The organism is Nocardia sp. XZ_19_231, assembly GCF_015355705.1.
GTDB classification, from domain to species: Bacteria; Actinomycetota; Actinomycetes; order Mycobacteriales; family Mycobacteriaceae; genus Nocardia; species Nocardia salmonicida.
The window spans coordinates 1-57,671 of sequence record NZ_JACUZI010000001.1 but is presented as its reverse complement, the minus strand read 5'-3'; the positions used below and the strand labels follow the sequence as shown (position 1 = coordinate 57,671).

50 protein-coding genes, 1 tRNA gene and 2 pseudogenes (1 of these 53 running past the window's edge) are annotated in these 57,671 nt (G+C 67.5%); 26 read left to right on the top strand and 27 right to left on the bottom strand.

Going from position 1 to position 57,671, the window contains the following annotated elements:
- Nucleotides 1–1,541: the 5' portion of an N-acetylmuramoyl-L-alanine amidase gene (locus IBJ82_RS35245; protein WP_194823971.1), read on the bottom strand. The gene continues 25 nt to the left of window position 1, outside the view; the window shows 1,541 of its 1,566 coding nt (coding positions 1–1,541); its start codon is at nt 1,539–1,541; its stop codon lies beyond the left edge, outside the window.
- Nucleotides 1,542–1,727: 186 nt separating this feature from the next.
- Nucleotides 1,728–2,264: a sigma-70 family RNA polymerase sigma factor gene (locus IBJ82_RS00260; protein ID WP_194823970.1), complete on the bottom strand. Its 537-nt coding sequence runs from the start codon at nt 2,262–2,264 to the stop codon at nt 1,728–1,730.
- Nucleotides 2,265–2,492: 228 nt separating this feature from the next.
- Between IBJ82_RS00260 and IBJ82_RS00255 the strand changes: the two genes are divergently transcribed.
- Nucleotides 2,493–2,828, top strand: a complete 336-nt coding sequence (locus IBJ82_RS00255) for a hypothetical protein (RefSeq protein ID WP_194823969.1) — start codon at nt 2,493–2,495, stop codon at nt 2,826–2,828.
- Here IBJ82_RS00255 and IBJ82_RS00250 read toward each other — a convergent pair.
- From IBJ82_RS00250 to IBJ82_RS35240, 3 genes are all read right to left on the bottom strand, one after another.
- Nucleotides 2,819–4,321, bottom strand: a complete 1,503-nt coding sequence (locus IBJ82_RS00250) for a nitrilase-related carbon-nitrogen hydrolase (RefSeq protein ID WP_194823968.1) — start codon at nt 4,319–4,321, stop codon at nt 2,819–2,821. The genes IBJ82_RS00255 and IBJ82_RS00250 overlap by 10 nt on opposite strands.
- Nucleotides 4,322–4,397: 76 nt before the next feature.
- Nucleotides 4,398–5,078 carry a response regulator transcription factor gene (locus IBJ82_RS00245; RefSeq protein WP_194823967.1) on the bottom strand — a complete coding sequence of 227 codons (681 nt, stop codon included), beginning with the start codon at nt 5,076–5,078 and terminating at the stop codon, nt 4,398–4,400.
- The gene (locus IBJ82_RS35240) at nt 5,075–6,172 is read right to left on the bottom strand and encodes a sensor histidine kinase (protein WP_370585073.1); all 1,098 of its coding nucleotides are present in this window, start codon (nt 6,170–6,172) and stop codon (nt 5,075–5,077) included. Before IBJ82_RS35240 ends, IBJ82_RS00245 begins: the two co-directional genes overlap by 4 nt.
- A gap of 214 nt (nt 6,173–6,386) precedes the next feature.
- Here IBJ82_RS35240 and IBJ82_RS00235 point away from each other — a divergent pair, with 214 nt between their 5' ends.
- Nucleotides 6,387–7,355 carry a cation diffusion facilitator family transporter gene (locus IBJ82_RS00235; protein ID WP_194823966.1) on the top strand — a complete coding sequence of 323 codons (969 nt, stop codon included), beginning with the start codon at nt 6,387–6,389 and terminating at the stop codon, nt 7,353–7,355.
- 511 nt (nt 7,356–7,866) lie between these two features.
- Here the strand turns inward: IBJ82_RS00235 and IBJ82_RS00230 are convergent.
- Nucleotides 7,867–11,229 (bottom strand): WD40 repeat domain-containing protein, encoded by a 3,363-nt coding sequence (locus IBJ82_RS00230; RefSeq protein WP_194823965.1) that lies wholly within the window; start codon nt 11,227–11,229, stop codon nt 7,867–7,869.
- A 100-nt stretch (nt 11,230–11,329) separates the two neighbouring features.
- On the opposite strand from IBJ82_RS00230, the gene IBJ82_RS00225 reads away from it, so the two are divergent.
- The 4 genes from IBJ82_RS00225 (at nt 11,330) to IBJ82_RS00210 (ending at nt 14,248) form a co-directional block, all read left to right on the top strand.
- Entirely contained in the window at nt 11,330–11,827 is a 498-nt protein-coding gene (locus IBJ82_RS00225; protein WP_194823964.1) for a hypothetical protein, read from the top strand.
- 218 nt (nt 11,828–12,045) lie between these two features.
- Entirely contained in the window at nt 12,046–12,696 is a 651-nt protein-coding gene (locus IBJ82_RS00220; protein ID WP_194823963.1) for a hypothetical protein, read from the top strand.
- Nucleotides 12,696–13,370: a hypothetical protein gene (locus IBJ82_RS00215; RefSeq protein WP_194823962.1), complete on the top strand. Its 675-nt coding sequence runs from the start codon at nt 12,696–12,698 to the stop codon at nt 13,368–13,370. Before IBJ82_RS00220 ends, IBJ82_RS00215 begins: the two co-directional genes overlap by 1 nt.
- 314 nt (nt 13,371–13,684) lie before the next feature.
- Nucleotides 13,685–14,248, top strand: a complete 564-nt coding sequence (locus tag IBJ82_RS00210; RefSeq protein WP_194823961.1) for a hypothetical protein — start codon at nt 13,685–13,687, stop codon at nt 14,246–14,248.
- Nucleotides 14,249–14,388: 140 nt separating this feature from the next.
- On the opposite strand, the gene IBJ82_RS00205 is transcribed toward IBJ82_RS00210, so the two are convergent.
- Both IBJ82_RS00205 and IBJ82_RS00200 read right to left on the bottom strand, forming a co-directional pair.
- Nucleotides 14,389–15,762 (bottom strand): lipase family protein, encoded by a 1,374-nt coding sequence (locus tag IBJ82_RS00205; protein WP_194823960.1) that lies wholly within the window; start codon nt 15,760–15,762, stop codon nt 14,389–14,391.
- Complete coding sequence (locus tag IBJ82_RS00200; RefSeq protein ID WP_194823959.1) at nt 15,759–16,907, bottom strand: triacylglycerol lipase; 1,149 nt, start codon at nt 16,905–16,907, stop codon at nt 15,759–15,761. Before IBJ82_RS00200 ends, IBJ82_RS00205 begins: the two co-directional genes overlap by 4 nt.
- A gap of 192 nt (nt 16,908–17,099) precedes the next feature.
- Between IBJ82_RS00200 and IBJ82_RS00195 the strand changes: the two genes are divergently transcribed.
- Nucleotides 17,100–18,374, top strand: a complete 1,275-nt coding sequence (locus IBJ82_RS00195; RefSeq protein ID WP_194823958.1) for a CdaR family transcriptional regulator — start codon at nt 17,100–17,102, stop codon at nt 18,372–18,374.
- A 43-nt stretch (nt 18,375–18,417) separates the two neighbouring features.
- On the opposite strand, the pseudogene IBJ82_RS00190 reads toward IBJ82_RS00195, so the two are convergent.
- Nucleotides 18,418–18,744, bottom strand: a pseudogene (locus IBJ82_RS00190) (transglycosylase family protein); the annotation flags it as partial.
- Between the two features lie 396 nt (nt 18,745–19,140).
- Between IBJ82_RS00190 and IBJ82_RS00185 the strand changes: the two are divergent.
- Nucleotides 19,141–19,635, top strand: a complete 495-nt coding sequence (locus IBJ82_RS00185; protein ID WP_194823957.1) for a DM13 domain-containing protein — start codon at nt 19,141–19,143, stop codon at nt 19,633–19,635.
- A 14-nt stretch (nt 19,636–19,649) separates the two neighbouring features.
- Here IBJ82_RS00185 and IBJ82_RS00180 read toward each other — a convergent pair whose 3' ends face one another.
- Nucleotides 19,650–20,282: a response regulator transcription factor gene (locus tag IBJ82_RS00180; RefSeq protein WP_194823956.1), complete on the bottom strand. Its 633-nt coding sequence runs from the start codon at nt 20,280–20,282 to the stop codon at nt 19,650–19,652.
- An 11-nt stretch (nt 20,283–20,293) separates the two neighbouring features.
- Nucleotides 20,294–21,478 (bottom strand): sensor histidine kinase, encoded by a 1,185-nt coding sequence (locus tag IBJ82_RS00175; protein ID WP_194823955.1) that lies wholly within the window; start codon nt 21,476–21,478, stop codon nt 20,294–20,296.
- Between the two features lie 253 nt (nt 21,479–21,731).
- On the opposite strand from IBJ82_RS00175, the gene IBJ82_RS00170 reads away from it, so the two are divergent.
- Nucleotides 21,732–22,292, top strand: a complete 561-nt coding sequence (locus IBJ82_RS00170) for a heme-binding protein (RefSeq protein WP_194823954.1) — start codon at nt 21,732–21,734, stop codon at nt 22,290–22,292.
- Between the two features lie 17 nt (nt 22,293–22,309).
- Here the strand turns inward: IBJ82_RS00170 and IBJ82_RS00165 are convergent, their stop codons facing one another.
- Nucleotides 22,310–23,263 carry a DNA polymerase domain-containing protein gene (locus IBJ82_RS00165; RefSeq protein ID WP_062983891.1) on the bottom strand — a complete coding sequence of 318 codons (954 nt, stop codon included), beginning with the start codon at nt 23,261–23,263 and terminating at the stop codon, nt 22,310–22,312.
- Between the two features lie 120 nt (nt 23,264–23,383).
- Between IBJ82_RS00165 and IBJ82_RS00160 the strand changes: the two genes are divergently transcribed.
- The 3 genes from IBJ82_RS00160 to IBJ82_RS00150 all read left to right on the top strand — a co-directional run bounded on the left by IBJ82_RS00160 (nt 23,384) and on the right by IBJ82_RS00150 (nt 25,350).
- Nucleotides 23,384–23,456, top strand: a tRNA-Glu gene (locus IBJ82_RS00160).
- Between the two features lie 125 nt (nt 23,457–23,581).
- Nucleotides 23,582–24,187 (top strand): QsdR family transcriptional regulator, encoded by a 606-nt coding sequence (locus IBJ82_RS00155; RefSeq protein WP_194823953.1) that lies wholly within the window; start codon nt 23,582–23,584, stop codon nt 24,185–24,187.
- Between the two features lie 17 nt (nt 24,188–24,204).
- Nucleotides 24,205–25,350, top strand: coding sequence for an acyl-CoA dehydrogenase family protein (locus IBJ82_RS00150; protein ID WP_194823952.1), 1,146 nt, complete (start codon nt 24,205–24,207; stop codon nt 25,348–25,350).
- Between the two features lie 55 nt (nt 25,351–25,405).
- Here IBJ82_RS00150 and IBJ82_RS00145 read toward each other — a convergent pair whose 3' ends face one another.
- From IBJ82_RS00145 to IBJ82_RS00110, 8 genes are all read right to left on the bottom strand, one after another.
- Complete coding sequence (locus tag IBJ82_RS00145; RefSeq protein ID WP_194823951.1) at nt 25,406–26,626, bottom strand: cytochrome P450; 1,221 nt, start codon at nt 26,624–26,626, stop codon at nt 25,406–25,408.
- A complete protein-coding gene (locus IBJ82_RS00140) occupies nt 26,623–27,876 on the bottom strand; it encodes a cytochrome P450 (RefSeq protein ID WP_194823950.1) in 1,254 nt (417 codons plus the stop codon). Before IBJ82_RS00140 ends, IBJ82_RS00145 begins: the two co-directional genes overlap by 4 nt.
- Nucleotides 27,876–28,424, bottom strand: a complete 549-nt coding sequence (locus IBJ82_RS00135; protein WP_228536369.1) for an ATP/GTP-binding protein — start codon at nt 28,422–28,424, stop codon at nt 27,876–27,878. The genes IBJ82_RS00140 and IBJ82_RS00135 overlap by 1 nt, the downstream gene beginning before the upstream one ends.
- 43 nt (nt 28,425–28,467) lie before the next feature.
- Nucleotides 28,468–28,812, bottom strand: a complete 345-nt coding sequence (locus IBJ82_RS00130; protein ID WP_194823948.1) for a DUF742 domain-containing protein — start codon at nt 28,810–28,812, stop codon at nt 28,468–28,470.
- Nucleotides 28,809–29,219: a roadblock/LC7 domain-containing protein gene (locus IBJ82_RS00125; RefSeq protein ID WP_056812459.1), complete on the bottom strand. Its 411-nt coding sequence runs from the start codon at nt 29,217–29,219 to the stop codon at nt 28,809–28,811. Before IBJ82_RS00125 ends, IBJ82_RS00130 begins: the two co-directional genes overlap by 4 nt.
- Nucleotides 29,216–30,634 (bottom strand): sensor histidine kinase, encoded by a 1,419-nt coding sequence (locus tag IBJ82_RS00120; RefSeq protein WP_370585072.1) that lies wholly within the window; start codon nt 30,632–30,634, stop codon nt 29,216–29,218. Before IBJ82_RS00120 ends, IBJ82_RS00125 begins: the two co-directional genes overlap by 4 nt.
- A gap of 174 nt (nt 30,635–30,808) precedes the next feature.
- A complete protein-coding gene (locus IBJ82_RS00115) occupies nt 30,809–32,020 on the bottom strand; it encodes an SGNH/GDSL hydrolase family protein (protein ID WP_194823947.1) in 1,212 nt (403 codons plus the stop codon).
- 176 nt (nt 32,021–32,196) lie between these two features.
- On the bottom strand, nt 32,197–32,616 hold the full coding sequence (locus IBJ82_RS00110) for a RidA family protein (protein ID WP_228536368.1): 420 nt from the start codon (nt 32,614–32,616) through the stop codon (nt 32,197–32,199).
- Nucleotides 32,617–32,666: 50 nt separating this feature from the next.
- Here IBJ82_RS00110 and IBJ82_RS00105 point away from each other — a divergent pair, with 50 nt between their 5' ends.
- A complete protein-coding gene (locus tag IBJ82_RS00105; RefSeq protein WP_194823946.1) occupies nt 32,667–33,275 on the top strand; it encodes a TetR/AcrR family transcriptional regulator in 609 nt (202 codons plus the stop codon).
- Nucleotides 33,276–33,377: 102 nt separating this feature from the next.
- Here the strand turns inward: IBJ82_RS00105 and bla are convergent, their stop codons facing one another.
- On the bottom strand, nt 33,378–34,271 hold the full coding sequence (bla, locus tag IBJ82_RS00100; protein ID WP_370585194.1) for a class A beta-lactamase: 894 nt from the start codon (nt 34,269–34,271) through the stop codon (nt 33,378–33,380).
- Nucleotides 34,272–34,487: 216 nt separating this feature from the next.
- On the opposite strand from bla, the gene IBJ82_RS00095 reads away from it, so the two are divergent.
- Genes IBJ82_RS00095 through IBJ82_RS00080 form a run of 4 tightly spaced genes read left to right on the top strand, consistent with a single transcriptional unit; the run spans nt 34,488 to nt 40,546 of the window.
- Complete coding sequence (locus IBJ82_RS00095) at nt 34,488–35,363, top strand: LysR family transcriptional regulator (protein ID WP_194823945.1); 876 nt, start codon at nt 34,488–34,490, stop codon at nt 35,361–35,363.
- Complete coding sequence (locus tag IBJ82_RS00090) at nt 35,360–36,268, top strand: serine hydrolase (RefSeq protein ID WP_194823944.1); 909 nt, start codon at nt 35,360–35,362, stop codon at nt 36,266–36,268. Before IBJ82_RS00095 ends, IBJ82_RS00090 begins: the two co-directional genes overlap by 4 nt.
- A gap of 11 nt (nt 36,269–36,279) precedes the next feature.
- Nucleotides 36,280–40,284, top strand: coding sequence for an arabinosyltransferase domain-containing protein (locus IBJ82_RS00085; RefSeq protein ID WP_194823943.1), 4,005 nt, complete (start codon nt 36,280–36,282; stop codon nt 40,282–40,284).
- A 25-nt stretch (nt 40,285–40,309) separates the two neighbouring features.
- Nucleotides 40,310–40,546 (top strand): hypothetical protein, encoded by a 237-nt coding sequence (locus IBJ82_RS00080; protein ID WP_194823942.1) that lies wholly within the window; start codon nt 40,310–40,312, stop codon nt 40,544–40,546.
- 69 nt (nt 40,547–40,615) lie between these two features.
- Here IBJ82_RS00080 and IBJ82_RS00075 read toward each other — a convergent pair whose 3' ends face one another.
- Complete coding sequence (locus tag IBJ82_RS00075; RefSeq protein WP_194823941.1) at nt 40,616–41,704, bottom strand: alpha/beta hydrolase family protein; 1,089 nt, start codon at nt 41,702–41,704, stop codon at nt 40,616–40,618.
- A gap of 298 nt (nt 41,705–42,002) precedes the next feature.
- Here IBJ82_RS00075 and IBJ82_RS00070 point away from each other — a divergent pair, with 298 nt between their 5' ends.
- Entirely contained in the window at nt 42,003–43,127 is a 1,125-nt protein-coding gene (locus IBJ82_RS00070; RefSeq protein ID WP_370585071.1) for a metallophosphoesterase, read from the top strand.
- 38 nt (nt 43,128–43,165) lie between these two features.
- Here the strand turns inward: IBJ82_RS00070 and IBJ82_RS00065 are convergent, their stop codons facing one another.
- Entirely contained in the window at nt 43,166–43,873 is a 708-nt protein-coding gene (locus IBJ82_RS00065) for an LppP/LprE family lipoprotein (protein WP_194823940.1), read from the bottom strand.
- A gap of 175 nt (nt 43,874–44,048) precedes the next feature.
- Here IBJ82_RS00065 and IBJ82_RS00060 point away from each other — a divergent pair, with 175 nt between their 5' ends.
- The 5 genes from IBJ82_RS00060 to IBJ82_RS00040 all read left to right on the top strand — a co-directional run bounded on the left by IBJ82_RS00060 (nt 44,049) and on the right by IBJ82_RS00040 (nt 51,340).
- On the top strand, nt 44,049–44,405 hold the full coding sequence (locus tag IBJ82_RS00060; protein WP_194823939.1) for a PadR family transcriptional regulator: 357 nt from the start codon (nt 44,049–44,051) through the stop codon (nt 44,403–44,405).
- Entirely contained in the window at nt 44,396–45,739 is a 1,344-nt protein-coding gene (locus tag IBJ82_RS00055; protein WP_194823938.1) for a permease prefix domain 1-containing protein, read from the top strand. Before IBJ82_RS00060 ends, IBJ82_RS00055 begins: the two co-directional genes overlap by 10 nt.
- Before the next feature lie 48 nt (nt 45,740–45,787).
- Nucleotides 45,788–47,260: a 3' terminal RNA ribose 2'-O-methyltransferase Hen1 gene (locus IBJ82_RS00050; protein WP_194823937.1), complete on the top strand. Its 1,473-nt coding sequence runs from the start codon at nt 45,788–45,790 to the stop codon at nt 47,258–47,260.
- The gene (locus IBJ82_RS00045; protein ID WP_194823936.1) at nt 47,260–49,773 is read left to right on the top strand and encodes a polynucleotide kinase-phosphatase; all 2,514 of its coding nucleotides are present in this window, start codon (nt 47,260–47,262) and stop codon (nt 49,771–49,773) included. Before IBJ82_RS00050 ends, IBJ82_RS00045 begins: the two co-directional genes overlap by 1 nt.
- A 76-nt stretch (nt 49,774–49,849) precedes the next feature.
- Nucleotides 49,850–51,340, top strand: a complete 1,491-nt coding sequence (locus IBJ82_RS00040) for a DUF4246 domain-containing protein (RefSeq protein WP_194823935.1) — start codon at nt 49,850–49,852, stop codon at nt 51,338–51,340.
- A 230-nt stretch (nt 51,341–51,570) separates the two neighbouring features.
- On the opposite strand, the gene IBJ82_RS34405 is transcribed toward IBJ82_RS00040, so the two are convergent.
- Together IBJ82_RS34405 and IBJ82_RS00030 are read right to left on the bottom strand one after the other, a co-directional pair.
- Entirely contained in the window at nt 51,571–51,756 is a 186-nt protein-coding gene (locus tag IBJ82_RS34405; RefSeq protein ID WP_228536367.1) for a hypothetical protein, read from the bottom strand.
- Nucleotides 51,757–51,792: 36 nt separating this feature from the next.
- Nucleotides 51,793–52,437 carry a dihydrofolate reductase family protein gene (locus IBJ82_RS00030; RefSeq protein WP_194823934.1) on the bottom strand — a complete coding sequence of 215 codons (645 nt, stop codon included), beginning with the start codon at nt 52,435–52,437 and terminating at the stop codon, nt 51,793–51,795.
- A gap of 60 nt (nt 52,438–52,497) precedes the next feature.
- On the opposite strand from IBJ82_RS00030, the gene IBJ82_RS00025 reads away from it, so the two are divergent.
- The gene (locus tag IBJ82_RS00025) at nt 52,498–53,016 is read left to right on the top strand and encodes a helix-turn-helix domain-containing protein (RefSeq protein WP_194823933.1); all 519 of its coding nucleotides are present in this window, start codon (nt 52,498–52,500) and stop codon (nt 53,014–53,016) included.
- 3 nt (nt 53,017–53,019) lie between these two features.
- On the opposite strand, the gene IBJ82_RS00020 is transcribed toward IBJ82_RS00025, so the two are convergent.
- Nucleotides 53,020–54,036 carry a fatty acid desaturase gene (locus IBJ82_RS00020; protein ID WP_370585070.1) on the bottom strand — a complete coding sequence of 339 codons (1,017 nt, stop codon included), beginning with the start codon at nt 54,034–54,036 and terminating at the stop codon, nt 53,020–53,022.
- Nucleotides 54,037–54,160: 124 nt separating this feature from the next.
- Between IBJ82_RS00020 and IBJ82_RS00015 the strand changes: the two genes are divergently transcribed.
- Nucleotides 54,161–54,628, top strand: coding sequence for a nuclear transport factor 2 family protein (locus IBJ82_RS00015; RefSeq protein WP_194823932.1), 468 nt, complete (start codon nt 54,161–54,163; stop codon nt 54,626–54,628).
- Nucleotides 54,629–54,916: 288 nt separating this feature from the next.
- Nucleotides 54,917–56,647 carry a lipase family protein gene (locus IBJ82_RS00010; RefSeq protein ID WP_370585069.1) on the top strand — a complete coding sequence of 577 codons (1,731 nt, stop codon included), beginning with the start codon at nt 54,917–54,919 and terminating at the stop codon, nt 56,645–56,647.
- A 744-nt stretch (nt 56,648–57,391) separates the two neighbouring features.
- Here IBJ82_RS00010 and IBJ82_RS00005 read toward each other — a convergent pair.
- A pseudogene (locus IBJ82_RS00005) lies at nt 57,392–57,544 on the bottom strand (exodeoxyribonuclease III); the annotation flags it as partial.
- Nucleotides 57,545–57,671 lie beyond the last annotated feature (127 nt).

Sequence of the window (57,671 nt, the reverse complement as noted above, 5' to 3'; positions counted from 1 at the left end):
ACCAGGGTGTACACCAGATTGATCAGCTGGCCGGGAATGGTGGATTCGTCCATGCCGAGGGCCTGGGCCAAGGGCATGAGCAGCGTCATGACGGTGGTGATCGGGCCGCCGAGGGTGCTCAGATCGAGCTCGGACTCTTCGGGCGCCGCCTCGGTTTTGGGTGTGGTGCCGCGCTTCTTCGGGGCGGGCGCGGCGGGCGCCTCGGGTGTTGCCGTGCGGGGCGGGTCGCCCGGGGCCGCGGTGCGGACGGGGGCCACCGGAACCGGATCGGCGATCGGGGCTCGTGCGGGGATCGGTGCGGCGACCGCGGGACCGTTGGCGTCGGCAGGGGCCGGTTCCTCGGTCGGTGCCGTCTGATCGCTCGCGCCACCGGGCAGCGCGGGCGGAGCAGCCGGTGCCTGTTCGGGTGCGGGAACCTGCGCCGGGGCGACCGCTTCGGGGGCCGCTGTTGTCGAGGTCGGAGTCGGTGCCCCGGACTCCGGGGTCGACGCGGTGGTCCCTCCGGGCTTCTTCGAGGGCTGCGAGTAGTCGGCCGGGTCGGTGGCCCCATTCGTGCCCTCGGCGGGCGTTCCGGCACCGCCGGGTTCCTCGGCCGGGACGGCAGCGCCGTTCCGGTTCGCGGCCGGTGGCGGCGCGGGTGCGCCAGTGGTCGGCGCGGGGGTCTCGGTCGGGTCGGCCGCGGGTGCGCGCTTCGGTGTCTGGGTGGTGGTCGCGACCGGCACCCGAGCCGGTGCGGCGGCGTAGGCGGGGATCGGCTTGTTCAGCAGGAACCCGACGACGCCGGTCGCGATGGCGACCGCGTGCTCGAGCTGACCTTCGCGCGATTCCAGCCGAGCGGCATCGCCGACATTGGCGCCGTTGCCCATCTCGACGAACACCAGCGGCACCTGCGTCAGCGCCGGGCCTGCCACATCCTCGCGGGTCTGCAGGCCCGCTTTGACGCCCGCGTAGTTCGCGGGCGAGAAGCCGGCCGCCAGATAGGCGTCACGGACCGCGCTCGACACGAGTCGCCCACCACCGGACTGCGCCTTGTCGGCGATCGAGTCGGGGATGGGGAGCTGCGGCACGATCACGTGGAATCCGTGCTGGTCGGGGCCCGCGCTGTCGGCGTGAATGCTCACCGCCACGTCGGCGCCGGACTGGTTGGCGGCGCGGGCGCGATCGTCGACGCAGCCGCCCCACCCGGTGTCGTCGGCACGACTCAGCACCACTTCGGCCCCCAGCGCCTGCAGGGACGCCCGCACGAGCTGGGCGACGTCCCAGTTGATGGTGTGCTCGGGGATGCCGTTGAGCGAGGTCATGCCGGTGGTCTGGCAGTCCTTGGTGCCACCGCGGCCGTTGTCGACCTGGCGGCTCAGGTCCTCCGTATGCGCCGACCCCTGGTGACCGGGGTCGAGGAAGATCGTTTTACCGGCGAGCTGCTCGCTGGTCGCCGGTTCAGGGGCGGCGTGGGCGGTCACGGGGATCAATCCCGACAGCGACACCACCACCGCGGCGGAGACGGTAGAGCAGATTCCGGCCTTGATGATGTTTGGTTGCATGTTCGGTCGGTGCTCCGGGACGGAGCACCCCTCCCTTCCCATTGGTAACACCTGGTAACACCAAACCCAGTGGTTCACTCTTGCAACGTTGGCAACCACAGGGCAAGCACAGTTACCGAGTTGTAACGGGATGGAAGTATCAAAAGACGCTGTTCGGATGCCCAGAAAGGCGCTCAGCGGTGACTTTCAGGCAACTTCTGGCAATTGCCGTAGGGACCGCAATGCGTAGTGCACCCGGGTTTTCACAGTGCCGACCGGAACACCGAAATCCGCGGCGACCTCCCGGTACCCACGGTCGTGCAGGATCACCTCGGTCACCGCCGCGCGCTGCGGTTCCGGGAGCCTGGCCAGCAGTTGATCGACGAGCAGACCGTCGACCAGACCGTCGGCGAAATCCGGTCTGCCACAGACCGATACCTCGGTGATGTCGTCCCAGCCCACATCACCGGGCCGAATGGCTCGGGCCCGCAGGATGTCGATGATGACGTTGCGTTCGATCGCCAGCAGCCAGGTCCGCACGCTGCCTTTGCGATCGTCGAAGTCCTGACAGGAACGCCAGCCGCGCAGCAGGGTCTCCTGCACCGCGTGCTCGGCCAGGCCCGCATCACTGAGACTGCGCACAGCCCGCCAGTGCAGCAGACCGCGATCGGTGGCGAGCACCTCGGCCAGCCCGTCCCTGGTACACAGGCGCGCACAGTGCGCACCGCAGGAGTTGTCCTTCATATGGGGATATCGCGGTGGACCGCGTCGATGACAACGCCGCGCGTTAAGCGACTCTTCAGGATCCTGCTGGGCCGGTACCGGAGAGTAGTTCTTGCGAGCCCGGCAGGGCCTGCTCCAGGAGGGGGGAGCAGGGACGCCGGGCTCGTTCTTTTTTCGGGCTCGCGCATTCGAGCGAAGTCGAGCACGATCGCACCAGGGCGACGACAATCGCCACGAGGAGCGAACAACGTGGACATCCATGCATATCCGACCGACGCGCACACGCCGGTCGACCGAGCCGAGGCCACGCGCCTTGCGGCCGAACACCTACCCGCCGAGCAACCTGGGCACGATCGGCAGATCGTCGAATTCGCCGACGGCTTCACCGTTTTCGCGATCGCGCCGTTGCACGCGCCCCCGGATCGGCCGATCCCGATCGGCGGCTCGGTGTACGTCATCGACAAGGCGACCGGGGCGGTGTCGTTCTGGCCGACCTATCCGTCCGGTGTGGTCGCCGAGTACTACGCGCTGCTCCTGGCGGCGGGCAAGTTGGTCGTCGCCGATGCCTGGCCCGATCAGGACTGATCGACCGATTCACGAGGTCTCCTCGGTTGAGCGGCCGGACGACGGAGGGCAGCGAGTCCACCGGCCACGGCGAGCATGATCGACAAGGCCCCGAACCAGTCGCCCCAGCGGACGTATGGAGTGCGATCCCCGGCGGTGCGGATGTCGGCGAGCGCCATGCGGGTTTCGGTGAGGTCGGTGCGGACCGACGCCTTCACGGTGCCCTGTGCGTCGACGGCGACCAGTTCGCCGAGGTGGGCGGGGCGGGCGATGGCGATGCCTGATTCTGCGGCTCGTAGTACTGCCATGCGGCTGTGTAACCAGTGGTCGACGGTGAAATCCAGTGCGGGAGCGAGGATCAGCGTTGCGCCCTCGGTGCGGTTCTGTCGAACGAGGGCAGGGCGGTCGAGGTCGAAGCAGATCGCCAGTGCCCAGGAACGACCAGGAATCCGGACCGAGACCGATCCTGGCTGGAGCGAGGATTCGAGGCCGGGGACGAGAAAGCGCTTCGCATAGATAGTTTCGCCTGGATAGGCGATGGCGGCGTTGACAGTGCCGTCGGGTTGTTCGAGTTCCAGACCTACGACCACGTGGACGCCACGGCTAGCAGCAATGGCGGTGAGTGGGTCGCGCAACAGGCTGAGTTCGGATTGTCTTGCATGCCAGGCCTTCTCGGTGAAGACGATGACTTCGGCGCCCTGGTCGGCGAGCTGGTCGACGGCGGCGACCGCTTCGGTGATCATCCGCGCACCATCGGGCGTGGCGACCGGAACATACATCGGCGGCTGCGCGAGGGCGACCAACCCCACCCTCGTCACCGGGCCGCCGCTTGCCGCCGCAGAGTACCACTGACCTGCACCGATAGCGCCGATCACCGCTACCGCCGCCGCACCTACCACCGTCAGCCCGCGTGGCATTCTGATTCCGGGGGCCATCAGCGTGGCAACAGCACTGGGCACCGTAAGGAGCAGGAAGCTGATCCCCCACACGCCGGTGATCGATGCGACGCGCACGATCGCCGCCACCTCGGCCTGGGAGTACGCGATGCTCCACCACGCGCCGATCCCACCGACCATGCTGACCAGGAACTCCGCCGAGGTCCACAGGGCAGGTAGGGCGAGCACGGCCCATCCGGACCTGCCCTGTATCAGCAGCTTTCGAAAGAGGACGATGCACGCCCCGAAGGTCAGTGCGCCGCCGACAAGCAGGGTTACGGGAATCGTCGCAGGTTGTTCCAGGGTATCGAGGAAGTAGGACCAGTACCTGGCGTTACCGCCGAACCACGACAGCGCCGCTGCCGCGTACACCGCAGGCGTGGATTGCCGGGGCGCCAGCCACAACACCGGAAGTGGTGCGAGCAGGGCGATTCCGGGAATCGGATGCAGGCCGGTGCCGATACTCCACAACACCGCCGAGCCGACGGTGGCGACCAACCAGATCGTCGACGGCCCGAGCCATCGACGATCGAATCGCCCGGAGAACCTTTCGCGTACAGCCTCTTCAGTAGATGTCACCCCTTGATCGTCGCGGTGGAGGCGGCTTCAGCACATCGCCCGTACGAGCGGACCCGCCTCCCTCGTGCGAGTGAGATCACCTCGCACCGCCCGGCAATTGGTTGTCCCCCCGAGCCACCATCCCGGATTCATAGGCGAAGACCACCGCCTGGGCGCGGTCGCGCAGTCCCAGCTTCGAAAGAACGGAGCTGACATGGGTTTTCACGGTGTGTTCGGTGACGACCAGCCGGGCCGCGAGTTCGGTATTCGAGCGGCCAGCGGCGAGTTCTCGCAGAATGTCGCGTTCTCGCGGGGTCAGCGTGGCCAACTGCGCGGACGCTTCCGGATGCGGACTCGCTCGCGCGGTGACCTCGGCGATCAGCCGCCGTGTCACCGAGGGGGCCAGCAGCGCGTCACCGGCGGCGACAACCCTGACCCCACCGATCAATTCGGCCCTTCGCGCGTCCTTGAGCAGGAATCCGCTCGCACCAGCCCGCAGGGCGGCGTACACGTACTCATCGATGTCGAACATGGTGAGTACCAGCACCTTTGCCGCAGTCTCCGCGCAGATCCGCGCAGTGGCGGCCACTCCGTCCAGCCGCGGCATCCGCACGTCCATCACCACCACATCGGGGGTGAGCCGCCGGGCCGCCGTCACCGCTTCCACACCGTCGCAAGCCTCCCCCACCACCTCGATGTCGGGTTCGGATTCCAGGATGAGCCGAAACCCGGTGCGGAACAATTCCTGGTCGTCGACCACGAGCACTCGCATCGTCAACTCCCCTGTGCCAGCGGCAGATCGGCCGATACCACGAACCCCGACCGTGTGGGCTCCACCCGCAACACGCCACCGCACGCGTGCACCCGTTCCCGCATCCCGACCAAGCCGAAGCCCGTCGGGTCGCCATCACCCACCCGGTCGGCTTCCACCGCGGTGCCGTCGTCGGCGATTCGTACTCCGAGCCGACCCGATGACCAGCTCAGCGCCACGTCGACCCGCGTCGCCTTCGCATGCTTGCCCGTATTGGTCAGCGCCTCCTGCACGATCCGATAGGCGGCGGCGTCGGCTTGCGGTGAGATCGGTACGCGGGCTCCGTGTTCGGTGAAGTGGGCGGCCAGACCCCTATGCTCGGCGAGCGCGACAAGATCGGCGATGGCGGCCACCCCCGGTTGATGCGGCGGATCGTCCTCGCGCAGCGCACCGATACTCTGGCGCAGTTCCCGCAGGGCAGCACGCCCACCGTCGGCGATAGCCGCGAACGCCGCGTCGGCAGCGGCCCGATCGAGCAGCGGACCGGTCTCGGCGCGCACGATCATCGCCCCGACCGTGTGGGCGAGCCCGTCGTGCATATCCCGGGCGATCCGCAGCCGCTCGCGAACCACGGCGGCCTCGCGTTCGTCGTCGAGGCGGCGCGTCCGTTCGGCGAGTGCGTCGATCTGCGCCTGCTTCGCACGGACCCCCGACCCGAGCGCCCATGCCGTCATGAACGACATCGCGGCATAGGCGTACGAGTCGGCGGTCTCGCGTGGCACCAGTAGCGACACCAGTATTCCCACCACGACCAGCACAAAGGTCGTACGTCGTTGCCGCGCGGAACAGTACGCCGCGATCGTGTACACACAGACGACCGTGCCGAACGGCAGGATCGGCAACGCGTGCACACAGCCGAGCGCGGTGATCGCCGGACCGACCACGAACAGCACACCCACCGGAGCCCGACGCCGCCACAACACCGGCACCGACGCGAGGACCGACAGCCCGACGATCCACCACGGGGCTGCGACAGCGAGCGCGGGCACCACCGTCGCGGCCGTCACCATGGCGGCGATCAGCGCGTCGAGCGGTGATGGATGTTCCCGAGGTAGTCCCACGACGTGCCAGTCTGTCCGGAAACAGTCCACCGCACCTCACTCTCGCGAGTGATTCGGCGCGCGTTACCGCGCCCGTACGCTCAGGCATAGGCTGGAATCGGACGCGGCAACATCCGGTGACCAGCGACGATCACCCCCGACCAAGAACGAATTGCATACATAGCGATGTGTGCATATGATTGCGACCGATCGAACCGCACAAGAGGGGAACGCGATGGGCGCAGGACACGGGCACGACCACGGGGTATCGGCCGACAGCGATCGACGCTGGCTGGCAGGCGCACTGGCGGTGATCGTCACCTTCTTGATCGGCGAGGTGATCGTCGGCATCATCGCCGATTCGCTCGCACTGCTCTCCGATGCGGCGCATATGACCACCGATGCCGCCTCGATCGCGCTGGCGCTGTGGGCTATTCGGCTCGCGGCGCGACCGGCGAGCGGGCGGATGACGTTCGGCTGGAAGCGGGCCGAGATCCTGTCGGCACAGGCCAACGGGCTGACGCTGCTGCTACTGGCACTCTGGCTCGGCTACGAGGCGATCCGCCGACTGTTCGAGCCGCCGGAGGTGCACGGCTGGCTGGTGCTGATCACCGCGCTGGTGGGCATCGTCGTGAATGTGCTCGCCACCTGGATGATCAGCCGCGCCGATCGCACCAGCCTCAATGTCGAAGGCGCCTACCAGCACATCCTCAACGACCTGTTCGCGTTCATCGCCACCGCCGTGGCCGGCCTGATCATCATCCTCACCGGCTGGGTCCAGGCCGACGTGGTCGCCACGCTGATCGTGGTGGCGCTGATGATCAAGGCCGGGATCGGCCTGATCAAGGCGTCGAGCCGGATCTTCCTCGAGGCCGCGCCCGAAAACCTCGACCCCGCGCAGATCGGCCGCGATATGGCCGCGCGCGACGGTGTCACCGAGGTTCACGACCTGCACATCTGGGAAATCACCTCCGGCTCCCCCGCGCTGTCGGCCCATGTTCTCGTGCAGCCCGGCCGCGATTGCCACGCGGTCCGCGAGGACATCGCGCACATGCTCGATCACGACCACCACATCGAGCACGTCACCCTGCAGGTCGACCACGCCAGCCCGAAACTCCTCGACATCGGCAACCGCGACTCCCACCCGTGCGCCGACTCGCACGGCCCGAAGCATGTGCCCGAACGGGCCCCCCACACCCACTGACGAGGGAAGGCCCCACACCGTCAGGTGCGAGGCCTTCTCGTCGGTCACGCGCTAGCGAGGACCAGGTCGTTTCATCGACCTATGGGGCTGTGTCAGCCGCCGAAGGAACCGGTCCACAGGGTGTCGACCAGCCCCTGGAATGCGGCGCCGAAGGTATTGAAGAGGCCGCCCAGGGCAGCGCTACCGGTGTCGATGATAACGGGGATCATAGTAATTCCTCTGTTTCTCGCATAGGCCCAGCCGGAGCTGGCTTACGAATGGCATATCGACGCCCGAACATCACGGGTTACGGATTTACCGATTTAGTGACACTGGTAACAGTTCGGCCACAATGCCGCCCCCAACTGGCATTTTCGCGCGATACCCGATGTTTCTTAATTAATTCTGAGAACTCGATGAGATTTGTATTGCGGCATCCGATAAGGCCATATTTCCATTGCCCCAAGAAATAGGGGCACCGCTACACACTGTCACATACAAATGCGAAAACCGCCGGTAGAGCGGTTATGGATCAGCGCGCCGGGCAGGTGTTCACATAGGCGTGGCCGGGAAGGGCACCTGCCCATTCCTCGCGGGTGATCGGGGTGGTGCCGCTGGCACAGATGCGGTCGGCCTCGACGGCGGCGTCGGTGCGCCATTGACGCAGGGTGCCGTCGACGGCGGATTCGGTGAGGACGGCCCCGTTCGCGGCGAAGGCCAGCATCGTGGGCTGACGGTGGCGTTGGCCGCGCGTGATCGTGGCGTAAGCGGTGGGGTTCGTGGGGTCGCTGTAGTCCCAGAGCAGAATGGTGCCGCTGAGGATGTCGTCGATGGCGAGTCGGGTGCCGCCCGGATCGAAGGCCACCGAACCCGCCGAGCCGTTGGCACCGACCGGGACGGTGAGGGCGCGCGGCGAACGACCCGGCTTGCCGATCTCGTAGACGAACGCGCCGGTAAGAGTGCCGACCGCGAGGGTATTGCGCGAGCTCAGGGCCAGCGACATGGTCTGGCCCGGGGTTTGCAGATCGGACAGTTCGGCGATCGACTGCGCGGCGGGTGTGGTCGCGAAGACGCTGACGTTGCCGGTGCGGTGGCTGCCGACGGCGAGCATGCTGCCGTCCGGACTGAAGGCGAGCGAGGTCGGGTAGCCGCGGCCGAATCGGATACTCGACAGCAATCGGGGTTCGCCGGAGACATCGAAGATTTCGACGGTCTGGGTCATGCTGCGACCGATGGCCAAGGCACCGTCAGGGCTGAACGTGATGGCACGGATGTCGACGCCTGCCGCGCTGAGCGGCGCGCCGACGCGGCGCGGATTCACCGGGTCGGCGATGTCCCATACCTGGATCGTGGATTCGGTTCTGGTCACCGCTCTTGTCCCGTCCGGGGCGATCGCGACGACGTCGATCAGGCCGGCGGGGTCGCCGTCGAGCAACGTTCGATCGGTGGCGAAGGGCGTTCTGGCCAGCATTCGCAGGTGCGGGAACAGTTCCTGGGGCAGGACGGGCGGGTCGAGCGGAAACCGGAACAGCGTGAGCCAGCTGGTCGACACGACCGGACCCGGCAGTTCGAAAACGTGCACGGCATGGTCGAAACTCGTTGTCACCAGCGATCTTCCACCGCGCAGGAAGCGAGCGTGCGCGACCATATCGATCGGGAGCGTGACCAGCTCCACGCCGGTGTCCAGGTCGCGGATGCGGGCCCGGGAATCGCCGCCGACGATGACGGCCGCTCGACCGTTCTCGGTCAGCGACACGTCGAGGTATTCGTTGGCGCCCCTCATCACGGCGGGCATCGGCTCGAAGGTGCTCGTGCCGACTCGCCAGCGCGCGACCTCACCCGGATTGAGAGCGACGGCCAACACGGTGCCGTCGCCGGTGAACTCGACCGACCTCGCCTCCGCGCCGCCGGGCCGTTCGATGCGACGGTCGAACACCGGTGTCTGATCGCGGTCGAGGGTCTCGGCGTTCCAGCCGCGCACCGTGGTCGTCCAGATTCCGCCGAACAACGACGGCACCGCCGCGACCAGCGTGTGATCGCTCAGGGCGACCTCCACACGCTGGCCCGAGACCGACTGCGTCGGCAAGGCGACCGGGTGCGCGGGATCGTCGCCGAGTCGCCAGGTCGACACCGTCGCACTGTGGGTGCCGATGGCGACGAACTCGAGGTCGGGACTCAACGCGACCGACGACGGCAACCGACCGGCGAGGGGGAGCTGGGCCACCAGGCGCGGTGCGCCGGGGTCGGCGATGTTCCACAGCGCCGATCGCAGATCGCCCGCGACCACCAACCATTCGTGATTCGCGCTGATCGCGATGCCGCGGATGTGGCCGCTGTCGGTGGCGAACCGTGGCCACCGGTCGACGCCGGACTCGGTCACCCGCACCAATTCCACGGAACCGTCGCCTTCACCGATCGCGATCACGTCGCCCTGCGGGGTGGTCGCGATGCGCGGTGCGTCGGGATCGAAGACCACACCGCGGCCGAACACGACACCCGGGCTGATTCGGATGGGCGCGTTCGTCGCGGTGTTCTCCAACAGTGCCGATCGCGCTTCCTCGGTCGGAGCGATTCGATAGGCGGCGAGCGCGATCTGTTGGGACAGTGCGGGATTGAGGTTGCCACCACCGCGCGCGACACCGGCGAACAGGCGCGAATTCGATTCCGCGCGCGCGGCCGCGTTCTCGATGCGCATCTGGACCAGCTCGGTCACCGACCCCACCGCCAGCAGCACGGCCAGCCCGGCCGCGACGGAAACCATCCACAGCGCGAGGTTCGCCCGGGTGCGGGTCCTCGCGATCGCCTCGGACACCGTGCGGGCGGCCGAGATGCGGTCGGCGTAGTTCTGTGGCGCCTCGTCGGCCGCTGCCCGGTAGGCCTCCGACGCGACCACCACGCGCAGCGACGAGCGTTGTGCGGCAGTCAGTTTGCCCGCATAGCCGCCGACGGCGGTCAGGTTCGTGCCGGACAGCCCGGCGGTGACCGCGCACTCGGGGTCGAGCCGACGGGGCCGCAGGCGACGCAGCAGCGCGTGCCGCGGCGCGAGGTCGTCGAGGGCGACCGCGAACGCCGCGCTCATCGACGCGCCGTTGATGTCGTTGGCCGGCGCGCTGCCGTGCGTCGAGACCGACCACCGCACACACGCGTCGGTACCGGCCAATCTGCTGATTCGCCAAGCTCTTTCGAGACTGTCGGTGAATTCGCGATCGGCCTGCAGGAAGCCCATCCGCGCCGGGTCGGGATGCAGGCCGCTCGGTCCGCCACGAACCTGGTCGAGGCGCAGCACGCCCACCTCGCCACCACCGCCGAAGCTAGAGAACAGCACGCTGATCCGGCTGCTGCGCACGACCGCAAGGGTGTGCCCGGCCAGCTCGAGCGCGGCCATGATGGCGTATCCGCGCCCCGCCCGACCGCCCTGCCCGAGCAGATGGCGCACGATCTCGCCGAGCGGGGCGTGCGCGCTGGTGATCGGAATACCCGCGGGCAGCAACTGGGTGCCGACCGAGATCAACCCGGCGCATTCGGCGTGATCGAGGAAGGCCTCGCACGCGTCGTCGGTGTCGATCGAACCGGTCAGCGCCTGCGCCAGCACCGCCATCGCGCGGGCCGCCGACAGATCCGCGGTGATCCTGCGGTCTTGCGCGTCGGGATCCTCGGACTCTTCCTCGAGCAGATCCTCGTCCGCCGCGAGATTCTTCCACCGGGCCAGCGACTGCCGTGCCAGGACACCCGTCTCCCGCCGGTGCTCCAGCAGCCGGCGCGCGGCATCCGGCCCGGCGGCAACGGCATCGCGACACAGGGCAAGCCATCGTTGCGGCGCACCGGTCAGCTCGATCAGCACCGCGTCATCGGTCGACAGCGCGCCCGCCGACTGATCCGTCGATTCGACCGCCATGTCTCCCCCGTCTCCCCCCGCCGGGCATCACCCGACCCTCCCGAGAATGCCCCGATACGATTGAATTCCAGCACACCATCGATCGACCCGAGGGACCACGTTGCCGAGACGACACAGCGCCGGACGCACCACGACCGTCGCGGCCCTGCTCGCCGTGATCGCGGTATCGGCGAGCTGTTCGGCCGCCGAGGACGCCACCACCGAGCCGACAAAAGTCGTAGCGCGCGAGATCTCCGCGCCGCTGCCACTACCGAGTGCCGACGAAGTCGGGGCACTGATGCAGCGACTGCTCGACCCGGCGGTGTCCAACGCCGAGAAGATCGAACTCATCCAGGGCATCGAGAGCGACCCCGAACTGCCGAACCGCGTCGCCGACGCCCCCCGACAGGGCGGCGCCACCATCGCGATCACCATCGCGGGCACCAGAACCGCACCACCCGGCATGCTCGCCGACGGCACCGCGTCGATCAACGGCAGTCCGCCGTACCCGCTCATCGTCAACTTCGTCGCCGAGGACGGGAAGTGGAAGGTCGAAAAGGCCTGGTACTGCCAGATCGCGTTCTCGTTCATGGTCGCCTCCCCGGCCTGCCCGGCCTGATCGCGCGGGTATGCCGTCGGTGACGCGAACCGCTCGGGGCGGCAACGGCATCTGTGTAGGAGCCGATCGACCCGACAGGAGGCTCCGCGATGGGACATGTTCGATCCCACCCCGCGCTCCGCTGTCTCCGGTCGGCCCGGCCTGCGGCGCAGGTAGCATCGACGGCGACGAGAAAACGAGCCGTGGTGTGCCCGTCGTCGGGCGAGTGGGGGTATCAGTTGAGTTCTGAGCCCTTGGACCAGTGGCTCGGCGCTGCGTGGAGCGAGGTCCCCGAACGCCTGCGTCCCGCGGTCGTCGACCACATCTTCGGCGCCGATCTGGTCACCATGTCGAGCTATGCGGCAACCAAGGCGCGCTACGTCCTGGATCGGCTCGACCCGGATATGCGCAGCGACTTCGAAGATGTCGCCCAGGACACGATGGTCGAGCTCACCGCGACGCTGCCCACCGAGCGGATCCGCCACTGGAAAGCGTTGGTGCTCAAGAAACTTCAGTGGCAGGTGCTGCAGGACCGGCGCAGTCGCACGGCCGAGAAACGCCACCCGGGTCACCGGGTCGACTACGAGTCGACCGTGCTGGTACTCGAGGATCATCGGTGCGGCGATGCCGAGAACCGGCTCGCCGACCGCGCGGTCCTGCGGGACGCGCTGGCCTCGATCGCGCACGCCGAGACCGCGGCCGTGCTCCGCGCGACCTTCGTGATCGCCACGGACGGCAGCTATTGCGATGTGCAGACCACCGGCGAGGTGGCCCGAGACCTGCAGTTCAGCCAGGAGAAGGTCAAGCGGTTACGCGCGGCGGGCGCCAAGTTGCTGCGTGCGGCAGTGCGCACGCAACTCGACGCCCGGGACAACGAGGAGACATCCTGATGGCGCCGGATCATGACGCGGACCGCCTGAGTCTGCCTGTCGATATCGATGTGCTGATCGCTTTCGCCGAGGCCGACAGCCCGGATGTAGACGCGGAGTCGGCCGCCGCCGGGGCACGGATCGCGGCGCGACTGTTACGCGGCGAGGCGGGCGGTTCGGCCGCCGTCGGCGACCTCGACGTGCGCCGTGCCGTGATGGCGGTGCCGGGCTGGACCGTGCAACCGCTCGCCGCGTCGTCCGAGGGCGAGACGACGGCGACCCGCGCGGTGCAGAAACAGCTCGACCGGGAGTTGGGTATCGAGTTCACCCGCTCGCCCGCGGGCGCGGAGCAGACGCGAATCTCGGTGCACTCGTTCGGCGCTCGGGCCGCGGCGGGCGACATCGTGCGCGTGGCGGTGGGCCTCGGTGCCGAGCGCACCGAACTGCTCGTTGTCCTCTACGCCGATACCGACGGCACGCTCACCGGTCAGGTCGTCACCAGGGCGCTCACCATGTCCGAGGATCTCGAGATCTCGCTGCTGCCGGGTGCCGCGCTCGGCAGCACGCATACATCGGCGGTCACCGACGCGGTGCGCTGCTCGCTCACGGCCGGGCGCAACGCGTGGCGCAGGGTGGCCAAAGGGCTGCCCGCCGGCGATCCGGTGCGGGCGGCGATCGTCGCCGGCTTGAGCTGATCGTCGCTGTCGCGGCGCGGAATACGAACCCGATTACCGGAAACGTCGGTCCGGCAATCGGGTTCGGATGCGCCTTGGGAGGGCGCACCACCGACCCGCGTGGAACCCCCCTGCGGCTCCACTCGGCGAGCGGCGGCGCGGCCGTCACCCCCAGAGGCAGCAGTACTTCACCGACGCCGCCACGGTGGTGCGACGACGTCGGTGAAACCCCTCACCGACACTGATGCCGTACGAGGGACGAACGGTTCGCGGCGAACCGCCATCGGGTCGCGGCGCATCTATGTTCTCGACGACCGGTAGTGAGGAACGCGGGGATGACACCTTCGAGAAGCGACGCAGCGCGTCGGCTCGCTGTCGCCGCGGCGATGGTGTTCCAGGTGAGCGCGCACGCCAGGGCGGGGTTGCGGACTACGGCGGAGTCTTTCGAAGCCCAGGCGCGATTGCTGCTCGCCGATGGTGAGGCTGAGCATCGCGACAGCGTGCGAGACGCCTACGCCCGCGCCGAGGAGCTCGTCGCGACAGCCGACGTCGAAATGGCTCGGCGACAACGCGACAGCGAGGTCGACGGGGCGGATCGGCGACGGCACTCCCTGATCGCCGCCATCGCCCGTCATCGACTCGACGAGGACGCCCGCAACCGCCGCCGCGCCGCCGCGATCGACAAGCAGGAGCGTGCCGCGCAACGCATGCTGATCGAGGCGAACCGCGGCGACCTCTGCGCCTACCGGCCGACCGTGACTTCGCCCGCCGGTGTGACGGTCGACGAACTGGTGGCCGCACAGGAATTGGGCGTGCACGAGCTGCGGCGTCGCCTCGACGTCTACCTCGCGGCGGTCGAAACGCACCCCGAAGACGACAGATACGTGGCGGACCTGTGAGCTCGACCGACAAATTCACCGCGGGCAGTGGGCCGACACGTGGCAGCGCTCAGCTCGCCGCCGTGGTGGAAGCGGTGAGCCCGACGCCTACCGCCGACGCGACACCACCACCGCCCGCACGTCTCCTCGAGCGCACCGACTCAGCATTCGACGGCGATCGGGGCATCACCGACACTGTGCGAATGTTCGGAATCGCCGTGACACAGGCTGGTTCGTTCCGGTGACGCGTCGACATCCGTCCCGCCGATCGGCATACCGCCGAGCATCCGCAACACCAGCCGCGCGAACGCCAGATGGGTGCGCAGCGCCCGCGGCGAACGCGCGACGGAGGCGACGGTGCACGTCCCGGTCGGCGCGGGATCGCCGGCGAATCTGTCGGTGAGCCAGTCGAGAATCGCCGGCACGATGAGGAATTCGAGTGGCAGGTGCGAGCCACGGCGCACGCGCAGATAGCGCACCGTCGCCCCGGCCTGCTGATAACGGCGCACGTGCGCGTCGATATCGGCGACCGCGATCACCTCGTCGTTCACCCCCTGGACAATGAGCAGCGGTGCCGCGGGCGCGCGAGTGCCGGGTTCGATGTCGGCGAGAATGCGGCGCAGGACGGGTTCGGCGAGCAACGCCGCCATGCCGCCGCGCAGATGCCCGGTGACATCGCGACGCGCGAACCGCAGCAACAGCGCGAAGGTGCTGCGCTCCTCGGCTTCACCGAGCAAACCGCGGTATCGGGCGTCGAGGTGATCGTTCAGCACGGCACCGAGTTCGGGATAGGCCTGCCGCAACCCCGCGATGAACGCCGCGGGGAACCCCGCGAACCACCCGCCGTTGAGACGCTCGAAGGCGGCGGCCGGGTCACCCACCGGTGAACCCGCCGCCGCACCGACGATATTCAGCTCCGGCGCGTACTCGGCGGCCAGTTCCGCGGCCCACGCCGTGGCCAGCCCACCGCCCGAATAACCCCACAGGGCAACAGAAGTGGCCGGTGTCAACGCCATCGGGGCGAATTCGAGGGCGGCCCGAATCCCGTCCAGCGCACGGTATCCGGGCTCACGCGCCGCCCCGAAACGACCACCCAGCCCTTCGTGATCGGGTACCGACACCGCCCAACCCCGCTCGAGGGCCATCGCGATGATCGGCAGCTCGAACGGCGCGATCGAACCGATCGTCCACGCACCGCGCCGCAACGCGTACGACGGAAAGCATTGCGGGGCAACGGCGTCGATCGCGCATTGGAACGAAACCAGCGGTCGGGATCGCGCCGAGGCACCCCAAGGCAGCAGCACCGTCGTCACCGAGACTTCCGGCGCACCGTCGAGATCGCAGGTGCGATAGAGCAATTGCCACGCCGTGATCTGTTGCCGGATCACCCCGAACAGCGCGAGCTCCACCGGCCGCGACCGCACCACCGTCCCCGGCGCGAGCGCGGCGATGCCGGGTGGAGTGTCGTAGAACGGGTCGTCGGGTGGCAGGACCGGAGCGTCGTGCCGGGTCGCGGCCGAAGCGTCGACGGTCATAGGCTGCCGCCGCCACCGAAGAACCAGGGGTTGAACGCACAGGCCAAGGTGGGACTGCCTTCCGGATCGAGAGCACGCAGCGCGATCGAGGTGGCGCGCGGCGAATACATCATGGTGAGGTGGTCGGAGACGTCCTGCTCGCAGCCGTTCTGCAGGGTGATGTTGTCGACGGTCGCGTCCGGCCCTGCCTGCAGGAAGACGAGGTCGAGGGGGTTCATCACCTCGTCGTAGCGGGAACCGACCGCGGTGTAGGCGACGCCGGGCACCGTGTCACCGGCGGCGTTGAGGGTGGTGTAGAACGGCGAGCCGATGGCCTGTTCGACATTGGCCGCACCGATGATCGGCCGGTAGAAGCCCAGGATGTCGATGCCCGCGTTGTTGATCATGCGACCGAGCGTGGCGATCCCGAGCAGCGAGGTGCCGTGGTGGGTGGCGCCGAAACTGACCAGCTTGCCGACCTTGCCCTGGCCGCCCTCGAACTTCAGATAGTGATTCGCGATGGTGCCGCCCTGGGAGTGGCCGACGATGTCGACCTGGTCCGAGCCGGTCGCCGCGCGTACCCGCTCGATGAAGGCGGCGACCTGACGCGAGGAATCGGCCATCGGGCCGACCCCGTAGCGGCCCGGCAGCACGGCGCCCAGTCCACCGGCCTCCAGCAGCCCGGATTTGCCGAAGTTCAGGGCGAACACGCAGTACCCAGCCTTCGCCAGGTGCGGCGAGAGGTAGGAGAAGGTGTCGTAGGCGTTGAGCCAGGTGCCGTGCAGCAGTACCACCGGGCGCGGGTGCTGAGCCGAAGGCTTGCAGTCCCAGCGGTTGGCGCCGGACGGCGCCGCGTCGGGGTGGAGCAGGCCGTAGGCGAAGGCAGGCAGGTACGCCGACATCTCGGGACCCTCGCCGACGGCGTCGGAGGCGCGGCTGCCCGCCGAACCCGAACTGCTGCCGGAGGCGCTGCCGGTGTCGGCGATGACGGTGGGGGTGCGGCCGTCGGCGGCGGGCACCGTGCCCGCGTTCACGTACTCGGCCAAGGAGGCGATCGTCGGCTCCAGCGTGGGAGCCGCGGTGGCCGGGCCGGATGCCGCGGTCAACACCGCGGCGATGCCGATTCCGCACAGCGCGCGGCGAAGGGAATGCGTCGTTGCAATCATGGTTTCACTTCCGTAGATCCGCGTCGACGAGCAGGTAGCTCGGACGCGCTCTGCGAATCTATGACCCAGGACACAGTGATGTCACTGCACCTGGCAACGGGAAACTCTGGACGTGATTGGCGCGGGAGCCAAGTTCTGTTCGTTTTCGATCGGATGGTTCTACATCCGCCTGTCGTCGGACACAATCGAGTCATGCTCGCCGAACACCCCATCTCCGAACTCCCCGCCCTGCCCGCGCTGACCGCACGTCTGTTGACGCGATGGCCACAGATTTCCGAGCGCATGCTCGCCGCAGGTCTCGGCGCCAACGCGCCCGCCGAACTCCCCGACGGCCACTTCACCGCGGAGGTATTGCCGACCATCTACGCGTGCGGGCGGGCCGTGCTCGAGGCGATCGGCGCCGACCGGGAGTTCACCTATGCCGAGGTCGCGGCGTTCGTCGCCCCGGTCGCCGAGCGCCACGCGGAGGACCGGCTGCCGTTGCCGATGCTGATCGGCGCGATCCACGGGTCGGCGCAGTCGGTGTTCGCGGAGGCGCTGTCGCTGGCCCTGCCCACGGAGACCGCGGAGATGGCACGGGTCGGCAACCGCCTGCTCGATCTGCTGCGCCACATCAATATGACGGTCGTGGAGACCTACACCGAGGTCGAGCAGTCGATCTATCACGCCGAACGCGAGGCGCGCCGGGAGCTGTGTTCGGCGCTGGTACGCGGCCTGCCCGCCGAGGAACTCGCGGCCCGCGCCGACACGATCCTCGCCGACCAGTACACGGTGCTGGCGGTTCACCTGAGCGAGCCGCCCCGGGTCGGCACCGCGGCCAACCTGGTGACCAGGCGACGGATCCGCGTGCTGCAACGCGCGTTGGACGAACTCACCGGCACCACCACCCCGGCCACCTTCGACGGCACCCATGGCATCGCGTTGCTGAGTCACAGTTCGGAATCCGACATCCTGGACCCGGTGAAGTTCGACCAACTCGCCGACCGACTGCGCACCCAGTTTGGCGTCCCGGTGTATCTGGCCGAATTCCCCGGCGTCAGCCGCGACGCGATTCCGGCCGCGGCCGAGGACGCGACCGAACTGACCGAACTGGCTCGACTACGCGGCAAGCCCGGTGGCTGCTACCGGCTCGACGATCTGCTGCTCGAATACCAGCTCACCCGGCCGGGGCCGGCCCGAGAACGCCTGGCGCAGCGGGTGATTCCGCTCCTGAGCAGTCCGCACCTGATCGATGCGCTGGAAGCGCACCTCGTCCACGGCGGAGACCGCAAAACAGCGTCACGATTGATTCACGTACACCCGAATACATTTACCTATCGGCTGCGCAGGATCGCCGAGCTCACCGGCCTCGACCCGTCCGATCCGTCGGATTCACGTATGCTCGCCGCATCGCTCATGGTATATCGATTGGATTCTCCAGACAACGAAAAAACCCGCTATTCGACGTGTGCTTCGAATAGCGGGTAATTCGTTTCCCGACAAGGAAAGTCTTACTTGTCAGCGCTCTTTACAGGTAGGCGCTGCACACGGGCCAGGCGCCGGGGCCCTGCGCGGCCAGCACGTTCTCGGCCACGCGGATCTGCTCTTCACGGCTGGCGTTGTCGGCACTGCCCGCGCCGCCGTAGGCTTCCCAGGTGCTCTGCGAGAACTGCAGGCCGCCGTAGTAGCCGTTTCCGGTGTTGATGTTCCAGTTGCCCGTGCTCTCGCACTGCGCCACGGCGTCCCAGTTGTTCGCCGAGGCGGTTGCGGTGGTCAGACCGGCCGGAACGGCGATCATCGCGCCGGCAACAGCGGCAAGACCAAGGGCACGGGTGGTGAACTTGCGATTCAAAGACATAAAGTATTTCCTGCCTGCGTCCACCGACTCGGTGATGAAAACTACCGCGTCCCTGCCCCTCAGTCATGTCGGGGATCCTCGAATCACGGGGCAGGCTTTCTGGCGTTCTGCGATTCGATTCGGCTCGGGTTGTTGTTCAAGCCGTGATCGAATGTAGCTGGATTGCGAGCTGAGATCACGTACCGATCACGGGGGTGTTTGTAGCGGATATTGTCCAAAGGAACACTGTTCACCGCTGGTCGGCGGTAACAAATTCGTAATCACATTACTGTCGTTATAGTGCCGTAATGTGACTGGGCTCATATGGATTCAGAGACCCCGGTCACGTTTTCTTTTCGGCAATTCGGGCACGCGACCCGGGCCGCGACGGGGGATGATGGATGCGAAGGAGGCGCAATGAGCACTCGCCGGACCCTGTTCACCGTCATCGCCATCGGCTTGGTCGCGGCCGTGACCGTGGGCCTCTACCTGTTCCAGCCGTGGCGGCTGTTCACCACGGTGACCGTCGACGAGGCGCCGGTCGTCGCGGTGGACGGTGCGCCACCGCCGGTGATCGCCGAGGGCGCCTTCCTCTCCCATGAGCACGACACCTCCGGCACCGCACAGCTCCAGCGCACGTCAGAGGGCACCATCGTGCTGCGGATCGTCGACCTGAACACCTCCGACGGGCCTGCCCTGCGCGTCTGGCTCACCGATCAGCCGGTGATAGTCGACGACTGGCACAACTTCGACGACGGCAGCCACATCGACCTCGGCTCGCTGAAGGGAAACGAGGGCAGCCAGAACTATGAGCTGCCCGCGGGCACCGACCTGTCGACGGTGAAGTCGGTCAGTATCTGGTGCGAGCGCTTCCAGGTGTCCTTCGGGGCCGCCACTCTGGCACCCGCTTAGGGTCACCAGACGGCTCAGGCGAGCAAGCGCCGCTCAGTTGCCACCGCGACCGCCGCGGCGCGGGTGTCGACGCCGAGTTTGTCGTAGATGCGGCCCAGGTGGGTTTTCACCGTCGCCTCGCTGATGTGCAGCGCGCGGGCGATCTCCCGGTTGCCGAGGCCGTGGGCGAGCTGACCGAGGATGTCACGCTCGCGGGCGGTGAGCGTGGGGCCGGGGTTGCGCATCTTGGCCATCACCTTGGCGGCGACCGGCGCGGACAAGGCGGTCTGCCCGCTCGCGGCGGCGTGGATCGCGGCGAACAGTTCCTCCGGCCGTTCGGCCTTGAGGAGATAGCCGGTGGCGCCCGCCTCGATCGCGCGGGTGATGTCGGCATCGGTGTCGTAGGTCGTCAGCACGAGGACGTGCGGGGTCGGCGCGGGCTGGGCGGTGATCCGGCGGGTCGCTTCGACACCGTCCATGTCAGTGCCGAGCTGCAGATCCATCAGCACCACATCGGGGCGCAGACTCGCGGCCAGCGTCACCGCGGTCGGTCCGTCGGCGGCCTCACCGATGACCTCGATATCGGGCGCGCTCGACAGCAGCGCGTGCAGTCCGGCGCGGACGACAGCGTGATCGTCGCAGATCAACAGGCGCACGGTGGTGGTCACAGGTGCCGATGTTAGTGCGGCTGCGTCGGGGCGGTGGCGAGCGGAACGGCGGCGGAGAGCACGGTGCCGTCGCCGGGCGCGGACTCCACGGTGCAGGTTCCGCCGAGTTGGCGAACCCGCGCCCGGATCGCGGGCAGACCGTGGCCGCGATGTCGCGCGGGGTCGGCCCGTGCGTCGGGGTCGAAGCCGCGGCCGTCGTCGGCGACGTCGAGCACGATCTGGTCGTCGAGGCTGGTCAGCGTGATCGTCGCGGTGGTGGCCGCCGCGTGTTCGCGCACATTGGCCAGCGCGCCCTGGGCGATCCGCAACAAGGTGGCCTCCACCCGCTGGGGTAACCGCCCCGGCGTTCCTTCTATATGGCAACGCACGGTCAGGGAGTCGCTCGTCTCCCGCTCGGCGAGCGCGGCCAGCGCGGCGGGCAGCGATCCGCCCACGGCGAGGTCGGCCGGGGCCAGGTCGTGGACGAACCGGCGCGCCTCGGTCAGGTCGCGTTCGGCGATGGCGGCAGCCGAGCGCAGATGCGTGTGCGCGAGATCTGGATCGCTGTCCCACACCAGGTCGGCGGCTTGGAGCAGCATGCGCTGGCTCGACAGCCCCTGGGCCAGGGTGTCGTGGATTTCCATGGCCAGCCGTTGCCGTTCGGCCAGCGTGCCCGCCTTGCGTTCGGTGGCTGCCAATTCCTGCCGGGTCCGCACCAGGTCGTCGATGAGCGCGGCCTGACGTTCCGCCTGACGGCGCATACCGACGAACAATGCCGTGGTCACCGCGGCCACCGCGGGCGGGGCGAGTATCAGATTCGGATCCAGCCATCCGGCGATGCGCACCTGACTCGACACCACGAGCACGGTGAGCGCCACGACCAGAATCACCGCCACGCGCTCCGACAGAATCCGCAGTCCCGTGTACACCAGCGGCACCGCGCACCAGGCGAAGCTCGGTGCGAGCACCACCAGCACCGACCAGGTCACCACCAGTAATGCGAACCATTCCACCCGATGCGACTGCCGCAGTTCACTCAGCGCGTACAGCACCGCGAGGAGCAGGGCGAGCACGACGATCAACGGTGTGGAGCGGGTCTCGCTGTGCCGGATCAGCCATCGCATCAACGAAGCGGCCAGCAGGACGTAGAAGGCACTGTGGACGATGACAGCAAGCAGTCGCGTGTCGTCCCGTTGGGCGCCGAGCAACTGAGCCATGTCATCCACCTGCGTCCATCGGCGGCTGTCGCCGCGGGTTCTCGGCCGCGAACGTGCACGGGCCTGGGCAAACTCCGATTCTCCCCCGGTGATCCCCCGCGGCGGGTCATCCGATCGGTCGACCCGGGTGTCGGCCGATCCGACCCCGGAGTACAGCCGGTACGCCGATCCGTGGAGGCCGCTGCGCGAACAGGATGGATATCAACAGGCCACGGCAGACCGCCGGTCGGCCGAGATCCGCGCAGGAGCAGTCATGACCACCAAGTCCACCACCCGCAATCGCCTCATCATCGCCGGCGCCACCGCCGGTGTCGTCGCCGCCGGTGTGGTCGGCGTCGTGACCGTCCAGGCGCAGGATCAGGACCCGGCGACCCGTACCCCCGTGGTCGTCGACGCCGCCGATGCCAACCTGGCCCAGTCCACCCACCTGTCGATCGCCGCCGCCACCAAGGCCGCGCAGACCGCCCTCGACGCCGCCGCGAAGGAGAACCAGCGAGTGAGCGTCGCGGTGGTCGACCGCAACGGCAATGTCATCGTCACCCTGCGCGGTGACGGCGCGGGCCCGCAGTCCTACGACGCCGCCCAGCAGAAGGCCTTCACCGCCGTCTCCTGGAACGCCCCCACCACCGAGCTGGCCAAGCGCCTCGAGTCGGCCCCGCACCTGGCCGACATCGACGGCACCCTCTTCCTCGGTGGCGGCGCCCCGGTGAAGGCGAACAACGCCCCGATCGCGGGCATCGGCGTGGCAGGCGCCCCGAGCGGCGACCTCGACGAGAAGTTCGCCCAGGCGGGCGTCGCGTCGCTCGGCGGCTGATCAACCTCTGACAGTGTTCATTCGGCGCGGCGGGCGCGGGCCCGGCGTTTGCCCTCGTGCATGGCCTGGACTCGGGCGATCGGGATGGTGTGACCTTCGGCGATCAGGTCGGCCGGGAGTGCTTGCGGTGCGGGCATTTCCGTGGCCCACGGGTCGGTGTCACCGAGCAGATCCGGTGCGGTGCGCAGGGTGAAGTCGGCGGGGGTCACCGACTCGATGTCGTTCCAGCGCAAGGGAAAAGACACCGGGACTCCCGGTCGGATGCGCGGGCTGTATGCCGCGATCACCGTCGCGCCGCCCGCTCGGGTGGAGTCGAGGAAGACCTTTCCCGCTCGGTCCTCACGAATGAACGCGGTGGTTCCGACGGTGGGATCGATGCGCTCGGCTCTGGCCGCCACGGCCCGGGTCGCCGCTGCGGCGTCCTCGATCGCGACGCCGGGCTCGATCGGCACGTAGACGTGTAATCCCTTGGCGCCGCTGGTCTTCACCGCACCGGCGAGCCCGTCAGCTTCCAGCGCGGCCCGGATCAGCTGCGCGCCCGCCGCCGCGTCGCGAAACGTTTGCCCCGGTGAGGGATCCAGATCGAGTACCAGGTGCGTCGGCCCCGCGCTGTGGTCTACCGGCAACAGCAGCGGGTGGTACTCCACCGCGCGCTGGTTGCCGAACCACAGCAGCGTGCGCACGTCGTCACCGAGCGCGTAGGTGACCTCGCGATGCGAGCTCTCCGCCCACACCGTCGCGCGCGGCACCCATTCCGGGGTGTATTTCGGCAGATTCTTCTGCATGAACGGCGGCTGTCCCGGCCGCACCCGCACCACCGACAGCACTCGCCCCCGCAACACCCGAACGAGCCGCTCCCCCACGAACTCGAGGTAGTCGACCAGATCCCGCTTGGTCGCCTCGGCCCCGTCGAACAGCGGCTGATCGAGATTGCTCATCTCCACCCCACCGCGCAGCTCTTTGCTGGTCATGGCCCCACTGTGCCCCGCCGCCAAGGGGTGGTCAACCGGGGCGACCACCCGTTTTGGTCGATCACCAGGTCGTCGGCTATCGTATGTTCCGCGCGGCTCACCCTGGTGAGCTGTTGTTCTGGCCCCGTCGTCTAGCGGCCTAGGACGCCGCCCTCTCAAGGCGGTAGCGCGGGTTCGAATCCCGTCGGGGCTACAACGAGAACTCCTCGGTCATGGTGACCGGGGAGTTTTTTTGTGCCCGTTCTTGTGCCCGGAGTGCAACATATTGACAGACGTTGCACAGTTCATACACTGTAGGAAACGGTGCATGGAGGTGACGTGATCGAACAGACGGCCCTGGAGAAACGACTCCAGGACGCGGCGGCACGCCCCGATGCCGTGAGCGCGTTCCGCGCCGCCAGGGCCATATTTCTGGCCGGGCACCGACTGGAGATGAAGGAACTCGCCGTTGCGCTCGGGGTGAATCGCGCGACGCTGTTCCGGTGGGTCGGCGGGCGCGACGAACTGCTCGCCGAGGTCATCTGGTCGGTCGCCGAGCCCACCTTGCGTCGCGCGGCCGCCGCGGCTCCCGGCCACGGCGCGTACCGCATCGCGACCATCCTCGGCGATTTCGCCCAGGCCACCAATACCTCCCACGCCTTCCGCCAATTCCTGTTGCGCGAACCCGAACGGTCGCTGCGACTGCTCACCACGCGCGCGGGAACGGTGCAGCACCGCATCGTCGCGATTGTGGAAGACATACTCGCCGAAGAGATTTCGGCCGATGCTCTCGATCCGCTGCTGCCGGTGCCCGAGTTGGCGCTGCTGCTGGTGCGGATCACCGAGACCTTCATCTACACCGATGTGATCAGCGGTGAGGAACCCGACGCGGCCAGAGTTGTCCGGGCGTCTTTGGTTCTGCTGGGCGAACGGCCCGAACAGTAAGTCAGCGAAAGGACACCATGAAGCGCTCCATCTTTACCGAGGACCACGACGCCTTCCGCGCCTCGGTCGCCGAGTTCGTCAAGCGCTCGATCGCGCCCAATGCCGAACGCTTCGTCGAAGAGCGGGCCATCGACCGCGAAACCTGGCTCGCGGCAGGCGAAATGGGCTACCTCGGCCTCGGTGTGCCCGAGGAGTTCGGTGGCAGCGACGCGGGTGACTACCGGTTCAACGCGGTGTTCGGCGAGGAGCTGTCGAAGGCGAGCGCCGCGATCGCGTCCTCGTTCGGCATCCACTACGACGTGTGCGCGCCCTACATGGTCGAACTCACCAACGATGAACAGAAGCAGCGCTGGCTCCCGAAGTTCTGCACCGGCGAGATCATCACGGCCATCGGCATGACCGAGCCGTCGGGCGGTTCCGACCTGGCCGCGCTGAAGACCACCGCCGTGCGCGACGGCGACGACTGGATCGTCAACGGCTCGAAGACGTTCATCACCAACGGTTTCAACGCCGACCTCGTGATCGTCGCCGCCCGCACCAGCCCGGAGAAGAAGGCCAAGGGCATCACGCTGTTCGTCATCGAGACCGGGATGGACGGCTTCACTCGCGGGCGCAAGCTCGACAAGGTCGGTCAGCCCGAATCCGACACCGCCGAACTGTTCTTCGACAATGTGCGTGTCCCCGACGCCAACCGGCTCGGCGAGGTCGACCGCGGCTTCATCGCCATGATGGAGCGGCTGCCGCAGGAACGCATCGGCGCGGCGATCTCCAACCTCGCGCATGCCTCGGCGATCCTGGACGAGACGCTGCAGTATGCCAAGGAGCGCAAGGCATTCGGGCAGCAGATCGGCAGCTTCCAGTACAACAAGTTCCTTTTCGCCGAGCTGGTCACCAAAATCGAAGTGACACAGGCGTTCGTCGATCAGGGCATCGTCGCCCACGCTGCCGGTGAGCTGTCCGCGGTCGACGCGGCGAAGGCCAAGTGGTGGTCGGCGCAGGTGCAGAACGACGTGCTCGACGCATGTGTGCAGTTGCACGGCGGCTACGGCTACATGCGTGAATACCGGGTCGCGCGGGCGTGGATGGACGCCAGGGTGACCAAGATCTGGGCGGGCTCCAACGAGATCATGAAGGAACTGATCGGCCGCGATCTGGGTCTGTAGCACACGGATAGCGTCGCGCCCGGCGTAGGAGCCACCGGGCGCGACGCGTCGCCGGTCAGCTCAGGATGATCGGCAAGGCGGCCAGATCGTTCTGCGTGAGCACCGGCAGGTTGCCGATCTCACTGTCGGGCACGGCAAGGCGCAGCTCCGGGAAGCGAGCGAACAGCGCGGGCAGCGCGATCGCGGCTTCCAGACGAGACAGGGCGGCGCCGGGGCAGATGTGCGGGCCGTAGCCGAAGGCCAAGTGGCGGTTGGCGGTCGAGCGCGTCACGTCGAACTCGTCGGCGGTCTCGCCGTGCACCGTGGTGTCGCGGCCGACGGCGCGGTAGGACATCACCACGCCCTCACCCTTGGCGATCACGGTGTCGCCGACAACGATGTCCTCGACGGCGAAACGCATCAGCAGGTGCGAGACCGGGCCGTCGAAGCGCAGCGATTCCTCGATGACCTGCTTCCACTCCACATCCCCGGCAAGGACTTTCGCCAGCTGCTCGGGTTCGGCGAGCAGCGCGCGCACGGTGTTGATGATCAGGCTGACGGTGGTCTCGTGGCCCGCGGCGACGAGGGCCTTGATGTTGCCGATCGCCTCTTCCTCGGTGAGCGGCTCGCCGCCCTCGTCGGCGGTGACGAACGCCGAGGTCAGATCATCAGCCGGGTCCGCGATCTTCTGCCGGACCAGGTCGGTGAAGTACACATCGAGGCCGCCCATCACCTCGAGGCGCTCGTCCTGCGGGGTCATCACCGAGAAGAACTTCTTGTACCACTCGAGCAGCTGCGCGTGGTCTTCGCGCGCGACGCCCATCAGGTCGCCGACCACGCGCATCGGCAGCGGATAGGCGAAAACCTCCTTGAGGTCCACCGGAGCGCCATCGGCACCGGCGGCCTCGAGGTCGTCGAGCAGGTCGGCGGTCAGCTGTTCGATCACCGGACGGAGCTCTTCCAGCCGCCGCGGGGCCAGTGCCTGGGCGGTCTTGAGCCGCAACCGGCGGTGCTCGGCACCGTCGACGCTGAACATCGAACGGTCGACGAGGACCATCCCGATCAGCGGCCACTGGGTGGTCACCACGCCGTCGGCGTACAGCGACCACGCGTTGATGTCCTTGACCAGCCTGGTGTCGGTGGTCAGCTGACGTGCGACGGCATGATCGGTGACCGTCCAGGCGGGCACGCCGAGCAGGTCGATCCGGGTGATCGGGCCGAGTGCTCGAAGTCGGGCGGTTTCCCCGTTGAGGTCACCGACCATGGGGTCGATGGCGAAAGGGCATGGCGAACTCACGAAAAACCTCCGACGGGTCGAACTGGCGTGAAACGAACGGGCAGTGCGGTCATGCCCCGAAGGAAAGCCGAAGGTCGCCGGGTGAGTTGGTCGGCGGGTACTGCGAGGTCGACATCGGGAAGCCGGTCGAGCAGCACCTCGATCCCGGTCCTGGCGATGATCTCCGCGATCTGCTGCGCCGGGAAAGGACAGCGGTATTCGCCGTAACTGAACGCGAAGTGGGCGCTGTTGCCGGTGGGTACGGAGCCGCCCTCGGTAAACGATTGGCGCACATGCGGATCGAGATTGGCGGCCGCGAGACCGAGCAGCAGGAGGTCACCTGCCCGAATCGTCTTGTCGGCGAGACGGGTGTCGCGCGCTGCCCACCGGCCCGCCAGAATCGAGGTCGGCCCCTCTTCCCAGAGCACCTCGTTCATGGCCTCGCCGACACTGCGCCTGCCACCGCCGAGCGCGTTCGCGAACCGGTCGTCGGTGAGCATCAGCCGCATCGAGCTGCCGAGCCAGTCAGCGGTGGTGAGGTGACCCGCGGCGGCGATCGCCATCAGGTCGTTCATGTATTCCTCGTCGGTGAACGGCTCGGGGTCGGCCAGCATCATCGATGCCAGATCCCCAGCGGGACGAGCCCTCTTCACCGCGACCAGCCGCGCCATGTGTTCGGCGAAGCGGGCGTGCCCGGACTGGGCGTCGGCGCCACCGTCGGCGAGCTGCTTCATCGTCAGGGCGAGGTCTGCCGCGTCGTTGTCGGGCAGACCGAGGATGCGCGCCAGGGCGAGAGCGGGCAGCGGCACCGCGAACTCGGCGACCAGGTCGGCGCTGCCGCGACCACAGAACCCGTCGACGAGACGATCAGCGAGTTCCTCACAGGCCCTGCGCAATTCGAAGTGGTCGACCGCGTCCAGTGCCGGTTCCACCATCGCCAGGTGCCTGCGGTGTTCGGCGCCCGCGGTGAAGTAGATCGAGGGCATCGGTTGCCCGATCATCGGCAGCAGCGGCCAGTCCTCCGGTACCCGGCCCCATTGATTCCACAGCGACACGTCACGCGGGAAGAGCAGCGGATCGCTGGTCACCTGGTGCAGTTCGCGGTAACCGATGATCAGCCAGGCCGGGAACCCGCCGGGCAACTCGACCTGCACGACGGGCCCGTGATCACGCCGCATCCGCCGATAGACCTCGTGCGGTTCGATGTGGAACTCGGGGCCGCTCAACGGCACCGCGCCGGTGATCGGGCACGCGCCGGTCGGTGTGCTCATCAGACGGTTTCTCCCTGTGGGACAGCGGAATACAGATGCTCGACCAGTGCGATCAGCACCTGCTTGCTCGATTCGCGCGAGCGCGCGTCACACATCACCAGCGGTACGGCCGGATCGAGATCGAGTGCGTCACGCACCGCACCCGCCGAATGGGAGTCACCGAAGTCGTTGCAGGCCACTACGAACGGGGTGCCCTGGTGTTCGAGACGGTCGATCGCGTACCAGGAATCACTGATCCGACGCTGGTCGACCAGCACGATCGCACCGAGCGCACCCGCGAACAGCCGGTCCCACAGGAACCAGAACCGTTGCTGCCCAGGAGCTCCGAACAGGTACAGCACGTGTTCGTCGTCGAGGGTGATACGGCCGAAGTCGAAGGCCACGGTGGTGGTCGACTTGCCGGGCACACCGCTGGTGTCGTCGACGCCTGCCCCGACATCGGTCATGGTGGCCTCGGTATCGAGTGGCCGGATCTCGCTCACCGACCGCACCAATGTCGTTTTGCCGACACCGAATCCGCCGATGACCACGATCTTCAACCCGTGCATTGCCGTGCTGTGCAGCGGCGCTCTCGCCCGCTCGGGCACGTTCTCAGAGCTTGCGAAGTCCAACGAGCACCTTCTCGAGGGTGGAAGCGTCCAGCGACATCGCCGCCGACAGCGGTGGGCGCACCGTGATCTTGCCCGCGGCCAGCAGGTCCGACAGAACAACCGTGGTGACACCGACGGGCAGGCGCAGCTCGGCCGCGATCTCCACCACCGCGGTGGGCGCCCGGCAGATGTCGAGGACCGCGACCTGCTCCGAGGACATCCCCGCGGTCGCCGCCGACTCGCTGACCACCAGGGTGACCAGGTCGAAGTCCTCGGTGACGGGAGCTCGGCCGCCGGTCAGGGTATAGAAACGGTCGGGATCGTCGTCACGACCGGCCCTGGTCAATCGATCGCTCCGCGTCTCGGCTGGGCCGCCATATGCTCGCCGAGCTGTTCGACCAGCTCGTGCATCGTGTGCCCGACCAGACCGGCATCGGCGTCCTCGGCGGCGACCACCGCCAAGTGCGCCCCGCGCCCCGCCTCGACCACGAATAGGATGCCGCCGTAGAACTCGGTCATCGACTGGCGAACTCCGCCACGCCCGTCACCGAACTCGACGGAAGCCCCGTGCGACAGGCTTTGGAACCCCGCGGCGATGGCGGCCAACTGATCGGCGCGGTCGACGTCGAGCTCTGGTGTATGGCAGATCTTCAGCCCGTCACCGGACAGGAGCAAGGCGTGCCGGGCACGCGGAGTGCGGGCGAGCAGCTTCTCGAGCAGCCAGCCGAGGTTCGCGGGGGCGGTGGTGGTCATCGGTCCTCCAGTGGGTCGGCAGCCGCAGCGGCATTGCCCGGATCGTGGCTTGCAATGGTGCGGCCCGGCGCGGAACGCTGGAAGGCACCGAGGGCGGTGGGTTCGGCCGGTGATGCCTTGGCGGCGGGCCTGGCGGTGAGGCCTTCGGGATGGACCTGCGCCAGAGTGTCGCCCCTGCGACGTTTCGGCAGCATGGGCGAGGTGGACGGGGCACCGTCGGCCTCGGGTTGCGCGGGTTGGCCGACAGGCTCGCTGAAATCCATGGTGCCGGTGTCGGTTCTGCGCGGGATCGGGCTGTCGAACTGGCTCAGCGTGGCCGGCTCGGCGAAGCGCGGCGGGGCCACCACGTTGCGACTGCGTCGTTCGGCGCGCGCGGTGAGCTCTCGCGGGACGACAACGACGACCGCGGTGCCGCCGATCGCCGACGGCCGATACGAGACGGTGAGTTCGTGTTTGCGCGCGAGGTACCCGACCACGGCGAGTCCGAGCCTGGTCCCCGACAACGAGGCCAGGTCGGCGCCCTTGCCCTTGTGATCACGTCCGGTCACGGCGGCTTCGGCGCGGCGCAGCGCGGAATCGCTCATGATCAGGCCGCTGTCCTCGATCGTGATCACCACGCCCGCAGGCACTTCCGCGGCGTAGACGTGTACCTCGGTGGTGGGCGGAGAGAAGTTGCAGGCATTGTCGAGGAGTTCGGCGAGCGTGTGCATCACGCCTTCGGCGGCATGCCCGGCGACACCGACCTCGGCGATCGCCCGCAGCCGCACGCGCTGATACCCGGCGACGCGACCCATCGCGCCGCGCAGAATCGATTCCATCGCAATAGGTTTCGCCCAGCGGCGGCCGGTGCGCGCACCGGACAGCACCGCGATGCTGTCGGCGAGGCGCCCCGCCTGGGCGGTGCGGTGGTCGATGTGGAGCAGGTCGGTGAGTACCCGGGGGTCGGCGTGGCGGTGTTCCATCTCCCGCAGCTCGGCCAGCATCGAGGTGGTCATCGCCTGGATGCGGCCCGCGGCGCCGGCGAACGCGGCCAGTGCCGCCGAGCCCCGCCGCGAATTCTCCTGGGCTTCCCAGGCGTAGGCGGCGGTGTGCTCGTCGGCCTGGGTCAGCCGTGCGCTCGCCTCGGCCACGGTGGCGGCCAGTTGCTGTTCGGCTCGCTGGGCGGCGGCCAGACTCGCGCGCGCCTGCGCGCGTTGACGCAGTGCGAACCACACCGCAGGACAGCCGATCAGTGCCGCCGCGACAGCGGCGGCGAGCACCGGGATACCGACGGCCTGCGGCGCGAACACCGCGGTCACGGCGGCGATGGCCACCACCGCCACTCCGGCGCCGAGCACCACAGATCCGGCGCTGTCACCGGATTCCTCCGGTGCGGCTACCGTCTGCGCCATCGGCAGTACTTCCACAGTACTCACAGGCCCCCTGCCATCAGTGGTCGATCAAACACGCAGCAAGGCAGCCTGTTTCGAAGTCGGAGTCGAGCATATCGAGCCCCCGCCCTACCTGCCAGTCGACCGACCAGGGTTCACCGGCCGTTGGGGTACGGGTCAGCGTCCGGCCTGGTCACGGCGGGTGGGGCGAGACGGCGATCACGGAGCGAGGGCCGGTGCGATGACCGTCGCCATGGCTCGATAGCCGGAATCATTGGGATGCAGGTGATCACCGCTGTCGAAAGCGTCGGCGAGGCGGGTGTGATCACCGGGCGCGGCCAACGCCTGTTCGAGATCGACAACCTTGTCGAACGCGCCCGATACCCGCATCCAAGTGTTCACCTCGGTGCGTAGTCGCTCCTTCTCTGGCGAGAAGTACGTCGAACCGGCGAACGGCGGGATGGTCGCGCCGACGATGTGCACGCCGCTCGCCCGCGCCTGATCGATCAATTCGCGATATCCGGCGATGAGCTGATCGCTCGAAATCTTCGGGTAGACCGCCCCGTCCGGGCCCGCGCTCCCCGACAGGCCGATGTCGTTGATCCCGATCAGGACGACGGCGGTGCCGACGCCCGGTTGTTCGAGGACATCGCGACGGAACCGAGCCAGGGCGCTGTCGCCGAGCACGGTCGAGTCGGTGAGCAGCCTGTTGCCGCTGATTCCGGCATTGACCACCGGGCCGTGGTGGCCCGCCGCCGCGAGTTGGTCGGGGTAGCGCTGGTCGGCGTCGAGGGTGGAGCGGTAGCCGTCGGTGAGCGAATCGCCGAAGGCCACGGTGACATCGCCCGCGCTCGGTCGCAGAGTGTCGACGCCTGCCAGGTAGTACCAGGACTGGGAGGTATCGGTGAAGGGCGCAGCCGACGGATCGGCGCTGTGATCGCCGTGTGCCCGGTAGCTGGTGGCAAGCGCCTGCCCGTGCTGGGTCGCGGGGCCGGTGGGTTGGGCGAAGTAGAGGGTGACCGCCATCGATACCCCCGCCGTGTCTACCGCGTCGCTGACCATTTCGTGCCCTGGGGCGATCACAAAGGTGGACTGTCCGCCAACGGTCAACGCCCGCACCGACTCCGGGACGACAGCGGCGCCACCCGCGCTTCGGGCAACCGTCGCCGACGAGACGGGCAGGGGGTACTGCCCGTAGCGATTCGACAGCCGAATTCTGACTTGCGGGCCCTCCTGCGACAGGCGAATCACCTGTCGCACAGTCTGATCAGCGAAACCCATGGCGGACCAGTTCTGGTAGATCGGGTACTGAACAGAGGTAGCCCAGGCACTCGACCATGAGGTTTCGGTGTCGCGAGCACCGAACGCCACCAGCGCCAGCGCGGCTACGGCAGCGACAGGCGCGGCGATCCAACGCAGGCGCACCGTCATCGGAGTGACCGAATCATCGTCGCGGCCTCGACCGAGGCTTGTGGAGACTTCATCACTGCACTGGTTCCGTCTCGTCAGGGAGTAGGAAGGCATCTAGATTCTGGAAGACGGTGCGCATACTCCCGCGCGAGCCACCGCCGCCGGGCGCGGCGACGCGACTCAGGACGATCCCGTGGTCAGTCGAGCACCGCCGTCGCCTCGACCTCGACGAGCAGATCCGGCTCACCGAGCGCGGCCACCCCGATCAACGTGATCGGCTTGACCGGATCGACCCCCAATTTCGCCGCCGCCCGTGCGACACCTTCACCGAGCAGCGGGTACTTGTCCGCACTCCAGTCGACGACATAGATGGTGAGCTTCGCGACATCGTCGAACGAGCCACCGATCGCCGCGAGCGCAGTGCCGATATTGAGGTACGCCTGCTCGACCTGCGCGGCGAAATCACCCGCGCCGACCGGATTTCCAGCACCGTCGCGCGCGACCTGCCCGGCCAGGAAGACCAGCCGCGACCCGGTCGCGATCGAGAGTTGCCGATACACCTCCGGCTTGGGCAGTCCATCCGGATTCACCAGTTCCACAGCCACGATCTCTCCCATCGTCCGAGGGTTCCGACCAATAACATAACAGTGATATATAATCTTGCGCTATGGCCAGGACCAAGAATCCCGCGGTGCGGTCGATGTTGATCGAACGAGCGGCGCACATGGTGGGCGCTCGCGAACCCGTCACATTGCGTGGTCTCGTCGCGGGCACCGAGGTATCCACCATGGCGGTCTACACCTACTTCGACGGCATGGACGGCCTGTGGCGCGCGGTCCGCCAGGAAGGTTTCACCCGCCTCGCCACCCGCCTGACCGCGGTGCCGACCACCGACGACCCGGTCAGCGACCTGGCGGCACTCGGTAGCGCGTATCTGTCCAATGCCATGGCCTACCCGGACCTCTACCGGCTGATGTTCGACGCGGGCTTCGACCTCGAAGATGCCGAGGCCGCCGACGCCACCCTGCACCGCCTCGTCACCGCGGTGGAATCGGCCCGATCCACCGGCCGGTTCCACGCCGACACCGACCCACTCGACCTGGCCACCCAGAGTTGGACCATCGGCCACGGACTGGCGGGCCTCGTCGCCACCGGCCCGCTCCCGCCGCCGACACTCGCCTACGGAATCCCTATGCTCACAGCACTTTTCGTCGCAGCGGGCGATGAACCGCAGCGATGCGCGCGGTCGGTGACGTCGGGGTGGCGGGTCAGTTGAGCGACAGTCCGTCGAACGGCGACGGCCCGATGAACAGAGGAGTTCATCGGGCCGTTCACCGAGCGGGTGAGCCAGAGGACGGTGCAGGCGGAGCCGGTTGCGCTAATTGATCTCGGCCACAGCGATTTTCGTTGCTTCGGCTACAAGTTCATTAGACGGTTCAGCGTTCTGGTCGGGCTTGGTGGTGAGGACGGCCAGCACGAGCGGCGCACGGCCGGGCGGCCAGGCGATGGCTACGTCGAGGGCGGAGCCGTAGGCGGGGCTGCCGGTTTTGTCGCCGACTTTCCAGTCGGTGGGCAGGCCCGCTTTGATGCGTTTGGCGCCGGTGGCGCTGGCGAGCAACCAGTCGGTGAGCTGGGCGCGTTCGGGGTCGGCGAGGGTTGTGCCCAGGACGAGGGCGCGGTAGTCGGCGGCCAGGGCCGCGGCGGTCGTGGTGTCACGTTCGTCGCCGGGGACGGCGGTGTTGAGCTCGGGCTCCCAGCGATCGAGGCGGGAGACATCGTCGCCGAGCGTGCGCAAGAAGGCGGTGAAACCCGCTGGGCCGCCCAGCAATCGGAGAACGAGGTTGCCCGCGGTGTTGTCGGAGACGGTGATCGCGGCATGGCAGATCGCGGAAACGGTCATGCCGGTGTCGACGTGCTTCTCCGTCTCGGCGGAGTTCACCACGATGTCGGCTGCCGTGTAGTGGATGACCTGGTCGAAGTATCCGGTGGACAGCGGATGTGCTTGCAGCAGAGCGCCACACGCCAAACCCTTGAAGGTCGAGGCCATCGGGAAGCGTTCACCCTCACGGTAGTTCACCGTCGCGCCGGTGCCGGTGTCGATTACCGACAGGCCGAGTCGCGCACCGTATTTCGCCTCCAGGTCGGCGAAGGTAGCAGCGGCTGGCGCGGTCGACGACGCGAGCCCGGGTGTCGACGGCGGCGCCTGTTCTCCGTCCTTGCTCGAACAGGCCGTCAATGTCACGGCCGAGATGGCCAGCGTGATGGCGGCGATTCGGGTTCGAAGGCGCGGCGCGCGGTGCGTCAGTGCGGTGGGAGTCACCGGTGCACAACATCATCGTCGGCCATCTCGGGGCCAATATCGGACACCGGCCTGGACAAGTCGCACCCGATATCACCGCAGGTCGCATGCCTCGAGGCCGGGCAGACAGCCGTTCGGTGCCGACCTGTCCTCGCCGATCGACCGAGTGGCGACAAGTCCGCTGGTTCAATGGCCGATATGGATCTGATCCGCCACCTCCGGTTCTTCGTCTCTGTCGCGGACGAAGGCCACTTCGGGCGGGCGGCAGCGGCGCTCGACATGACCCAACCTCCCCTGTCGCAGGGGTTGCGGCGCCTCGAACAGCATCTCGACGTCGAACTCATCCGCCGCACCACCCAGGGCGCGCTGCTCACTACCGCGGGCAGGCACCTGCTGCCGCGGGCCCGGTTGCTCGTCGACGACGCCGACCGGTTGCTCGCCGAATCACAGCGGATCGCTCAGCTCAGCGGAACCGTGCGGTTCGCGGCGACCAGCGCGCTGCCCGACCGGCTGGTCACCGCGTGTGTCACTGGTCTGCGTGCCGCGGGCGGCAGCGTGGCGACGACGCTGGGCACGACCGTCGATCTCGTCGGAGAGGTGCGGGCGGGTGTGTGCGATGTGGCGGTGATCGAACATCCGGCGCTGGTCGACGGTGTCGAGGCCGGACCGGTGGTGAAGTTGCCGCGCTGGTTGGTGGTGCCCCTCGATCACCGCACCACCACCGCCGAGCGGCCGACCTTCCCGATGCTCGCCGGGCTGAACTTCGCGCATCCGCCTCGCGCCGCGAACCCGCCCGCCTTCGACAGCATCATGGATCTGCTGCGGGAACGTGGGCTGGACGCGGCGCCGCTCGCCGCGCCCGACGATCGCGCGGTGCTGGCTGCCGTCGCCGCGGGCACCAGTTTCGGCGTCACCGCCACACCGCCGACACCGACGCCGGGGGTGGCCTGGCTGACGTTGGCGCCGCAGTCGATTGCGGTACGGGTCAGGGTTATCCGCCGGGCCGACGCCGACGCCCATGCCGATGCGTTGGATCGGGTGCTCTACCGGGAGCGGCTGCGATGAGCGTGTTCGACGCGGAAGCGGCGACCACCAGGATTCGCGCCGTGTTCGCCGACGCGGGCTGTGCCGGTTGGTTGCACGCCCGGCGCTGCGACGGCTCCCCCGGCGAGGTCTCTGTCGGCGGGCGCGACCGTGTGGTGATCGCGTCGGTCTACAAACTGCTGCTGCTGGCCGCGTTCTTGCGACAGGTCGATCACGGGCTGATCGACCCCGCCGGGCTACTCACCATCGATCCCGCCGACTGCACTCCTGGCCCCACCGGCCTTGCGGCACTGCATGATCCGGTCACGCTGAGCCGCCGCGATCTGGCGACGTCGATGATGACGGTGTCCGACAATGCCGCCGCCGACGTGCTGCTCGGTGAGGTCGGCCTCGCCGCGGTGGGCGAGCTCCTGCGAGAACTCGACCTGACGGATACCCGCATCGTCGGCGGTACGGCCGACCAGCACCGCAGCCTCGTCCGCGATACCGATACACACAGCACCGCAGAGGCTTTCGCGGCCCTGGCCGACAACGACGAGGCGTGGACCGTCTCCGCCTACGACCCCTCCTATGCCAGCGCCACCACACCCGAAGAGATGACCCGGTTCCTGTGGAAGCTCTGGTCGGGCGACATAGTGTCCACCGCGAGCACCGAATTCGCGCGCACGGTGATGAGCAAGCAGATCTGGCCGCACCGCATCGCCGCCGGATTCCCCCATCGCGGGGTGCTCGTCGCGGGAAAGACCGGCACCATCGGGGTGATCCGCAACGAAGTCGCCGTCATCGAGTTCCCCGGCGAAACACCGGTGGCGGTCGCGGTTTTCACCCGCGCCGCCCGCGCCGACCCGATGCTGCCGGTGGTCGACGCCGCGATCGGCGAGGCGGCACGGATCGCCGTCACCGAACTGCGCCGTCCACGGGGCTAGCATCGTCGTTTGTGGGTGGAGATTCTTCCGGCTTCGGCCGAGTGCGGAAAATCGGGATCGCGGCGGGGGCGCTGGGTGTGGTGCTGGCGGTGGCGACTCCGCTACTGCCGGTTCAGCAGCAGCACGCGAGCCTGGATTGGCCGCAGCCGCAGTCGATGCAGCTCAGCGCGCCGCTCGTGGACTATGTGCCGCTGTCGCTCGATGTGAGCATTCCGTGCACGGCATTGCGCGACATGACCGGCGGGACCGTGCTGTCCACCGTTCCCGCCCAGGCGCCGCGAGCCGGTTCGAAGGGCTTGGTCGCGCGGATCGAGGACCGACCGGGAGCCGGGCGGACGCTGTCCGTGGTGCTTCACGACAAGCTGCTGTTGAGCGCGTCGATCGCGGATATCGCAGGGAGCGATGCGGCGCGGGCGGGCACGCCCGGCTCCGCCGCCGAGGGCCGGACAGGCACGCAACCCCCACCCAACGGGACGAACCAACCCGCGGGGCCTCCCGCCCAGCCGCCGAGCAGCGCTCCACCCCACAGTGCATTGCCCCTCGGCAGTACCCCGCGCAACGGGACACCGCCCCTCGGCAGCACCCCACCGAATGGCGCTCCCGCCGATGGAAGTACTCCCCCGAACGGCGGTCCCCCTGTCGGGAACCCCTCGCCTAGCGGTGACGGGTCACCGCTAGGCGCGCCACCCACGGGGGCACCGGGTAGCGGCCAGCCGCCGGGGCCGCCCACTCCCGGCAGCGCTCCCCCATCGGGCGCGGTTCCGCCGAACGGTGCACCGCCATCGACCACCAACACTCGGATCGGCGGCGCTGCATCCGAGAAAGCGCCGACCGCGCGATGCGGTGCGTTGACGGTGGTATCCACGGCATCGAGCACGACCGCCGAGCTCACCGGTATGACCCGGGTCGACGGGTCGCCGATGAGGACGACCGTCGACGCTGATGTGCGGCCGCAAGTGGTCGGGGTCTTCACCGAATTGGATCGTGGACGGATGGGGGACGCGCGGCTGCATGCCGAGATCGATGCGCGGTTCTCGTCGAGTCCGACTGGCTGGAAGCTGGCCGCGATCATCGGGGCGATGTTGTGCGCGCTGCTCGCATTGATCTGCCTGCACCGCGGCGACACTCGTGACGGCCGCCGTACCCGTCGCATCCTCCCCGCGCGCTGGTGGCGGTTCACCGGTCTCGACGCGGTGGTCGCAGGCACGTTGGTCGTGTGGCATGTGCTCGGCGCCAACAGCTCTGACGACGGCTACATCCTCACGATGGCGCGCGCGTCGAAGGAGGCCGGCTACACCGCCAACTACTACCGGTGGTTCCAGGTCGCCGAGGCACCGTTCGGGTGGCCCTACGAGGTGCTCGCCCAGATGACCCGGGTCAGCGAGATCGGGCTGTGGATGCGACTGCCCGCTTTGCTCGCCGGGTTCGTGTGCTGGCTGGTCCTCAGCCGGGAAGTGTTGCCGCGCCTGGGTTCCGGCGTGAGTTCGAGCCGAGTGGCGCGCTGGACGGCGGCGCTGGTGTTCCTGTCGATCTGGCTGCCCTACAACAACGGACTGCGTCCGGAACCCCTGATCGCCGTCGGCGCCTTGCTCACCTGGTGCTCGATGGAACGATCGATCGCCACCCGCCGCCTGCTGCCCGCCGCGGTCGCGGTGCTGATCGCCGCGTTCTCCCTCGCTGCCGGTCCCACCGGATTAATTTGCGTGGCAGCGCTATTGGCTGGTTCGCGACCGGTGATTCGGACGATCATCGCGCGCGCCACACCGGATTCGGGCGCCAGTCGGGGAGCTGTCTTCCTCCGGTACACCGCGCTCGTGGCCCCGATCCTCGCCGCGGGCACTCTCGTGCTGGTCGTCGTCTTCGCCGACCAAACCCTCTCGACCGTCCTCGAAGCCACCCGCGTCCGTCAGCTCGTCGGCCCCGACATGTCGTGGTTCGAGGAGCGCACCCGCTGGGATTCCCTGCTGTCGGTCAACCCCGACGGCTCCCTGGCCCGTCGCTTCGGCGTCCTCGCCATGCTCCTGTGCCTCACCGTCGGCATCGTCGCGACTCTGCGCCGGGGCCGTATCCCCGCGACCGCCCGTGGCCCGGTCACCCGAATCCTCGCCGTAGTCTTCATGGCCCTGCTGCTGATGATGTTCACCCCTACCAAGTGGACCCATCACTTCGGCGTCTACGCGGGCCTGGCGGCCGCACTCGCCGCGATCACCGCGGTGGCCCTGGTCCGCCTCGGCCGGAACTATCTCCGAACCCTGTTCGCGGCCGCAGTACTGTTCCTGCTCGCCGTGAGCTTCACCGGCTCCAACGGCTGGTGGTACGTCTCCGGCTACGGAGTCCCCTGGCCCGACCGCGCACCCACCCTCAGCGGCATCGAGGTGTCGACGCTCTTCCTCGCCGCAACGGCCGCAACCCTCCTCGCGGCACTGTTCCAGTACTACCGCGCAGGCATCGAGGTCTCGGCCTCGGAGGTAGGACACGATACCGATGACCTCCGAGACCCGAGCGCTGACGACGTCGGCACCGGTGACGACGGAACCGACAACGATGCCGCAGTTCCAGCCGGTTCCGACACGAGTCACGTACTCGAACGCGCCAGCGGCGGACAGCTGAAGTCCGGTGGCTATCGCGGTCGCCGTGGTCGGCCCGATCGCAAGGTCCCGGCTGTCGCGCCGCTGACCGTTGCGGCAGCGGCCATGGTTCTGTTCGAGGTGGGATCGCTTGCTGTGGCAGCTGTTTCGCAGTACCCGGCGTATTCGGTCGGGCTGTCGAATCTGCGTGCGCTGACGGGTGACCACTGCGCGATGGCCGATGACGTTCTCGTCGAGACGAATACCGCGGACTCACTGCTCACCCCGTACAGCGGCACTGTCGCCGACGGGCTGGCCGCCGAGAACACGGGCTTCACCCCGAACGGCGTCGGCAGCCTCGCCCCCGATCCCGGACCCGACCAATCCTCGGCCCCACCGTCGGGTTCGGGACCTGGTCCCGGTGGACCCGGCCCCGGTGGAAGTGGGCCCGGCGGCTCCGGCCCCGGTGGAAGTGGGCCCGGCGGCGCGGCACCAACTGGGGGCGCTGCTCCTGGTGCCACGAACAGCCCCGCAACAGGTGGTTCCGCTGGGGCACCGCCGAGCGGTCCGAACGCGGGACCGCCGGGGGCACCTGGTGCGTCCGGCCCCGCGGTGGCCGGTGTGAACGGGAGCACGGTGGCATTGCCGTTCGGGCTGGCCCCGGAGCGGACGCCGGTTCTCGGTAGTTATTCGACTGGCGAGCCCCAACGGACACAGCTGACCACGCAGTGGTATCGAATGGATCTCGCTGCCGCACAGCAGAACCCGGCGTACCGAGTGCTGATTCTGACAGTGGCCGGACGAATCGAGTCGACCGCGCCCGATGGTTCGCGCATGCCGGGTCAGCGGTTGCGGGTGGAGTTCGCTCGTCGTGACGGTGACGGAACCATCACCGCCGCCCTGGGCGATTCGACCCCGCCATCGGTCGGCGGCGCTCCGGGCTGGCGCAACATCCCGGTCGCTTTGGACCGAATTCCCTTAGGCACCAATGCCATTCGACTAGTCGTCGACGCAGCCGAGCCCGACCCCATGCAGTGGCTCGCGCTCACTCCACCCCGCCTGCCGAAACTGTCGAGCCTGAACACCGTTGTCGGCAGCTCCGACCCGGTACTCGCGGATTGGCATGTGGGACTGGCCTTCCCGTGCCAGCGCCCGTTCGACCACCACAACGGCGTCGCGGAGATGCCGATCTGGCGGATCCAACCCGACAAACTCAACGCACAGGTCTCCGAGACCTGGCAGGGCGATACCGGCGGCGGCCCGCTCGGCTGGACCGGCCTGCTCATGCAGTCGCGCACCATCCCCGCCTACCTGGCCGACGACTGGACCCGCGATTGGGGCGAACTCCAACGCCTCACCCGCACCGTCGCCGCACCACCCGCCGAGATCGGCCGCCGGTCGAGCACCACGTGGGGCTGGTCGAACGAGAGTCCGATCAAAACGAACTGACCGCTACCGCAAGGAGATCCGGCAGATGACAGACGAGAAGAAGCTGTGGGAAATCAGCCTGGGTGTTGTCGCGTCCGAGGCCGATGCGCGCATGATCGCCGAGCAGATCGAACGGCTACTGTGCCCGGACCCGGAACACACGCCACCCTGCCCGATCCCCTGGAGCATCAGCACCGTCGCCGAGGAACACATGACGGCCGACCAGCGGACGCAATATGAGGTCGTGGTGGAGCAGCACCGCATCGAATCCGGCACTGACTGACCGAGCTCCGAAAGAGCGAAACCGCCGCTACCCGAGTGTGGGTAGCGGCGGTTTCGTTTGTGTCAGAAGCTACTTCGGTGGTTCGCCACCAGCGGGCGGACCACCGGCCGGGGGTCCGCCGGCGGGCGGTGCACCACCAGCGGGCGGCGTGGCGCCGGCGGGCAACGGCTTGCCGATATTGCGTGCCATGTCCGGCATCAGGCGGATGGCGACCTGTTCCCAGGTGCCCCAGTTGTGGATGCCGATGTCGGGGAAGTCGTAGCTGACGTTCTCGTAACCCAGTGCGGTCACGCGCTTTTCGAACGAGCGGGTATTCGCCAGCGCGATCGCCTCCAGCGGCATGCCCTGGGTGATCGCGTCGACCGAGGACAGATCCTGGTCGGCGGGCTTGGCGCTGCCCGCGGCGACGTAAAGGCGGGTGTTGTTGGCGATCAGCTTCTCCACGAAGCCGTAGGGGTCCATCCGGCGCCACTTCTCGCCGCCCGCGGGCGCCATCGCCTCGATGTTGTAGCCACCGCTGGCGATCATCGCCCCGCCGAGCGCCTCACGCATGCCGGGCATCGACATGTGCAGGTAGCCCGACAACGAGCCCGCGTAGGTGAACTGCTCCGGGTAGTAGGCCGCCATCAACATCGCCGCGCTACCACCGCTGGACAGGCCGACCACACCGTTGCGGGTCGAGCTGAAGCCGAGCCGGGACTTCATGGCATCCGGCAGGGTCTTGGTGATGAAGGTTTCCCACTGGTAGGTGTTGGTTTTGCCCTGGGTGTCCTCCCAGCCGCCGATCGCGGAACCGGAGTCCGCGCTCGGCAACAGCGACCCGTCGGGGTTGACGCCGAAGAAGTTGCTCGGCTGCTCCCAGTCGGCGTAGAAGCTGGATTGCCCTCCGACCGGCATCACGACATTGATGTTGAACTTCGCGATCTGCGCCGGGATGGTCGTGTGCTTTTCCCAACCGTTCAGGTCGTCCTCGGCGCGTTCGCCGTCGAGCAGGTAGACCACCCGATCGGTGTTGCCGTCGGCCGCGCGGATGATCCTGGTGTTGATCTCCCCCATCGACGTCTCCACCCGGAAGTCGATCGCGGACGGGTCGGCATCGGCGGCCGCGGGCGCGACCGACGCGCCGAACGGCAGCACCGCCACCACGGCGCCTGCCATGACCCGCCGAAAAAGCATATTTACCCCACGCATGATCGGTGTTCTGACCTTCCCGTTGTGCGGCCACGCCGCTTCCCCACTCGACCCGCCGCGGTGCGAAACCTGCGCGCGGGGCCCTGCCGGGCAGCTTAGCGCGCCCCCGATCCCCGGGGAACCTCGAATTGCGCAGTGCGGCAGCCCGCTTCGTACACATGCCCGGAACTGCGGTTTCTCGGCGAAGAGGGCGTCCGGCCGGAGCGCTACCCTGGGAGGTCGATCGTGGCCGCACCCGGCCGCACCCTGCCGAGAACGGACCGCTGTGAAGATCGCCGTACGCCTGATGATGTTGTCGCTGGTCCTCGCCTTGCTGTTCGGGGTGCCCTGGTGGACGTTGGTCTCGTCACCGACCGGTGGCAGCGGGACGCTGTTCTGGATCGGGACGGCCGTCTGTGTGGCCGCGCTCGTGTGCCTGCCGCTCACGATGTTCCTCGGGCACGGGCCCGCGCAGTCCGATCCTGCGGTGATCGTCGGCGACACCCTGCTCGGGGTCCTGTGGGTGGTTTTCTCCTGGTCGGTGATCGGGCTGTTCGTGCGTGGCGCGCTGGCTGTCGGTGGGGTCGACAGTGCGCGCATCGTGGCGGCGGGGGTGCTGGTCACCTCGACGGTGCTGGTCGGCTGGGGTGTGTACGAGGCGCGTCGGGTGCCGCGGGTGCGTACGGTCGATGTCGCGATCCGTGGGCTGGCGCAGGGGCTCGACGGTTTGCGGGTCGTGGTCGTCACCGACACCCACTACGCGGCGCTGAATCGGCGGCGTTGGTCGGAGCGGGTGGTCGAGGTGGTCAACGCCCAGCGGCCCGATATCGCTTGTCACGCCGGCGATCTCGCCGACGGTTCGGTCGCGAAACGCCAGGCTCAGGTCGATCCACTCGGCAAGGTCGAGGCGCCGCTCGGCCGGTTCTACATCACCGGCAATCACGAATACTTCGGCGACGCCCAGGGCTGGATCGACTACATGGCCTCGCTCGGCTGGCAGCCGCTGCACAACCAGCACAGCGTGCTCACCCGCGACGGCGACCGGCTCGTCATCGCGGGCATCGACGACCCGACCGGCAAGAGCCTGCCCGGTCACGGCCCTGATCTGCCTGCCGCGCTCGCCGGCGCCGACCCCGAACTACCGGTGGTGCTGCTGGCCCACCAGCCCAAACAGATCGCCGACAGTGCCGCGGCGGGCGTCGCACTGCAAATCTCGGGCCACACCCACGGTGGGCAGATCTGGCCGTTCCACTATCTCGTCCGGCTCGACCAGCCGGTGGTCGCGGGCCTGAGCAGGCACGCGAACAACACCCAGCTCTACACCAGCCGCGGCACCGGTTTCTGGGGTCCGCAACTTCGGGTGTTCGCACCCAGCGAGATCACGGTGCTGGTGCTGCACCCGCACAGCTGAACTCAGTTGCCCAACGCGCATGGGCAACTGAGAGCGGATCAGCGGTGCGGCTGGGTGACTTCGGTCGGCAGCGTGCCGCCCATCACCACCTTCGAACCGTTCCACGAATAGGTGATCGTCGCGGGGCCGCCCTGGGGTGCGGCGAAGGGTTCGTCACCTGCGAGCCAGCGGTAGTCGACGGTGACCGCGTTGTTGCTCGACCCGACGACGGTCGTGAAGGCATACGGCTCGGAAGTACCTGTGCCCAGGTACTTTCCATTGCGGAAGAACAGCATGTGGATCGGCGCACCCGCGGAATTGCCGCCGATGGCGCGCACATACAACAGCTGACCACAGCTACCCGGTTGATCAGTGGAAGCCTGTCCGGCGACCCAGCTTCCCTCGAGGCTCGCGAGGGCGTTCTGCACACCGGTCGAGGCCGGGTCTATGCAGCGACCCGGCCCACTGATGTTGTCAGCGGGGGCGGGAGAGGTGGTGTCGGGAACCGGGATGATCGTGGGCGGCGGTGTGCCCGGCGCTGTTTCGGGCTCCGGCGCGGTGGTGGCGCCGGGCCGGGGTGCGGAGGTCTCCTCGGGCGCGGTAGACCCCGGTGCCTCGGGGCCCGGTGCGGGCGCGCGCGTTGTCGACGAGGCGACCGTCGCACGGGAAGTGGAAGTGGTTGTCCCTGAACCACTCTCGTCAGTGCAGCCTGCGACCAATGCCGCGGCGACGGCGATCAGCGCACCCATCCGAACTGCGTTCTTCATGGTTCCTCGATTCTGTGTCCCCTACGCGCTGTAGCGCGTATATGCAGACTTCATCGGGGCCCTTCACACGGTCGTTAGGCGATTCAACGAAATCCTCACCCTAGGGTGCGACATTCACACCTATATACCTAGATCTGCTAGGTTATGACATAGATCTTCTAGGTATAGGAGTCCGATGCGGATAGACAAAGACCTGGTGGCGGCCTCGGCGACGCCGCTGGTGCTCGGGATTCTGGCCGAGGGCGAGTCGTACGGGTACGCCATCCTCGAGCAGGTCAACCAGCTCTCGCGCGGGCGAATGCAGTGGACCGACGGGATGCTGTACCCGCTGCTGCACCGACTGGAACGGCTCGGGCACGTGTCGTCGACCTGGCGGGTGTCCGAGGGCGGACGTCGGCGCAAGCACTACTTGATCACCGATTCCGGCCGAGCCGCGCTCGCCGAACGACAAGCTCAGTGGAGCGTGGTCGCCGAGGCACTCGACCAGGTCTGGCGCAGCGCCACCGGACCGGTCGAGAAGGGATGGGCGTGATGGAGACCGAGTTGCAAGCCCATATCGATCAGTGGCGCGGGTACGTCCAGCGCCATCGTGCGATTTCGGTCGCCGATGTCGACGAGATGGAAGACCATCTGCGCGAACAGATCTCCACCCTGCAAGCCGGCGGCCTGTCCGGCGACGAGGCCTTTCTCGTCGCGGTGAAGCGGATGGGCAGTATGGACGCGATCTCGCGCGAGTTCGCGCTCGAGCATTCCGAAAGACTGTGGAAGCAGCTCGTTCTGGTGCCGGAGGAGTCCGAGGGCGGTGCGGGCAATCGAGAGCTGATGGTGGTTCTCGCCCTCGCCGTAGGAGCGGCGCTCACGGTAAAGGCGGGCTTCACCTGGCTGGACGGCCCTGCACTGGGCCGCAACCTCAGCCTGCTCGTATTGCCTTTCCTCGCCGGATATTTCGCGTGGAAGCGCCAGGTTTCCGCGCGGGTGGCCGCAGTGCTGCTCGTGCCGTTCGCACTCACCGCGCTGGTTCTGAACCTTTATCCGTTCGAGCCCGAAGGGGCGACCGAGATCATCGCCGCCATCCACGCGCCGATCCTGCTGTGGTTGGCGGTCGGCCTCGCCTACGCGGGCGGTGACTGGCGATCCGGGCGGCGGCGGATGGATTTCATCCGGTTCACCGGGGAATGGTTCGTCTACCTGACATTGCTGGCGCTCGGCGGCGGCGTGCTGATCGGACTGACGGTCGGCGCGTTCGGGACCCTCGACTTCGATATCGAGCCGGTGATCGAGGACTGGGTGCTGCCCTTCGGCATCGCGGGCGCGGTGATCGTCGCCGCCTGGCTGGTCGAGGCCAAACAGAACGTCGTGGAGAACATCGCGCCGGTGCTCACGAGGGTCTTCACGCCGCTTACCGTCGTCATGCTGTTCGCACTGCTCGCCGCCCTCGCGACCACCCACAGCCTGACCGCGATCGACCGCGACCTGCTCATCCTGATGGACCTGATCCTCGTGCTCGTCCTCGGCCTGCTCCTCTACACGATCTCCGCCCGCGACCCGCTGACCCCACCCGGCTTCTTCGACCGCCTGCAACTGCTCCTGGTGGTCACCGCACTGGTGGTCGACGTAGTGATGCTGGCCGCCATGCTCACCCGGATCGCCGAATTCGGTTCCACTCCGAACAAGGTGGTCGCGCTCGGGCTGAACGTGGTGCTGCTGGTGAACCTCGTCTGGTCGGGCCACCTCGGTTTCGGGTTCGTCCGCGGCACGAAGACCTTCGCCGCTCTCGAACGCTGGCAGACCGACTACCTGCCCGTGTACGGCGTGTGGGCGGCTGCCGCGATCGTCGCCATCCCGCCCTCGTTCGATTTCCGATGATCTGACAACACAGCGAAAACCGCTGGCGGGCCGTGACAGGATCATCAAGTGCTCTTGACGATCTCCACGACTCACTCACCGGCGACCGACCTCGGATACCTCGTGGTCAAACATCCCGACCGCGTGCAGTCGTTCACGACCACCGGCGGCACGGCCCACGTCTTCTATCCACAGGCCGATGTGGACCGCTGCACCGTGGCGTTGCTGCTGGAGGTCGACCCGGTGGAGCTGGCGCGACCGACCAAGGGACACAACGGGTCCGCACTCGGGCGCTATGTGAACGATCGGCCGTATGTGGCGTCGAGTCTGCTGTCGGTGGCGTTGGGCAAGGTGTTCCGGTCGGCGTTGAACGGCACGAGCCGGGACCGTAAAGAGTTGGCGGAGCAGGCGATTCCATTGGAGATCGAGGTGCCCGCCGTACCGTGCCGGGGCGGGACCGAGATCGTCGAGAGGCTGTTCGCGCCGCTGGGCTGGACGGTGTCGACCACGTCGGTGCCGCTCGATCCGGAGTTCCCGGAATGGGGCCCTTCGCCCTACACCCGCCTCCGCTTGACCGGAACGCTGCGGCTGGCAGAGGCACTGAACCACCTCTACGTCCTGTTGCCGGTGCTCGACGACGCCAAGCACTACTGGGTGGATGCCGACGAGGTCGACAAGCTGTTGCGCGCGGGCGAGGGCTGGCTCGGTGGCCACCCCGACCGCGAATTGATCGCGCGACGCTACCTGGCCGGGCGACGGACACTGATGCTGTCGGCGCTGGAACGTCTGCGCTCGGTGGACGAGGTGGTCGACGATGCCGAGATCCCCGAGGACGCGGTCGAACGCGTCGAAGCCACCGAACGCCGCACGCCGCTGGTGAAGCTCCGCAAGGAAGCGGTACTCGCCGCACTGGCCGAGACCGGCGCATCGCGTGTTCTCGATCTCGGGTGTGGCCCGGGCGCTCTGCTTCTCGCGCTGCAAGCCGAGGCCCGGTTCACCGAAATCGTGGGCGCCGATGTCTCCAGCGCGGCGTTGACGATGGCGGAGCGGCGCTTGAAGTTCGATCGGATGTCGGATCGGCAGCGGGCCAGGATCACGCTGATCCAGTCGGCGCTGACCTACCACGACAACCGGCTGCAGGGTTTCGACGCGGCGGTGCTCATGGAGGTGATCGAACACGTCGACGAGTCCCGGTTGCCCGCGCTCGAGCGCGCCGTCTTCGAACACGCCGCACCCGGCGCGGTGATCGTGACGACGCCGAACGTGGAATACAACGTGCACTACGAAACCCTCGACGGCCACCGCCACGACGATCACCGATTCGAGTGGACCCGTGCGGAATTCGCCGCATGGAGCGCCCGCGTCGCCGAGACGTTCGGCTACACCGTCGACATCCGCCCGGTCGGCGACCACGACCCGCAGACCGGCTCCCCCACCCAGCTCGCGCTCTTCCGGAAGGGCGCTGTGACATCGGCGCCTTCACTCGGCCCTGCGTGGTCACGCTCCGCTACCGCCTCCGGGCCTGAACGTGAAGGCGCGTAATGAACATCGACCTCCCCGAGCTGTCGCTCATCGCCCTCGTCGGCATCTCCGGCTCCGGCAAATCCACCTTCGCCCGTGAGCACTTCAAGCCCACCGAGGTGCTGTCGTCGGACTTCTTCCGCGGTTTGGTCGCCGACGACGAGAACGACCAGTCCGCGACGAAGGACGCCTTCGACGCGCTCGGTCACATCGCCGGAATCCGGCTGCGCGCCGGTCGGCTGGTCGTCATCGACGCGACCAATGTGCAGAAGCACGCGCGGGCCGAATTGGTCGCTTTGGCACGGTCTTTCGATGTGCTGCCGGTCGCGATCGTGATCGATACACCCGAGGCTGTCGCGTGGGAGCGTACTCAGGGCCGCACCGATCGCGACTTCGGGCGCAATGTGCTCAAGCGGCAGAGTCAGGACCTACGGCGTTCGCTGCGCGAGCTCGGCCGCGAGGGTTTTCGCAAGGTGCACGTCGTCAGCGATCCCTCCGATGTGGCGATCACCTACGAGAAGGCATGGAACGACCGGCGTGAACTCACGGGGCCGTTCGACATCATCGGCGATGTGCACGGCTGCCGGGCCGAATTGGAAACGCTGCTGGGCGAACTCGGGTGGACGCTGGTTCGCGACGAGGCGGGCCGTCCGGTCGATGCCACACATCCGGAGGGGCGTCAGGCGGTGTTCGTCGGTGACCTCGTCGACCGTGGGCCGGATTCACCGGGCGTGCTGCGATTGGTGATGGGGATGACCGCCAGCGGCAACGCCCTGTGCGTGCCGGGCAATCACGAGCAGAAGCTGCTCAAGAAGTTGCGTGGCAAGAACGTCACGGTGTCGCACGGCCTCGCGGAGACGCTCGAGCAATTGGAAGGCGAGACAACGGAATTCATTGATTCCGCGGCGCAGTGGATCCATGCCCTCGTGAGCCACCTGCGACTGGACGGTGGGCGGCTCGTCGTCGCGCACGCCGGACTGAAGGAGGCCTACCACGGTCGCGCGTCCGGGCGGGTTCGCGACTTCTGCCTGTACGGCGAATCCACCGGGGAGACAGACGAATACGGCTTGCCCGTGCGCTATCCGTGGGCGCGGGACTATCGCGGTGCGGCGACGGTCGTCTACGGGCACGTGCCGACGCCGAAGGTGGAGTGGATCAACAACACCGTCTGCCTCGACACCGGCGCGGTATTCGGCGGCGAGCTGACGGCGATGCGCTACCCCGAGAAGACGTTCGTCGCGGTGCAGGCCGAGCGGATGTACTACGAGCCGATCCGTCCGCTCGCCGATGTGGAATCCGCGCGCGACAACGAGACTCTCGACCTCGCCGACGTCACCGGACGCAGGCACATCCGCACCGATCACGGCACAGTGATCGTCGATGCCGAGAACTCGGCGGCCGCGCTCGAGGTGATGAGCCGCTTCGCGATCGACCCTCGGCTGCTGCTGTGGTTGCCGCCGACCATGTCCCCGCCGTCGACCTCGACTGTCGAGGGCTATCTCGAATATCCCACGGAGGCGTTCGCCGACTATCGCGCGGCGGGTGTGGACAAGGTGGTGTGCGAGGAGAAGCACATGGGGTCGCGGGCAGTGGTGCTCGTGTGCCGTGACGGGGCAGCGGCTCGGTTCGGGGTCGGGGGCTCCGGTGCGATCTACACCCGCACCGGGCGGTCGTTCTTCAACGATTCTGTCCTGACCGAAACGCTCCTCGACCGCGTACGAGCCGCCGCCGCAACACTTTTCGACGAACTCGATTCGGACTGGCTGCTCCTGGACTGCGAACTGCTGCCCTGGTCGGCCAAGGCGGCCGGACTGATCCGCACCCAGTACGCGGCCGCCGGTGCGGCCGCGCGGTCCGCACTTCCGTCCGCCGTCGCGGCACTCGACGCCGGTCTGTCCCGTGGGCTCGACCTCGGCGCACTGCGTGAGCGCACCGCCGCCCGCGCCGAGAACGCGGTCAAGTTCACCACCGCGTACCGTCAATACTGCTGGCCGACAACCGGACTCGACGGTATTCACATCGCGCCGTTCGCCCTGCTAGCCTCCGAAGGCGCCACCTACGCCGACCGCGACCACGTCTGGCACCTCGACATCAGCGACCGATTGGTAGCGGCCGACCCCGCGACCTTCCGGCCCACCGGCCGTCGAATCGTCGATCTGTCCGACCCCGCCGCCGAAGCCGAAGCCACCGCCTGGTGGCTCGAGATGACCGCGGCAGGCGGCGAAGGAATGGTCATCAAGCCCTATGCCGGTCTCGCCCACCGCGCCAAAGGCAAACTCGCCCAACCGGGTATCAAGTGCCGAGGCCGCGAATACCTGCGCATCATCTACGGCCCCGACTACACCACCCCGGACCACCTCGCCCGCCTCCGCGACCGCACCCTCAGCCGCAAACGCACCCTCGCCCTCCGCGAACACACCCTCGGCCTGGCTGCCCTGGACGCCATCGCCACCGGCGAGCCGTTGTGGCGAGTCCACGAGTTGGTTTTCGCGATCCTCGCCATGGAATCCGTGCCGACGGACCCACGACTGTGAGGATCTCCGCGTCAACTAGTGTCGGTCCCGGCATAGGCCTAGTCGTGCTCGTTAGAACTGTTGAGAGAATAGAGAATTGACTCAGCTCGCCCCGTTTCCCTTGCCCTTTCGTGTCGCTTACCTGGTTGCTGTCGCGCCGGTCCGGACGGTGCGCGAGTTGGAGATGATGCGATTGAGCGCCGCAATCCGGGCGAAATCGCAGTGGCATCGAAAGATCGACGACTCCGACATCGTCGCCCGATGGACTCGAGAAGCGGCCGAGCTCGGACTGACGCAAGCCCAAATCCGCTATGTGCTCGATGAACTCGTGTACTACGCCGAGCTGCGCGACGAGAAGACCGGGATCGAGGTGTCCGTTGTCGATGGGGTGTGGCAGTCGGACATGCTGATCGACGAGGCGTTGTGTGGTCGACTAGGCGAGGCGGCGCGGGTATTGGAGGATGTCCCCGCGGCCGAACAGGATTGGCATCCCGGTTCGAACGGTCAGGTACGTAATCTCGTCCATCCCTCGTTGTATTGCCTGGTACGCGGCGTCAGTCGTCCCGCCGACGCACCATGGCCCAGCCCGGCGACCAACGACGCCAAGTACGCGTATTCGCAGAAGTTCCAGTGGCTGCCCACCGACGTCGACGTCACCGACGGCGGCGACGTTGCCTTCCGTTCCTACGTCAACAACGTCGACCCGGTTCGCCATCACGCACTCGAGGCCGTACTGCCGGATCTCTTCGCCCGCATGCTCCCGCTGCTGGCGAATGTACTCACCGACCTTCGGCAACCACGACCTGTGCGGATCGACGTCAACCCGTTCACCTGGTACGACGACAGCGAACCCACCGAGCCGACCCGTGCGAGCGACGAAGCCGAAGAGGCCTACGAAGAGGCCTGGAACCACTGGTGGGAAAACCGCCGACCGGCCATTCCCGACGCCCCCGTCTTCGAACCGCCGACGCCCACCGACGACACCGTCCGAGTCGACCTCAACGGCCGCCGGCTACAGGTCATCGTCAAACTCGCCAACATTCACCTCACACCCGAGAATCCGGAATACCCGGGCGGTTCGTGGCACGTCGAAGCAATGCTCAACGAGCGCATCGTCGCCACCGGAATCTACTACTGGGACAACGAGAACATCACCGACAGCGTGCTCGGTTTCCGCGCCGCCGTCGACGACCCGGAGTACCAGCAGAACGACGAGACCGGGATGCGCGAGGTCTTCGGTCTCACCGACGAAGACATCCTCAATCAGGACTTGGGATCAGTCCAGGCCACAGCAGGTCGCTGCATGGCCTTCCCGAACATCCTCCAACATCGCGTCGCCCCGTTCCGACTCCACGACCCGACCCGAAACGGCCACCGCAAAATCCTGGCCTTCTTCCTGGTCGACCCGTCGATCACCATCGTCTCGACCTCCGACATCCCGCCCCAACAACCGTGGTCACCCACGTCGACGATGACGGCAGCCCAGGCCGAGGACTTCCGCGAAGAACTGATGCGAGAGCGAAAGTTCTTCGTCGACGAACACAACGACGAGCTGTACGAACGAGAGTTCTCCCTCTGCGAGCATTGACAGATTCTTTGCCCGAATCACCAGTCGTAGTATGAGACCACCGAGGGTTGGCCGGTATAGCCGGGGCCCGCCGTCGGGTCGGCTCCGAGGTAGGTGGCGGAGAACTCAGGGCGGCCGTGGCCGTGGATTCGGTGGCGGTTGTAGGTCAGGCCTGCCGCTCGCAGGGTTTCGATGACGGCCTCGGCTGCCGGTGAGTCGTTGCGGCGGCGGATTTCGGCTGGGACGTCGACCTACGTGACCCGAGCCGTGGGGTCGGCGCGCAGGCGTTCGGCGAGTACCTCGTAGGGGTCGAAACCGAGTTCTCGGGTGTAGCTGTTGACGCCGGACAGTCCCCGGCCGCGATTCATCGCGTTGTTCGCGACTACCGAGGACTGTTCCAGCGTCAGATTGTCGAGCAGCACGGGATCTGTTGGCACCACACTATTATCGCTGCCGCGCAGGTCACGCGGTACTTATCGGCGCCAGAAGAAATGGTGTACCACTCCACTGGGGCTGGGGATCTGCTCGTGGTGGAAGCGGTCGTCGTATTCGTTCGAGCTTTCCCACAGTCGTTCGCCCGCAACGATTTCCACCGGCGCGACGGCGATATGCATCGCGTCGATGAGATCGGCGGCGAGGAACTCGCGGACCGTGGCGACGCCGCCGCCGATACGAACGTCCTTGCCGTCGGCGGCGTCGAGAGCCTGGGCCAGTGCGTCCTTCGGGGTGGCGTCGATGAAGTGGAAAGTGGTGTCGGCCAAAGTGAATGACGGACGCTCGTGGTGGGTGAGGACGAACACCGGGGTGCGGAACGGCGGGTTATCGCCCCACCAGCCCTGCCAGTCGTAGTTCTCCCACGGGCCACGGAATGGCCCGAACTTGTTGCGGCCCATGATTTCCGCGCCGATGTTGAAGGCGAAGTCGCGAGTGATGTAGTCGTCGAGGCCGTAGGTGCCGCCGGGATCGGTGCGGTTGGGCCAGTGCGCGGTGGCGCCCGCCCAGGACATGAAGTCAGCGGGGTCAGCGTGACCGAAGGGACGATCGAGACTCTGCCCCTCCCCCGCACCGTACCCGTCGCTGGAAATGCTGAAGTTCTGAACGCGAACCATCTGAGCCATCGAGGTGCCCTTTCTGATTGCAATACGCAAGCAGTGACGAACGTATCCTAGACTGATCCTATGCCGCAACCAGTTGCCCAAGATAAATTGCCCGTACCGCCGGGCAAGTCGGGCTGCCCGATCAATCTGACGGTCGAGCTGCTCGGCGACCGCTGGAGCCTGATCATCGTGCGCGACATCATGTTCGGCGGACAGACACACTTCCGGGAGCTACTCACCGGGTCCGTCGAGGGCATCGCCTCGAATATCCTGGCCGCACGCCTGACTAAACTCGTCGCCGCGGGCCTGCTCACGCGCGACGATGACCCGAGCCACCGCCAGAAGGTCGAATATCACCTCACCGAGGCCGCGATTCAGCTCGTTCCGGTGCTGGCCGCACTGGGCGCGTGGGGCGCGCGATGGTTGCACACGACGCCGGAGCTGACCGTGCGCGCGGAGTTGCTCGCTGCGGGCGGTGCCCCGATGTGGGACCGATTCATGGATGAACTGCGCGCCACCCACCTGCGTGGTGCGCCGCTTCCCGATGACGGGGTGCTCGCCGAACTCACCGCCGCCTACAACGAGGCGGTCGGTCAGTAGGCGCTACCGCACAGTCTGGCGGCCGACCTCGTTCAGGTGGGCCATCGCCTGGCGATAGGACTCGAACAGGCCGGTCTCGCAGTAGGGAACGTCGATCTCGGCGCAGAACTGGGCGACCATCGGCTGAGCGAGGCGCAGGTTGGCACGGGGCATCGACGGAAACAGGTGGTGCTCGATCTGGTAGTTCAGGCCGCCCATCGCGGTGTCGACGAGGAAGCTACCGCGCACATTGCGTGAGGTGAGCACCTGCCTGCGTAGGAAGTCGGTGTTGTCGCCTTCGGGCAGAACTTCCATGCCCTTGTGGTTCGGGGCGAAGGTGGAGCCCATGTACAGACCGAACAGGCCCTGCTGAACCGCGATGAACACCAACGCTTTGCCCGGCGACAGCACCAGGAACGCCGCAGAGAGCACACCGATGAAGTGGGCGGCGAGCAGCACGCCCTCCCAGATGCGGTTCGGGATCGGCCAGCGGAACACCGCGACGATGCTCTTCCAGTGCAGGCTGCCGCCTTCGAGCAGCAGCAGCGGGAAGAACAGCCACGCCTGGTAGCGGAAAATGAAGCGCCGCCAACCCTTTCCGGCCCGCGCGCGGTCACCGGAGAACGCGAGCACACCCATCGCGTCCGGGTCCATGCCCTCGGTATTGGGGTGGGCGTGATGCCGGTTGTGGTTGCTGGTCCACCACCCGATGCTCAGCCCGATCGCGAGATTTCCCGCGATCAGACCGTACAGATAGTTGGCCCGGCGCCCGGCGAAGATCTGCTTGTGCCCCGCATCGTGGCCGAGGAACGCGAGCTGCGAGAACACCGCGGCCAGGAACACCCCGACCACCAGCGTCCACCACGAGTCACCGATGGCGAAAAACGCCGCCCAACCAGCAATGAAAGCCACCGCGGTCAGCGCGCTCTTCCACCCGTAGTACCCCACTCGCCGGTCGAGCAGGTCCGCCTCCCGGACACGGCGCAACAGGACCGAGTACTCACTGCCACGCACGGGGACGACATCAGACGCGATAACCACAGGACAAGCATGGCGCATGCAGGCCACGGCTGGGTGAACGGGTTGCAGATCCGCGATATCCACCTCTGGGTGGTCGCGGAGCGTGGCGGGAGTTCGCTACCGTCGAGCCGACGAGGGGAGTCCCATGTCCGCTGAACAGTTCGTCGCGAACTTCATCGATTTCTGGGATCGGCCGTCCGTGGACCGTATCCCCGAGATTCTGCATCCGGACGTGGTGCTGACCCAACCGTTGTCCCCACCGATGCACGGAATCGAAGCGGCACAAAAAGAATTTGCCCAGATCTGGCGATTTCTCCCCGACTTGCGGGCGCACGTCGACCGGTGGCGCGGCGACGACGATGTGGTCTTCATCGAGTTCCGACTGCTGGCGCACGTGGGACGCCACCGCATCGAATGGCCGAACGTCGACCGCATGATCCTTCGCGACGGCAAGGCGATCCAGCGAATGAACTACTTCGATCCCCTCCCCGTGCTCCCGATCGTGCTGAAGCATCCGTCGTTATGGCGGCGCTGGTTGGTATCGGGTGCGGCGCGTCCTTGGCGGAGCGGCCATCGGATCGACGACTACCGAACCCTCACTGACGGTCTGTGACGACCTGACCGCGGTATATGCCGTGGTCTGCATGGCTCGGCAACTCCGATCTGACCGAGCCGGGCGATATTCTTCGTTGTCCACCGAGTGCTGCGCCTCTTGGTCGCGGCGAACGATCAGGCATCGAAAACAGCGGCCGAACCGGCAGCGAAAGGGTCCGAGGTGAACGGCGATTCGTTGAACGAGGGAATGCCGGGTTCCGAGCGCGGCGCGACGGCCCTTATACGTAGGCGCGTCTCGAGGCTGTCGACACCGCTTCGCGTTGCGATCGGGATCGCGGCCGTCGCGGTGGGTGCGCTGCTGGTCCTCGTCCCGATGCGGGTGCAGACCGTCGCCCTCGTCACCGGCATCGGCTTCGCGCTCGTGGGGATCGCCGCCGCATTGATCCCCCACGCCGCGGAGGGTGAGGAGCCGAGGCCGGGCGCCGTTCCATTCCACGCGCGGGTGCTCGGTGGCGTTCTTGTCGTGCTCGGCGTGGCGATGGCGGTCTGGCCGAGTGTCGGCGCACCGGGACTCGCCTTCCTTATCGGTGCGGCGCTCATCGTGCACGGGCTGCTCGCCGTATGGCAGGTGGTGCGCGGTGACGGAGCGGGCGAAGCGGCTCGTCCCGGCGGTATCGATCGGCGGATCACCGCGGGGCTCACCGCGGTCGCGAGTATCACCGTCGGCGTGGTCGCGTTCTCCTGGCCGGTTCTCACCGTCGTGGTTTTCCGGTTCGGGCTCGCGGCGTGGTTCGTATTCCTCGGATTGCAGTTGCTCTTCACCGCGCTTCTCGGGTTCCGAGCGCACTCCGACGCGCACCGACACCGGCGCGGCTGGACCCGCACCGTCGCCGCCGCTTCTGCGCTCGCGATGGCGTTGCTGCTCGCCTACGGCAGCGTTCGTCTTCTCTCAGGCGTGCCGCTGCCCGAACCCGGCCCGTTCTATACGGCGCCGGCGAATTCGCCTACCGAACCGGGCCGACTGCTGCGTACCGAGCCGCTCGACGAAGGCGTTCCCGACGGTGCGCGCGGATGGCGAATCCTCTATACGACAACGCATCCCGATGGCACGGCTGCCGTGTCCAGTGGCACGATCCTCGCCCCGGAGAACCCGTCGGCCGATCCGTATCCGCTGCTGACCGTCGCCCACGGCACCACCGGGATCGAGCCGAAGTGCGCACCGTCGCTCGCCGCGGCACCGTTCGACGACGGCGCCGGAACCGCACTCCGGGAGATGGTGACCCAGCACGGCTGGGTCGCGGTGACCTCGGATTACCTCGGGCTCGGGACGCAGGGCACCCACCCGTACCTCGTCGGGGAGGCCGAGGCGCGCAACGTGCTCGACGCCTCGCGGGCGGCGCAGGAGTTCGACGAGATCTCGACGACCACCGACACCGTGGTGTGGGGGCACTCGCAGGGCGGCCAGGCGGCGCTGTGGACCGGGCAGATCGCGCGTAGTTACGCCCCCGAGTTGGACGTGAAAGGCGTCGCCGCGTTCGCCCCCGCCGCCGACCTCTTCGGCCTCGCGGAGGCCGACAAGACCGAGGTCGGAGGCAAGACCATCTCCGCATATATCGCGAGCACCTGGAATCGCCTCTACCCCGAACTGCAGCTGCGCGAGCACCTGACCCCGGGTTCGGAGCGCGGGGTCGAGAAGATCCGAAACCTGTGCTTCAACGGCAAAGACGCCCTTTCCGCTATCCTGCGCGGCTCGCAGATACCGAATCAGGTCTTCCCGGATAGCCTGCTCGAGGGCGAATTCGGCACGAAGCTGAAGCGCCAGACTCCCGTCGGCCCCTTCCCCTCCCCGGTACTGGTAGCGCAGGGACTCGCCGACCCACTCGTCAAGCCCGCGCTGCAACAGAATTGGATCGATGCGCGCTGTACAGCGGGCGAACCGATCGACTACCGCACCTTCCCCGGCCTCAGCCACATGAGCCTCGTCGCGGCCGACTCACCGCTGACCCCACAGATCATCCAGTGGACGCTCGACCGCTGGAGCGGCGCCGCCCCGACCCCGACCTGCAACGCCGGATAATTCACAGCGCGAGAGTAATGAAAACGACAAAATACCCGGCTCGCAAGCCGGACCTCTTGTTCTCGGGCGGAGCTATGGGGGACTCGAACCCCTGACCCCCACATAGAGCGTCATAAGCTCATCCGGCTGGCGAGGATCGAAGTTCAGCGTCCGCACCAACGATCTCCTCCGATACGCGACAGATGTGCCCAGATCGACCCGGCGCCAGTTGCAGCGAATCAGGTTCAGCAACAAGGGATTACACTCCGCGTTGCGAACACTTCGGCCAGGACCGGGCAGTACGGCTTCTACTCGGGGCCGCGTCGAGGGACCCCACGCCAGGCATCTAACCCCCAATGACCAGTAGTCAGAACGTCAAATTCCACTGACGACACCGCAGCGTCCCTATCCACTACGACTGAGATGGGCAACGATGCCAAAAGGGGCCCTGATCAGGGGAACAAGAGGCCGTCGCCAATGCCGCTCAGATCCGCGGGCAGTCATCCATCGGTAGCACCAGACACAATCTCGGCGACGAAAGCGCGCGGTTACCGGGGGCCAGCTCAAGTCTCCACCGGGACGGGTCGACGGACGTGATAACAGAATTCGAATCCCTGGCTCCTGCTCAGCAGCTCGGCATCTCATGGTCCCGCTGGGCGGAACCTACAGTTTGCAGTCGGCTTCGATCCTCAACTGACCGCGCGCAAATCGCAGGTCGTCCCCGGTCCCATCTTGGATGTGCCCCGCCGAGGGCACCAGAACTTCTCAGTCAGGCATTGCCGAGTAGGTCACCACGAGTGGGGCGTGATCGGAGAGCCGCTCAGCGGGTGACGGCTCCTTGTCGACGACAACAGACGTGGCGCGGCGGGCGAGACCGGGTGTCGCGAGTTGGTGGTCCACTCGCCAACCCACATCCTTGGTGTCAACGGCCATTCGTAAGTCCCCGCTGGTGGCCAACGGGAAGTCCCCACCCCCAGGCGGGGGTGGGGTGCTCAGATCAGGGGCGCTCACCTGCTTTCGTGCGGTGTTTCATCCGGTAGGAATC

Coding starts and splice junctions, on each gene's coding strand:
- IBJ82_RS00260 (WP_194823970.1), bottom strand. CDS start 2,264: ATGAAGGACAACTCCTGCGGTGCGCACTGTGCGCGCCTGTGTACCAGG.
- IBJ82_RS00235 (WP_194823966.1), top strand. CDS start 6,387: ATGGGCGCAGGACACGGGCACGACCACGGGGTATCGGCCGACAGCGAT.
- IBJ82_RS00230 (WP_194823965.1), bottom strand. CDS start 11,229: ATGGCGGTCGAATCGACGGATCAGTCGGCGGGCGCGCTGTCGACCGAT.
- IBJ82_RS00215 (WP_194823962.1), top strand. CDS start 12,696: ATGGCGCCGGATCATGACGCGGACCGCCTGAGTCTGCCTGTCGATATC.
- IBJ82_RS00210 (WP_194823961.1), top strand. CDS start 13,685: ATGACACCTTCGAGAAGCGACGCAGCGCGTCGGCTCGCTGTCGCCGCG.
- IBJ82_RS00205 (WP_194823960.1), bottom strand. CDS start 15,762: ATGACCGTCGACGCTTCGGCCGCGACCCGGCACGACGCTCCGGTCCTG.
- IBJ82_RS00200 (WP_194823959.1), bottom strand. CDS start 16,907: ATGATTGCAACGACGCATTCCCTTCGCCGCGCGCTGTGCGGAATCGGC.
- IBJ82_RS00195 (WP_194823958.1), top strand. CDS start 17,100: ATGCTCGCCGAACACCCCATCTCCGAACTCCCCGCCCTGCCCGCGCTG.
- IBJ82_RS00185 (WP_194823957.1), top strand. CDS start 19,141: ATGAGCACTCGCCGGACCCTGTTCACCGTCATCGCCATCGGCTTGGTC.
- IBJ82_RS00175 (WP_194823955.1), bottom strand. CDS start 21,478: ATGGCTCAGTTGCTCGGCGCCCAACGGGACGACACGCGACTGCTTGCT.
- IBJ82_RS00170 (WP_194823954.1), top strand. CDS start 21,732: ATGACCACCAAGTCCACCACCCGCAATCGCCTCATCATCGCCGGCGCC.
- IBJ82_RS00165 (WP_062983891.1), bottom strand. CDS start 23,263: ATGACCAGCAAAGAGCTGCGCGGTGGGGTGGAGATGAGCAATCTCGAT.
- IBJ82_RS00150 (WP_194823952.1), top strand. CDS start 24,205: ATGAAGCGCTCCATCTTTACCGAGGACCACGACGCCTTCCGCGCCTCG.
- IBJ82_RS00140 (WP_194823950.1), bottom strand. CDS start 27,876: ATGAGCACACCGACCGGCGCGTGCCCGATCACCGGCGCGGTGCCGTTG.
- IBJ82_RS00135 (WP_228536369.1), bottom strand. CDS start 28,424: ATGCACGGGTTGAAGATCGTGGTCATCGGCGGATTCGGTGTCGGCAAA.
- IBJ82_RS00125 (WP_056812459.1), bottom strand. CDS start 29,219: ATGACCACCACCGCCCCCGCGAACCTCGGCTGGCTGCTCGAGAAGCTG.
- IBJ82_RS00115 (WP_194823947.1), bottom strand. CDS start 32,020: ATGACGGTGCGCCTGCGTTGGATCGCCGCGCCTGTCGCTGCCGTAGCC.
- IBJ82_RS00110 (WP_228536368.1), bottom strand. CDS start 32,616: ATGGGAGAGATCGTGGCTGTGGAACTGGTGAATCCGGATGGACTGCCC.
- IBJ82_RS00105 (WP_194823946.1), top strand. CDS start 32,667: ATGGCCAGGACCAAGAATCCCGCGGTGCGGTCGATGTTGATCGAACGA.
- IBJ82_RS00095 (WP_194823945.1), top strand. CDS start 34,488: ATGGCCGATATGGATCTGATCCGCCACCTCCGGTTCTTCGTCTCTGTC.
- IBJ82_RS00090 (WP_194823944.1), top strand. CDS start 35,360: ATGAGCGTGTTCGACGCGGAAGCGGCGACCACCAGGATTCGCGCCGTG.
- IBJ82_RS00080 (WP_194823942.1), top strand. CDS start 40,310: ATGACAGACGAGAAGAAGCTGTGGGAAATCAGCCTGGGTGTTGTCGCG.
- IBJ82_RS00075 (WP_194823941.1), bottom strand. CDS start 41,704: ATGGCAGGCGCCGTGGTGGCGGTGCTGCCGTTCGGCGCGTCGGTCGCG.
- IBJ82_RS00065 (WP_194823940.1), bottom strand. CDS start 43,873: ATGAAGAACGCAGTTCGGATGGGTGCGCTGATCGCCGTCGCCGCGGCA.
- IBJ82_RS00060 (WP_194823939.1), top strand. CDS start 44,049: ATGCGGATAGACAAAGACCTGGTGGCGGCCTCGGCGACGCCGCTGGTG.
- IBJ82_RS00055 (WP_194823938.1), top strand. CDS start 44,396: ATGGGCGTGATGGAGACCGAGTTGCAAGCCCATATCGATCAGTGGCGC.
- IBJ82_RS00045 (WP_194823936.1), top strand. CDS start 47,260: ATGAACATCGACCTCCCCGAGCTGTCGCTCATCGCCCTCGTCGGCATC.
- IBJ82_RS00030 (WP_194823934.1), bottom strand. CDS start 52,437: ATGGCTCAGATGGTTCGCGTTCAGAACTTCAGCATTTCCAGCGACGGG.
- IBJ82_RS00025 (WP_194823933.1), top strand. CDS start 52,498: ATGCCGCAACCAGTTGCCCAAGATAAATTGCCCGTACCGCCGGGCAAG.
- IBJ82_RS00015 (WP_194823932.1), top strand. CDS start 54,161: ATGTCCGCTGAACAGTTCGTCGCGAACTTCATCGATTTCTGGGATCGG.